Origin of the sequence: Microbacterium sp. LMC-P-041 (genome assembly GCF_030209555.1) — a bacterium.
GTDB lineage: Bacteria > Actinomycetota > Actinomycetes > Actinomycetales > Microbacteriaceae > Microbacterium.
The window spans coordinates 1-55685 of sequence record NZ_JARVRV010000004.1 but is presented as its reverse complement, the minus strand read 5'-3'; the positions used below and the strand labels follow the sequence as shown (position 1 = coordinate 55685).

The 55685-nt window shown below is 69.0% G+C and carries 53 protein-coding genes and 1 tRNA gene (1 of these 54 running past the window's edge); 30 read left to right on the top strand and 24 right to left on the bottom strand.

The genetic code is table 11. From position 1 onward, the window contains the following. The 3 genes in view from QRN21_RS06620 to QRN21_RS06610 are tightly spaced (at most 33 nt apart) and all read left to right on the top strand, a layout consistent with a single transcriptional unit that may run on beyond the window. On the top strand, positions 1-372 hold the 3' portion of the coding sequence (locus QRN21_RS06620; RefSeq protein WP_285363473.1) for a class F sortase. It extends 294 nt beyond the left edge of the window; the window shows 372 of its 666 coding nt (coding positions 295-666); its start codon lies off the left edge, out of view; it ends in the stop codon at positions 370-372. 33 nt (positions 373-405) lie between these two features. Next, positions 406-966, top strand: a complete 561-nt coding sequence (locus QRN21_RS06615) for an RNA polymerase sigma factor (RefSeq protein ID WP_150115128.1) — start codon at positions 406-408, stop codon at positions 964-966. After that, the gene (locus QRN21_RS06610; protein WP_285363472.1) at positions 950-1783 is read left to right on the top strand and encodes an anti-sigma factor; all 834 of its coding nucleotides are present in this window, start codon (positions 950-952) and stop codon (positions 1781-1783) included. Before QRN21_RS06615 ends, QRN21_RS06610 begins: the two co-directional genes overlap by 17 nt. Before the next feature lie 36 nt (positions 1784-1819). Here QRN21_RS06610 and QRN21_RS06605 read toward each other — a convergent pair whose 3' ends face one another. From QRN21_RS06605 to QRN21_RS06595, 3 genes are all read right to left on the bottom strand, one after another. Then, on the bottom strand, positions 1820-2743 hold the full coding sequence (locus QRN21_RS06605; protein ID WP_285363471.1) for a DUF1295 domain-containing protein: 924 nt from the start codon (positions 2741-2743) through the stop codon (positions 1820-1822). A gap of 17 nt (positions 2744-2760) precedes the next feature. After that, positions 2761-4590: an AMP-dependent synthetase/ligase gene (locus QRN21_RS06600; RefSeq protein WP_285363470.1), complete on the bottom strand. Its 1830-nt coding sequence runs from the start codon at positions 4588-4590 to the stop codon at positions 2761-2763. A gap of 104 nt (positions 4591-4694) precedes the next feature. Further along, positions 4695-4768 (bottom strand) — tRNA-Gly (locus tag QRN21_RS06595). Positions 4769-4861: 93 nt separating this feature from the next. Here QRN21_RS06595 and dcd point away from each other — a divergent pair. The 3 genes from dcd to QRN21_RS06580 are packed head-to-tail and all read left to right on the top strand — an operon-like array spanning position 4862 to position 6111. Then, a complete protein-coding gene (gene dcd, locus QRN21_RS06590; protein ID WP_042536862.1) occupies positions 4862-5467 on the top strand; it encodes a dCTP deaminase in 606 nt (201 codons plus the stop codon). 1 nt (position 5468) lies between these two features. Then, the gene (locus QRN21_RS06585; protein ID WP_285363469.1) at positions 5469-5903 is read left to right on the top strand and encodes a hypothetical protein; all 435 of its coding nucleotides are present in this window, start codon (positions 5469-5471) and stop codon (positions 5901-5903) included. Then, positions 5896-6111 carry a DUF2283 domain-containing protein gene (locus QRN21_RS06580; protein WP_230100931.1) on the top strand — a complete coding sequence of 72 codons (216 nt, stop codon included), beginning with the start codon at positions 5896-5898 and terminating at the stop codon, positions 6109-6111. The genes QRN21_RS06585 and QRN21_RS06580 overlap by 8 nt, the downstream gene beginning before the upstream one ends. Positions 6112-6210: 99 nt before the next feature. On the opposite strand, the gene QRN21_RS18010 is transcribed toward QRN21_RS06580, so the two are convergent. Next, a complete protein-coding gene (locus QRN21_RS18010) occupies positions 6211-6768 on the bottom strand; it encodes a hypothetical protein (protein ID WP_350223951.1) in 558 nt (185 codons plus the stop codon). Between QRN21_RS18010 and QRN21_RS18005 the strand changes: the two genes are divergently transcribed. The 3 genes from QRN21_RS18005 (at position 6734) to QRN21_RS06565 (ending at position 9488) form a co-directional block, all read left to right on the top strand. Continuing rightward, complete coding sequence (locus tag QRN21_RS18005) at positions 6734-7207, top strand: hypothetical protein (protein ID WP_350223950.1); 474 nt, start codon at positions 6734-6736, stop codon at positions 7205-7207. The genes QRN21_RS18010 and QRN21_RS18005 overlap by 35 nt on opposite strands. 90 nt (positions 7208-7297) lie before the next feature. Beyond that, positions 7298-7858: a MarR family winged helix-turn-helix transcriptional regulator gene (locus tag QRN21_RS06570; protein WP_072592060.1), complete on the top strand. Its 561-nt coding sequence runs from the start codon at positions 7298-7300 to the stop codon at positions 7856-7858. Positions 7859-8009: 151 nt separating this feature from the next. Beyond that, entirely contained in the window at positions 8010-9488 is a 1479-nt protein-coding gene (locus QRN21_RS06565) for an HNH endonuclease signature motif containing protein (RefSeq protein WP_285363467.1), read from the top strand. Positions 9489-9512: 24 nt separating this feature from the next. Here QRN21_RS06565 and QRN21_RS06560 read toward each other — a convergent pair whose 3' ends face one another. The 3 genes from QRN21_RS06560 to QRN21_RS06550 form a co-directional block, all read right to left on the bottom strand. Then, a complete protein-coding gene (locus QRN21_RS06560; RefSeq protein ID WP_285363466.1) occupies positions 9513-10433 on the bottom strand; it encodes a cation diffusion facilitator family transporter in 921 nt (306 codons plus the stop codon). Between the two features lie 45 nt (positions 10434-10478). Continuing rightward, positions 10479-11891: an MFS transporter gene (locus QRN21_RS06555; RefSeq protein ID WP_053098073.1), complete on the bottom strand. Its 1413-nt coding sequence runs from the start codon at positions 11889-11891 to the stop codon at positions 10479-10481. Between the two features lie 72 nt (positions 11892-11963). Beyond that, positions 11964-12854, bottom strand: a complete 891-nt coding sequence (locus tag QRN21_RS06550) for a serine protein kinase RIO (protein WP_285363465.1) — start codon at positions 12852-12854, stop codon at positions 11964-11966. 257 nt (positions 12855-13111) lie between these two features. Between QRN21_RS06550 and QRN21_RS06545 the strand changes: the two genes are divergently transcribed. Next, complete coding sequence (locus QRN21_RS06545) at positions 13112-14314, top strand: MFS transporter (RefSeq protein WP_072592056.1); 1203 nt, start codon at positions 13112-13114, stop codon at positions 14312-14314. 36 nt (positions 14315-14350) lie between these two features. On the opposite strand, the gene QRN21_RS06540 is transcribed toward QRN21_RS06545, so the two are convergent. Then, complete coding sequence (locus QRN21_RS06540; protein ID WP_285363464.1) at positions 14351-15268, bottom strand: helix-turn-helix domain-containing protein; 918 nt, start codon at positions 15266-15268, stop codon at positions 14351-14353. Between the two features lie 71 nt (positions 15269-15339). On the opposite strand from QRN21_RS06540, the gene QRN21_RS06535 reads away from it, so the two are divergent. Beyond that, positions 15340-15801 (top strand): DUF3817 domain-containing protein, encoded by a 462-nt coding sequence (locus tag QRN21_RS06535; RefSeq protein ID WP_072592055.1) that lies wholly within the window; start codon positions 15340-15342, stop codon positions 15799-15801. A 13-nt stretch (positions 15802-15814) separates the two neighbouring features. On the opposite strand, the gene QRN21_RS06530 is transcribed toward QRN21_RS06535, so the two are convergent. From QRN21_RS06530 to QRN21_RS06515, 4 genes are read right to left on the bottom strand one after another with little or no spacing between them, the layout of a single operon-like run. Then, positions 15815-16501, bottom strand: coding sequence for a hypothetical protein (locus QRN21_RS06530; RefSeq protein WP_285363463.1), 687 nt, complete (start codon positions 16499-16501; stop codon positions 15815-15817). A 34-nt stretch (positions 16502-16535) separates the two neighbouring features. Further along, complete coding sequence (locus QRN21_RS06525) at positions 16536-17495, bottom strand: NAD(P)/FAD-dependent oxidoreductase (RefSeq protein ID WP_230100933.1); 960 nt, start codon at positions 17493-17495, stop codon at positions 16536-16538. A gap of 34 nt (positions 17496-17529) precedes the next feature. After that, positions 17530-18288: a uroporphyrinogen-III C-methyltransferase gene (cobA, locus tag QRN21_RS06520; RefSeq protein ID WP_056275285.1), complete on the bottom strand. Its 759-nt coding sequence runs from the start codon at positions 18286-18288 to the stop codon at positions 17530-17532. Continuing rightward, complete coding sequence (locus QRN21_RS06515) at positions 18285-19010, bottom strand: sirohydrochlorin chelatase (RefSeq protein ID WP_056275282.1); 726 nt, start codon at positions 19008-19010, stop codon at positions 18285-18287. Before QRN21_RS06515 ends, cobA begins: the two co-directional genes overlap by 4 nt. A gap of 220 nt (positions 19011-19230) precedes the next feature. Here QRN21_RS06515 and dnaK point away from each other — a divergent pair, with 220 nt between their 5' ends. The 5 genes from dnaK to QRN21_RS06490 all read left to right on the top strand — a co-directional run bounded on the left by dnaK (position 19231) and on the right by QRN21_RS06490 (position 24711). Beyond that, entirely contained in the window at positions 19231-21093 is a 1863-nt protein-coding gene (dnaK, locus tag QRN21_RS06510; protein WP_056275280.1) for a molecular chaperone DnaK, read from the top strand. A 2-nt stretch (positions 21094-21095) separates the two neighbouring features. Continuing rightward, on the top strand, positions 21096-21737 hold the full coding sequence (locus QRN21_RS06505) for a nucleotide exchange factor GrpE (protein WP_053098065.1): 642 nt from the start codon (positions 21096-21098) through the stop codon (positions 21735-21737). Positions 21738-21744: 7 nt separating this feature from the next. Continuing rightward, complete coding sequence (locus tag QRN21_RS06500; RefSeq protein ID WP_053098064.1) at positions 21745-22734, top strand: DnaJ C-terminal domain-containing protein; 990 nt, start codon at positions 21745-21747, stop codon at positions 22732-22734. Positions 22735-22790: 56 nt separating this feature from the next. After that, on the top strand, positions 22791-23222 hold the full coding sequence (locus QRN21_RS06495) for a heat shock protein transcriptional repressor HspR (protein ID WP_053098063.1): 432 nt from the start codon (positions 22791-22793) through the stop codon (positions 23220-23222). Between the two features lie 73 nt (positions 23223-23295). Next, the gene (locus tag QRN21_RS06490) at positions 23296-24711 is read left to right on the top strand and encodes an FAD-dependent oxidoreductase (protein WP_285363462.1); all 1416 of its coding nucleotides are present in this window, start codon (positions 23296-23298) and stop codon (positions 24709-24711) included. Between the two features lie 63 nt (positions 24712-24774). Here QRN21_RS06490 and QRN21_RS06485 read toward each other — a convergent pair whose 3' ends face one another. After that, on the bottom strand, positions 24775-25419 hold the full coding sequence (locus tag QRN21_RS06485) for a Pr6Pr family membrane protein (RefSeq protein ID WP_230100937.1): 645 nt from the start codon (positions 25417-25419) through the stop codon (positions 24775-24777). A gap of 207 nt (positions 25420-25626) precedes the next feature. Here QRN21_RS06485 and QRN21_RS06480 point away from each other — a divergent pair, with 207 nt between their 5' ends. Both QRN21_RS06480 and QRN21_RS06475 read left to right on the top strand, forming a co-directional pair. Beyond that, on the top strand, positions 25627-26067 hold the full coding sequence (locus tag QRN21_RS06480; protein ID WP_285363461.1) for a DoxX family protein: 441 nt from the start codon (positions 25627-25629) through the stop codon (positions 26065-26067). A gap of 73 nt (positions 26068-26140) precedes the next feature. Next, positions 26141-26806: a GntR family transcriptional regulator gene (locus QRN21_RS06475; RefSeq protein ID WP_285363460.1), complete on the top strand. Its 666-nt coding sequence runs from the start codon at positions 26141-26143 to the stop codon at positions 26804-26806. A gap of 51 nt (positions 26807-26857) precedes the next feature. Here QRN21_RS06475 and QRN21_RS06470 read toward each other — a convergent pair whose 3' ends face one another. Genes QRN21_RS06470 through QRN21_RS06455 form a run of 4 tightly spaced genes read right to left on the bottom strand, consistent with a single transcriptional unit; the run spans position 26858 to position 30716 of the window. Beyond that, positions 26858-27292 carry an ATP-binding protein gene (locus tag QRN21_RS06470; protein ID WP_285363459.1) on the bottom strand — a complete coding sequence of 145 codons (435 nt, stop codon included), beginning with the start codon at positions 27290-27292 and terminating at the stop codon, positions 26858-26860. After that, complete coding sequence (locus QRN21_RS06465) at positions 27282-27614, bottom strand: STAS domain-containing protein (protein WP_053098057.1); 333 nt, start codon at positions 27612-27614, stop codon at positions 27282-27284. Before QRN21_RS06465 ends, QRN21_RS06470 begins: the two co-directional genes overlap by 11 nt. Next, the gene (locus QRN21_RS06460; RefSeq protein ID WP_053098056.1) at positions 27598-29559 is read right to left on the bottom strand and encodes a glycosyltransferase family 2 protein; all 1962 of its coding nucleotides are present in this window, start codon (positions 29557-29559) and stop codon (positions 27598-27600) included. The genes QRN21_RS06465 and QRN21_RS06460 overlap by 17 nt, the downstream gene beginning before the upstream one ends. Beyond that, a complete protein-coding gene (locus QRN21_RS06455) occupies positions 29556-30716 on the bottom strand; it encodes a PP2C family protein-serine/threonine phosphatase (RefSeq protein ID WP_285363458.1) in 1161 nt (386 codons plus the stop codon). The genes QRN21_RS06460 and QRN21_RS06455 overlap by 4 nt, the downstream gene beginning before the upstream one ends. A 163-nt stretch (positions 30717-30879) precedes the next feature. Here QRN21_RS06455 and QRN21_RS06450 point away from each other — a divergent pair, with 163 nt between their 5' ends. The 8 genes from QRN21_RS06450 to QRN21_RS06415 all read left to right on the top strand — a co-directional run bounded on the left by QRN21_RS06450 (position 30880) and on the right by QRN21_RS06415 (position 40875). Beyond that, complete coding sequence (locus QRN21_RS06450; RefSeq protein ID WP_285363457.1) at positions 30880-31848, top strand: tripartite tricarboxylate transporter substrate binding protein; 969 nt, start codon at positions 30880-30882, stop codon at positions 31846-31848. Positions 31849-31924: 76 nt separating this feature from the next. Further along, complete coding sequence (locus tag QRN21_RS06445; RefSeq protein WP_285363456.1) at positions 31925-32461, top strand: tripartite tricarboxylate transporter TctB family protein; 537 nt, start codon at positions 31925-31927, stop codon at positions 32459-32461. Then, positions 32458-34113 (top strand): tripartite tricarboxylate transporter permease, encoded by a 1656-nt coding sequence (locus QRN21_RS06440; RefSeq protein WP_285363455.1) that lies wholly within the window; start codon positions 32458-32460, stop codon positions 34111-34113. The genes QRN21_RS06445 and QRN21_RS06440 overlap by 4 nt, the downstream gene beginning before the upstream one ends. After that, positions 34110-34979, top strand: coding sequence for a dihydrodipicolinate synthase family protein (locus QRN21_RS06435; RefSeq protein ID WP_053098052.1), 870 nt, complete (start codon positions 34110-34112; stop codon positions 34977-34979). The genes QRN21_RS06440 and QRN21_RS06435 overlap by 4 nt, the downstream gene beginning before the upstream one ends. A gap of 63 nt (positions 34980-35042) precedes the next feature. Next, positions 35043-36740, top strand: coding sequence for a long-chain-fatty-acid--CoA ligase (locus QRN21_RS06430; protein ID WP_285363454.1), 1698 nt, complete (start codon positions 35043-35045; stop codon positions 36738-36740). A 55-nt stretch (positions 36741-36795) separates the two neighbouring features. Next, positions 36796-37791 (top strand): LacI family DNA-binding transcriptional regulator, encoded by a 996-nt coding sequence (locus QRN21_RS06425; RefSeq protein ID WP_056275254.1) that lies wholly within the window; start codon positions 36796-36798, stop codon positions 37789-37791. Positions 37792-37880: 89 nt separating this feature from the next. Then, positions 37881-39512, top strand: a complete 1632-nt coding sequence (locus QRN21_RS06420; protein WP_285363453.1) for a fucose isomerase — start codon at positions 37881-37883, stop codon at positions 39510-39512. A 154-nt stretch (positions 39513-39666) separates the two neighbouring features. Continuing rightward, complete coding sequence (locus tag QRN21_RS06415) at positions 39667-40875, top strand: endo-beta-N-acetylglucosaminidase H (RefSeq protein ID WP_285363452.1); 1209 nt, start codon at positions 39667-39669, stop codon at positions 40873-40875. Between the two features lie 19 nt (positions 40876-40894). Here the strand turns inward: QRN21_RS06415 and QRN21_RS06410 are convergent, their stop codons facing one another. Genes QRN21_RS06410 through QRN21_RS06395 form a run of 4 tightly spaced genes read right to left on the bottom strand, consistent with a single transcriptional unit; the run spans position 40895 to position 47384 of the window. Then, positions 40895-44224 (bottom strand): GH92 family glycosyl hydrolase, encoded by a 3330-nt coding sequence (locus QRN21_RS06410; RefSeq protein WP_285363451.1) that lies wholly within the window; start codon positions 44222-44224, stop codon positions 40895-40897. After that, positions 44221-45156, bottom strand: a complete 936-nt coding sequence (locus tag QRN21_RS06405; protein ID WP_230100944.1) for a carbohydrate ABC transporter permease — start codon at positions 45154-45156, stop codon at positions 44221-44223. The genes QRN21_RS06410 and QRN21_RS06405 overlap by 4 nt, the downstream gene beginning before the upstream one ends. Then, positions 45153-46040: a carbohydrate ABC transporter permease gene (locus QRN21_RS06400; protein WP_230100945.1), complete on the bottom strand. Its 888-nt coding sequence runs from the start codon at positions 46038-46040 to the stop codon at positions 45153-45155. Before QRN21_RS06400 ends, QRN21_RS06405 begins: the two co-directional genes overlap by 4 nt. A 42-nt stretch (positions 46041-46082) precedes the next feature. After that, positions 46083-47384 (bottom strand): ABC transporter substrate-binding protein, encoded by a 1302-nt coding sequence (locus QRN21_RS06395; protein WP_285363450.1) that lies wholly within the window; start codon positions 47382-47384, stop codon positions 46083-46085. Between the two features lie 212 nt (positions 47385-47596). Between QRN21_RS06395 and QRN21_RS06390 the strand changes: the two genes are divergently transcribed. Next, entirely contained in the window at positions 47597-48907 is a 1311-nt protein-coding gene (locus QRN21_RS06390) for a glycoside hydrolase 5 family protein (RefSeq protein ID WP_053098045.1), read from the top strand. 30 nt (positions 48908-48937) lie between these two features. Here QRN21_RS06390 and QRN21_RS06385 read toward each other — a convergent pair whose 3' ends face one another. Further along, on the bottom strand, positions 48938-49969 hold the full coding sequence (locus QRN21_RS06385; RefSeq protein ID WP_053098044.1) for a LacI family DNA-binding transcriptional regulator: 1032 nt from the start codon (positions 49967-49969) through the stop codon (positions 48938-48940). A 189-nt stretch (positions 49970-50158) separates the two neighbouring features. Between QRN21_RS06385 and QRN21_RS06380 the strand changes: the two genes are divergently transcribed. The 3 genes from QRN21_RS06380 to QRN21_RS06370 all read left to right on the top strand — a co-directional run bounded on the left by QRN21_RS06380 (position 50159) and on the right by QRN21_RS06370 (position 54252). Continuing rightward, a complete protein-coding gene (locus QRN21_RS06380) occupies positions 50159-53152 on the top strand; it encodes an alpha-mannosidase (protein ID WP_285363449.1) in 2994 nt (997 codons plus the stop codon). A 125-nt stretch (positions 53153-53277) separates the two neighbouring features. Then, entirely contained in the window at positions 53278-53772 is a 495-nt protein-coding gene (locus QRN21_RS06375; protein WP_285363448.1) for a hypothetical protein, read from the top strand. 69 nt (positions 53773-53841) lie between these two features. Continuing rightward, on the top strand, positions 53842-54252 hold the full coding sequence (locus tag QRN21_RS06370) for an MmcQ/YjbR family DNA-binding protein (RefSeq protein WP_072592038.1): 411 nt from the start codon (positions 53842-53844) through the stop codon (positions 54250-54252). A gap of 22 nt (positions 54253-54274) precedes the next feature. Here the strand turns inward: QRN21_RS06370 and QRN21_RS06365 are convergent, their stop codons facing one another. Together QRN21_RS06365 and QRN21_RS06360 are read right to left on the bottom strand one after the other, a co-directional pair. Then, positions 54275-54931 carry a hypothetical protein gene (locus QRN21_RS06365; protein ID WP_285363447.1) on the bottom strand — a complete coding sequence of 219 codons (657 nt, stop codon included), beginning with the start codon at positions 54929-54931 and terminating at the stop codon, positions 54275-54277. After that, on the bottom strand, positions 54928-55473 hold the full coding sequence (locus QRN21_RS06360; protein WP_285363446.1) for a MarR family winged helix-turn-helix transcriptional regulator: 546 nt from the start codon (positions 55471-55473) through the stop codon (positions 54928-54930). Before QRN21_RS06360 ends, QRN21_RS06365 begins: the two co-directional genes overlap by 4 nt. Positions 55474-55685: the final 212 nt, after the last annotated feature.

Sequence of the window (55685 nt, the reverse complement as noted above, 5' to 3'; positions counted from 1 at the left end):
TCCGGACAGATGGAACTGCCCGTCGACCCGGCCATCGCCGGCTGGTATCGATACGGAGCGGATGCCACGAGCACGAGCGGCCGGATTCTGATCGCAGCGCACGTCGACGCGATCGATTATCCGATCGGACCGCTCGCTCGCCTGCGGGACGTGCCCGCCGGCGAGACCATCCTCATCACGGCGGCCGACGGCACCAGCCGCGAGTTCGTGGTGCAGTCGCTGACCTACTACGAGAAGGCGGCACTGCCGACCGACGAGCTCTTCCAGCGTGGTGGCCCCTCGGCCCTTGTGCTGGTCACGTGCGGCGGACCTTTCGACAGCCAGACCGGGCACTACCGCGATAACGTGGTCGCGGTGGCGGTCCCGCGATGAGGCGGGGTGATCACCATGGAGAGGAGACTCCGGGTGGATGAGACCACCGAAGCCGAAGCGGCGCTCGACCGGCGCTTCGTCGCGGGCGACGAGCAGGCGCTCGCGGAGCTCTACCGGCGGTGGTCGCCGGTCGTCTTCACCCTGGCGCTGCGCTCGCTCGGCGATCGGGGGGATGCCGAGGACGTCACCCAGCGCACCTTCGTGTCGGCGTGGAACTCGCGTGCCGGATACGACTCGTCGAAGGCGCGACTGTCAACCTGGCTGATCACGATCGCGCGGCGCCGGATCGCCGACACGTTCGAGGCGCGCGCCAAGGTGCAGCAGCTGCAGGCCGAGATGGAACGACTCACTCCGCCCGACGCCCTCGTCTCCGAATCGATCGATCTGTCCGAGACGCTGCTGCTCTCGAGCGAGCTCCAGCAGCTCGCGCCGGATGCACAGGCCGTCATGCGACTGGCCTTCTACGATGACCTGACCCACGAAGAGATCTCACGCAGAATGGGGATGCCGCTCGGCACCGTGAAGAGCCATATCCGCCGAAGCCTTGCCCGCATGCGCGACCGATTGGAGGTGAACCGTGTCACATCTCGATGACGAGAAGATCGCCCTGATCGCGATGGGCGAACCGGCCGGATCCGACGCCGACATGGAACACCTCGTCGAGTGCGAGAACTGTGCCGCCGAGGTCGCTGCGATGTCGCGGGTGGCGCTCGTGGCGCGCTCCAGCGTCGTCGAGGGCGACCTGGAATCCCCGCCCGCCGACGTCTGGTCGAGGATCCACGGCGAACTCGGGCTGACCTCGGCGGTTGCTGCCGACCCGGCATCCGACGTCCACCCGCCGGAGTCGGAGTCCGCGTCGGCACCGGCTGCATCGGCACCGTTCCCGGCGGCCGGTCCGGCGACAGCGATTGAGGCGGATGCTGCGGAGGCGGTTGCGCCGCGACACCGGTCTCGTGTCCGTCCACGCCGCCGCTCGTCGGCCACCATGTGGATCCTCGCCGCGTCGATGGCGCTCGTCGTCGCGATCGGCGCCGGAGTCTGGATCGCCCGCACCCTCACGCCCTCCTCTGCCGTGATCGCCTCGGCCGAGCTCGCCGCGTTCCCCGACCACCCCGATGCGGAGGGACAGGCCCGGATCGACGACGACGGCGACGGCCGGCGCACGTTGACGGTGACCCTCGACGGCGACGAGCTCGTCGCCGGCGACTACCGCGAGGTGTGGCTGATCCGCGAGGACGGACAGGCGCTGATCAGCCTCGGGGTGCTCGACGACTCGTCGGGCACGTTCCGCGTCCCCGACAGTGTGGACCTCGACGAGTACCGCCTGGTCGACATCTCCTTCGAGCCGGTCGACGGCGATCCTGCGCACTCGGGCGACTCGATCGTGCGCGGCGAGCTCGACTTCGCGTGAGAGGCGCTCGCGAGCGCCCCTCGCGCGACGGCGCTCTTACGCCGCGTGCTCGCGGACCACGGGCCGCGTGAGCCGCGGGATCAGCGAGGGCGTGCTCTCGCGGTACTCGATGTAGTCGGCGCGGTCGCCCCACTTCTTCTCGGCGCGGGCCTCGAGCAGCGGGATGCCGCTCACGCGCGTGAGCAGCAGGATGACGAAGAGCGGCGAGAGGATCGCGACCCACTGCCACCCGGCGAGCACGGGTGCGGCGGTGAGGAAGACGCCGACCCAGATCACGATCTCGCCGAAGTAGTTGGGGTGGCGCGAACGCGACCACAGTCCGGTGCGGATGAACTCGTCCTTGTGACGCGGGTCGGCGCGGAAAGCGGACTTCTGCGCGTCGGCGACGATCTCGACGGTCATCCCGGCCACCCACACGATGATGCCCACGACGGTCAGCCATCCGATGGGCGCTCGCGAGGCGGCATCCGTGCTGATCGCGATCCACGCCGCTGCCGCCGTGATCGACACCCACGCGCCCTGGATCACCCACACCTGCAGGAAGCGCACCGGCGATCCCTTGATCTCGTCGAAGCGGCCGTCGGATCCGGCCTTGTGCACGCGCATCGCGAGGAACGATCCGAGGCGTGCCGCCCACAGGATCACCATCGCCGCGAGAATCCAGCTGCGGGCATCGGGCATGGGCGTCATCAGCACGAGGGCCACGGAGATGGCGAGGAAGGTGAGGCTGCCGGTGAGGTCGAAGAACCGCTCGGTGCGCAGCAGCATCGCGGGGATGAAGGCGAGGATCTGGATCGCGAAGGCCGCGGCGACGGCGATGGCGAACAGCGGGATGCCGCCGACGGTCGCGCCGCCCTGGCTGCCGGCGAGTGCGACGAGGGCGCCGATGACGAGGGCGACGATGATCGCGATCAGCGAGGACCGGGATGACTTCGGTGCGGAGGAAGTGGGGGAGGACATGGTGTTCTTTCCGGTTGTCAGAGGTAGAGGTCTTCGACGGTGAGGGCTGCGCGATGCAGCACGACGCTCCGCTTGAGCTTCATGGTCGGGGTGACGAGTCCGCGGTCGTCGAGGTCGGCGAACACGACGCTGAAACGGCGCACCTGCTCGCTGCGAGCGACGAGCGCGTTGGCGGCGTCGACGGTGCGCTGCAGGCGGGCGCGCAGCGTCGGTTCGGTCACGGCGCGGATGTCGGTCTCGGCGAGGAGAGGGATGCTGAGGCCTTCGGCATCCGCCCATGCCCGGGTCTGCTCGGGGTCGAGCACGAGGAGCGCCGAGAGATACGGCTTCCCCTCGCCGACCATCACCGCGTGCGAGACCAGCGGATCCGCCTCGACGACGCTCTCCCAGCGGGTCGGCACGATCGTCTTGCCGTTCGAGGTCACGATCACGTCCTTGAGGCGGCCGTCGAGGATCAACCTGCCCTGGTCGTCGAGGCGCCCGAGGTCGCCCGTCCGGAAGAATCCGTCGATGAAGGCGCCGTCGTCGTGCGCGGGGTTGCGGTAGCCGCTGAAGACGCCGAGCCCGCGGGCCAGCACCTCTCCTTCGTCGCTGATGCGCACCGTGAGTCCCGGAAGCGGCGAGCCGACGCTGCCCGACGCGATGCGACCGGGCAGGTTGCCGGTGAGGGGCGCGGTCGTCTCGGTCAGGCCGTAGCCCTCGATGACAGGGACGCCGATGCCGCGGAAGAAGAGCGACAGCTCCGAGTCGAGCGCTGCTCCGCCGGAGAGGATGTAGTCGACCCGCCCGCCCATCACAGCGCGGAGGCGGCGGTAGAAGACGGCGTCGTAGAGGCGGTGACGCAGGCGCAGCCCGAGGCTCGTTCCGGGGGTGAGGCCCGCGTCGACCCGCTCGGCACGCCGGCCCCACGCGATCGCCGTCGCCCGAGCCTTCTCCCACACGGCGGTGAGACCCTTGTCGGACGCCTTGGCGGCGGCTGCCGCCTCGATCTTCTGCAGCACGCGCGGCACGACGACGAGGAACGTCGGGCGCAGTGTGTCAAGGGTCGCGACGACGGTCGACGGGTCGGACAGGTGCGCGATGCGCATCCCGCTGGCGAGGCAGATCAGCTGCAGGCCGCGCGCGAGCACGTGGGCCAGGGGCAGGAAGATGACGGTGTTGCCCTGCTCGTTCACGATCTCGCGGTAGGCGGCGGCGATGTTGAGCACCTGCCCGAGGAAGTTCCGGTGCGTGAGCACGACCCCCTTCGGCTCGCCCGTGGTGCCCGAGGTGTAGACGATGGTGGCGGGGTCGTCCTGCGTGGCGGACGCCCTGCGGGCCTCGAGCTCCTCGTCGGTGACGGCGGTGCCCCGCGCCACCAGATCGGAGAGCGTGCCGGATACTGCGGCATCCATCGTCCAGGCGCCGAGCGTGATCCGCTCCGTGTGGGTGAGGGCGGACTGCAGCAGCACCGCGTGCATCGAGGTGCCGCCGATGGCCAGACGCACATCCGCGTCCGCGATGATCGCGTTCACCTGCGTGGGCGAGGACGTCTCGTAGATCGGCACGACGACAGCGCCGGCGTACCAGGCGGCGAGGTCGGCGACGGCCCACTCGTAACGAGTCGGAGCCATGATCGCGATGGCATCACCGGCCCGCACGCCCTGGGCGATGAAGCCCTTGGCCAGAGCGCGCACCTGGCCGAGGAACTCACGGGTCGTGATCGGGCGCCACGCGTCACCGACATTCGCTCCCTTGACCTCGAAGGCGACGTGGTCGGGAGCTGCGGTGACTCGCGCGACCAGCAGGTCGGTGACGTTGCGGTACCCGTCGAGGTCGGCGAGCGGCGGGGTCGACGATTCGAGCATCGGAACTCCTCTCGGGCGCACGAGAACGGGCCCATCTGCTCCTGTTCGGAGCGGAGGAGGAAACGGATGGCAAGAGAAAACCCCCGGGCGAGCCGGGGGTCCTGTGGAGGGGCTGACGGGAATCGAACCCGCGCTATCTGCTTGGGAAGCAGAAGTTCTGCCATTGAACTACAGCCCCGCACCTGCATCCGAGGAGCAGGTGAACGCAAGCCTACCCGCCTGATCCGTCATGGCCAAAGTGTCGGCGGCGTGTGCCAACTAGGCTGGGGCCGTGCTTCTCAGCGACCGCGACATCAGAGCAGAACTCGCCTCCGGCCACATCGGTCTGGATCCGCACGAGCCGGAGATGATCCAGCCGTCGAGCATCGACGTGCGGCTGGACCGGTACTTCCGTCTCTTCGACAATCACAAGTACCCGTTCATCGACCCGTCGGTCGATCAGCCGGAGCTGACTCGGCTGATCGAGGTCGACCCCGACGAGCCGTTCATCCTGCACCCGGGCGAGTTCGCGCTCGGTGCCACGTTCGAGCAGGTCTCCCTGGCCGATGACATCGCGGCTCGCCTCGAGGGCAAGTCGTCGCTCGGTCGCCTGGGGCTGATCACGCACTCGACCGCCGGCTTCATCGACCCCGGGTTCACGGGGCACGTGACGCTCGAGCTCGCGAATGTCGCGACGCTGCCCATCAAGCTGTGGCCCGGAATGAAGATCGGTCAGCTGTGCTTCTTCCGGCTGACGTCGCCGGCCGAGAACCCGTACGGTTCGGGCCCGTACGGCAACCGCTACCAGGGGCAGCGCGGGCCGACCGCATCCCGCTCGTTCCAGAACTTCCACAAGACGGACGTCGGCACGACCGACGTCGGAGCCGTAGGGGGCTGAGATGAGCAGTGACAGCAGAGATCCGTACATCCGACCGGAGGATGCTGTCATTCCGCCGCCTCCGCCCGAGTCCGAGGTTCCGGATGCGGTGATCCCGCCGCCTCCCGCGGAGTCCGAGATTCCGGATGCCGTCATTCCGCCGCCTCCGCCCGAGGCGATGCTTCCCAGCACTCGCCGGTCGCGGCCCAAGCCGGCGATCCTCACGCGCGATCAGCCGGCGCCGGTGGCCGACGACTGGGCGCAGCCGTCGGTGGCACCTGAGGTGCCGACATCCGGGGGATACCGCGCGCTGTCGGCGGTGATCTTCGGATTCCTCATCGTGCTGCTCGCGGCGGCGATCGCCGGTGCGGTCTACCTCGGCACGACGGTGTCGTTCGCGCAGTCGGCGGGTGCCCCGGATGTCGCCGCCGCCGCCGCGACTCTGTGGCGTGGGTGAGCTGCGACGCGACCCTGAGGTCGACGCCGCGTACGTGACGGTGGGCGCGGCGATCGCGGATGGCGAGGTCGCGAGAACCGTCGCGGTGAACCTGCCCGACGACATCTCCGGTGAGCTGTTTCTCGACTTCGATCGCGACGGCCACCTGCTCGGCATCGAGATTCTCGGTGCCTCCCGGTTGCTCCACCCGGAAGAACCGGGCGCCTGACCTTCGCGCGGCGTTCGGCAGCGTCAGCCTGCGGCGGCGCGCACTCGAATCGGATGCGGTGGTGCAGCTCGTCGACGAGGTCGTTCTGCCCGCTCTGCGCTAGGCGCCTCTCCGCGGCTCGCGACGGGGTCGGCGCTGTTCTCCTGGCGTGAGCTGCCTCGGGGTGGGGTTCCGACGGGCGGGAACGCCCCGTGCGCCGAAGCGAACGGGGCGTTCTGGGTGCAGCGGATGCGGGTGTGACGCCTCAGGCGTCGCGGCCGCGGGAGAAGCCGGCGTCGAAGCCGCGCTCGTAGGCGTGCTGCGCCGCGCGGGCGACGCGGTGCTCGCCGTGGCGTACGTCTCCGAAGCCACCGTGACCGTGACCACCATGGCGGTGGTCACGGTCTTCCGCGATGTCACGCGGGTGGCCGTGGTGGCCGTGGTGTGAGCGGCGTGCGTCCGCGAAGCGGTCGCGGCCCGGGTGTCCGCGGTGACCGCACTCGCGGCGGCGGAACTCGGCATCCGATTCGTGGTCGTGCTCGTGCTCGGACGCGAAGTCGGGTGCGACACCGTGATCGCGTCCGAACGGGTGTCGGTGGTGGCGGCCGAAACCGCGCCCCGGGGCGAATCCGGGTCCGAAACCGTGGCGGCCGAAGCCGCGGCGACGGCCGCGTCCACGAGGAAGCGGCGTCTGCTCGTCCCAGCCGAACGCGCGAGCGATCTGCTCGAGCGTGGCCAGTGTGGTCTCGAGGTCTTCGGGTCCGACCGCGTCGGTGACCTTGGCGCGGATGCCGTCGACGACGGCACTGAGGCGGTCTTTCGCCGCGCGGCCGTCGTCGGTGAGCGTCCAGCCGCGGTCGCTGTCGGTGTCGGCGACGACCCAGCCGCGCTCGACCAGGCTGTGCAGCTTGTGTGCGTTGAGGGGGCGGCGGGCCGGCGCGGTGCCGTCGATGATGTTCAGCATCCGCCAGTCGCGGCGGCTTGCATGCTCGCCGTCGAAAGCGGACTCGAACTCGGCGGCCATCAGGCGGTCGACGGCCTTCAGCCAATAGCCGAAGGGGCGGGAGGTGCTGTCTGTGTTCTGAGTGTCAGAGGTGTTCATGGGTGGAGTCCTTAGATGTCATGGAGCATGTGCTTGTCACTATGCATGTATATGTAGTGTGACATGTAGTGTAGATCCATGTCAAGTCGCATGTAAAATCGATCTGTGAGCGCCGCAGAGAACGACCCCGCCGAGGCCATCGCCCGCGCCCTGTCGCGCCTTCGCGGAAGGCGCCCCGGCGACCGTGGTCGCGGATCGCGAGGGATGGGCGGGCCGCACGGCTGGCACGGCGGACCCCACCCTGACCACTTCGAGCAGGGGAGTCACGGACGCGGGCACCCTGTGCACCCCGGCATGCCGCCGTGGGCGAACGACCCGTCCGGACGCTTCGGCGGCCCGGCGCGGATGCGGATGCTCGAGGCGCTCGCCGCGGCATCCGCTCCTCTCAGCGTCAGCGATCTCGGCGCGGCGATCGGAGTCGATCAGCCCCGGGCCTCGCGGCTCGTGCAACAGGGGGTCGCTCACGGTTTCGTGCGCCGCGAGGCCGACCCCGACGACGCGCGGCGCACGCGCATCGCGTTGACGGACGAAGGGCGCAAGGTCGCTCGGGGCATGCGCGGCGAGCGGCGGGAGGCGCTCGGCAAGGCGCTCGCCGCATTCACGGATGAGGAGCGCGATCAGCTCGCGACGCTGCTGAACAAGCTCGCCGACAACTGGGAGAACTGACTGGCGCGTGGCGGTACTGGCGGTCGGGGTGGGTAGGCGCTCGCCGGTGTTCCGGAATGCATGTCCAGTGTTCCGGAATATGCTTCTGACCTGGCCGAAAAGAGGCTGACTTCAGGGCTCGAATGTCGGTGGCCCCGTGTGTGATGGAGTCATGTCATCCCGCACTCGTGCCCTTCTCGATCAGGTCGTCTCCGACCTCGATCAGGTGCTGTCCGACGACGCGCTCGCGGGGCTTACGGATGCAGAACGGGTCGAGGTGCTGCAGGCTGCGAGCGCGGCGTTCCGGCGGGTCGAAGCCGTGGTGGTCGAGACGATCGCCGCAGGGGATGCGGTGGACTTCCCGCATGCCACGGGGTGCCGCACTCAGAACGAACTGCTGCAGCGCACCCTGCTGACAGACGTGCGAGAGGCGACGCGCGTCGGCAAGGTGGTCGCTCTGGTCCGCCGGGACGTGAATCTGGTGTCCGGCGATCGGCTGCCTGCTCGCTGGCCGGCGCTGCGGGAGGCGCTGCTCGATGGGGTGATCGGAGTCGCGGGGATGCTCGCCGCGACAGAGCCGATCGAGAAGGTGTCGCATCGCATCGGTGCCGCTGATCGGCTCGACGCCGACACGTGTCTCGCTCGCGCGGCTCGCGGCATCAGACCTGACGCCGAGGCGGGCCCCGACGGGGAGGTCCGTGGCCCGGCGCCCACACTCGATGAGCTGAAGCTGCTTGCTGAGACGCTGGTCGCGCTGCTCGACCCTGATGGAGACGGGCCGGGTGATGAGCCTGCCCGGCGTCGGGGGATAACCCTCGGGCGGGTGCGAGACGGGCTGCGGTCGATCAAGGGATACCTGACGCCCGAGGTCGCCGCGCAGTTGGAGCTGATCCTCGATGCGCTGAACAACCCCAAGGGGGACGGGCCGCCGATGCCCGGCGTCGCGTTCACGCCCGCGGCCGATCGCGGTGACGCGGAAGACGGCGATGCGGCAGACGGCGACGAGGATCCGTACAACTCCGATCCGCGTGCCGTCATCGATGACCGCACGCCGGCGCAGAAGCGTCATGATGCTCTCGCCGCGGCATTGGCGATCGCCGCCCGTCATCGAGACATGCCCGCACTCGGAGGCGCCGCACCGGTGCTGGTCGTGACGGTGGATGCGAACGACCTCGTGAACGGCACCGGGCGTGCGAGCGTCAGCGGTGCGCGGGGCCAACTGCCTCTAAGTGTCGCCTCCCACGTCGGATGCTCCGGCACCATCCAGCGAGTTCTCCTCGACGAGGGTCGGATCGTCGGGATCACGACGACCGATCGGGTGTTCACCGTGCATCAACGTCGCGCGATCATCGCCCGCGACAGAGAATGCCTCATCCCCGGGTGCCATGTCCCGGCATCCTGGTGCGAGATCCATCACGTCACCGAACACGCCAGGGGCGGGCCGACGCACACCGACAACGGGGTGCCGTTGTGCTGGTGGCACCACCGGAGTCTGGGAACGTCCGGGTGGGAGATCCGGATGAATGACGGCATTCCGCAGGTGCGAGGGCCGAGGTGGTGGGACCCCGCACAGCAATGGCGCACGCCTCGGCTCAGCGCCTCGACGCAGGGCAGAACGCGGCGGCCGCCCGTCTTCGCGCGTGCCGGATGAACTCTTCGCGTGTGCCGGATGAACTCAGACAGCTGCCCCGAACTCGAGGGACTCCTCGTCGTCGACCGACAGCGACAGCACCACGGTCTCGACGACGTCGTGCGCCTCGATCTGCTGCTCGATCGCGCGCAGGCTTCGAGCCACATCGTGCTCACGCGCGTCACCGGTCAGATCGACCTCGGCGACGATGAACAGGCGGTTCGGACCCACGTACTCGATGTGCAGATACGTGAGCCGCTGGATCTGCGGAGACGAGAGCAGCGCCCGCCCGACTCGATCACGCAGCGCGGGCGACGCGTTGGAGCCCACCAGAAACGCGATGTTGCGCCCGATGAGGATGACCGCCACGACGCCCAGCAGGATGCCGACGAGGATCGACCCGATCGCATCCCATGCGGCGACGCCGGTGACCTGGTGCATCGCGATCGCGCCGGCCGCGATCACGAGGCCGATCAGAGCCGCCAGGTCCTCGAAGAACACCGCCCGCAGCGTCGTGTCGCTGGTGTCGAGCACAAAGTCCCACGTCGACGATCCGCGCTCGCGTGCCAACCGCCGAGACTTCACCATCGCCTGCGTGAACGACGCGCCCTCGAGCACGAATGCGATGCCGAGCACGGTGTACGCGACGGTCGGGCTCTCGACCGGGCCGGTCTCGGACAGCTCTTGGACACCATGCATGATCGACACGATCGAGCCGGCGGTGAAGATGCCGAACGCCGCGATCAACGACCAGACGAACGCCGCGCGCCCGTAGCCCAGCGGATGCCGGGCATCCTTCGCCCGCGCACCACGGCGGTCGGCGATCAGGAGGAAGACCTCGTTGCCGGCATCCGCCCACGAGTGCGCGGCTTCGGCGACCATCGACGCGGAAGAGGTGATCACGGCCGCGACCGTCTTGGCGATCGCGACGAGGATGTTGGCGAGGAAAGCGATGATGACCGTCACGCGGTCAGGCTACTCCCGGGGCTGCGACGTCCGCGGGCCATCGGATCAGGCCCGCTGTGTCGCCTTCACCGGCAGCAGCAGGAGGAACCCGGCGATCAGCACCAGCACGATGCCCAGGATGCCGTACGACGTCGACCCCGAGAGCACGATCAGCAGCGTCCACGCACCGGATGCCATCCAGCTCGCCGCCCGCCCGGTCGTGGCGTAGAGGCCGAAGATCTCGCCCTCGCGCCCGGCCGGGGTGATGCGGGCGAGGAACGACCGGGATGCCGCCTGCGCGGGACCGACGAATGCGCAGAGCAACAGGCCGCCGATCCAGAACACGACCGTGCCCGCATCCACGAGGAAGAAGACGGCGAGCCCCGCGATCACCATCGAGGCGAGCGAGATGAGGATGATGCGCTTCGGCCCGAAGCGGTCGTCGTAGCGGCCGGCGATGATCGTCGAGACGCCCGCGATGAGGTTCGCGGCGATGCCGAAGATCACGAGATCGAGGAAGGCGAAGTCGAACACCTGGCTGGCGATGACGGCTCCGAAGGCGAAGACGCCGCCGAGTCCGTCGCGGAACACCGCGCTCGACAGCAGGAACCAGAACGTCTGACGGGTCTCGGGGTTGCGGTAGAGGCCGACGACGTCCTTCACGAGAAGTCCGTAGGAGGCGAAGAAGCCGACCTTGCGCTCGGGGCGCCCGAGCGACGGCTCCGGCACGTTGAGGAAGATCGGGATCGAGAAGACGATCGCCCAGATCGCGCAGCCGACGGCGATGATGCGGAAGGGCAGCCCCCCGTCCTCCGGCAGGCCGAACCAGTCGAGCATATAGAAGATGACGACCAGGACGAGAGCGATGATCCCGCCGATGTAGCCGAACCCCCATCCGAGCCCCGAGATGCGGCCCACGGTCTTGGGGTTCGCGATGCCGACGAGCATCGCGTTCGAGTTCACGGCAGCGATCTCGCCGAACACGGAGCCGGCCGAGATCAATGCGACGCCCAGCCAGAACAGCGCGGGCGTCGGTTCGACGAACCAGAGGCCGAACATGCAGGCGACGAGCGCGCCGGTGCCGATCCCGAGCCAGAGCTTCTGGCGCCCCGCGGCATCCGCTCGCTGACCGAGCACCGGTGCGATCAGGAGGATCGCGATGCCGGCGATCGTCGACCCGAGGCCGAGCCCCGAGGCGAGATCGGCCTCAGCGGCTTCGCGGATCGGATCCTTGGCGTCGAGGCCCGCGATCGACGCCGGCAGGAAAGCCTCGGTCGTGAGGTACAGGGCCGTGAAGATGAAGGTCAGGATGACGGTGTTGAAAGGCTGCGTCGCCCAATCCCACAGCGCCCACGAGTAGACCTGCTTCTTCGGGGCCGGTGTCTCGCCGCGCAGGTCGAGGCCGATCACGCCGACCGCGCCGCTGTTGGCCGTCGCAGCGGGCTCGGGCACGGCGCCGCTCTGCGGGGAATCGCTCATGCTCGAAGTCTGGCGGCGCGGGGTGAACGGACGGTGACGGCGCGCCGGGTGCCGGTGCGAGGCGCGCCGCCCTCACGCGTACGACGCGGCGAGCAGCTCGGCGAACAGCTCTTCGGGGTCGCGTTCGACACGGCGGCGGGTGAACCAGTCGCAGATGTTGACGCAGTCGCGGTGCAGGAGATCCAGGCCTCGCGGGTTCGCGATGATGTCCACGATCTGCGGCAGGTCGATCACCCGCACCCGGCCGTCGTGCACGAGCAGGTTGTACGCCGAGAGGTCGCCGTGGGCGAAGCCCGCCGCAGCGAAGATCCGCATCAGGTCGACGATCTGGTCGTACAGATCGGCCAGCTCGTCCCGGTCGCTGCGCACCGCCGCCAGGCGAGGTGCCGCGACCCCGCTCGCGTCGCCGAAGAACTCCATCAGCAGCTCGGTGCCGTTGACCTGCACGGGGTAGGGGACCGGCGCGCCGAGCTCCCACATGCGGCACAGCGCATCGAACTCCGCGAACGACCACTGCAGGGCGGCGACCGCCCGGCCGTGCTCGCTCTTCTTCGCGAGCGCCCTGGTGTCGCGGGTGTTCCTGGTGCTGCGGCCCTCGGTGTAGACGCCCGAGCGGTGGAAGCTGCTGTGATCGGTGTCGCGGTAGCGCTTGGCGGCGAGCAATGTGCGCTGGGCGGGGTCATCCGGCACCGCCCGTTCGAGCAGGAACACGTCGGCCTCCTTGCCGGTCTTCAGGATGCCGAGTTCGGTGTCGAGCGCGCCCGCGCTCGTCACGACCCAGGCCGGCCACGGCAGCGGCCCACGTTCAGAGGGGGTGATCGCCGGCCAGGTGGTCCAGCGCTGGCCGTCGACGGGCTCGACATCGGCGAACGTCGGGACGGATTCGAAGGGGGAGGCGTCGAAGGTCGACGCACCGGAGAGACGGGAAGAGGATGCTTCGGAAGAAGCGAACAGATCAGACACGGTGTGGCTCCTGAAGAGGGAGGCCACGCGCGGATCAGGAGCGGGAGGCCTCGAGGGGAAGGATGTCGGCGAAGGGCACGACAGAGACGGTGGTCATGTCATCCACTCCTCTCGCTCCGGCCTTCCGGGAGAACCCCGGTGCGTCGTCGAGCCTAGGGTGCGGAGCCGACCGGTGTCCAGACCCGATCCGGACGAATGGTCGGATGCCGTGGACGCCGCGTCGGGCGGAGGGGCCGCAGCGCTGCGAGTGTGGAACCATGACGACGACCGCGCCCGTGCCCGTGACGACCGCCCGCACCGAGAGCATCCGCTACGGCGGGCTCATCGTGCTCATGCTGATGGGCTTCCTGCTCGTCACGGCGGAGTTCCTGCCGAACGGCGTGCTCACCGAGATGGCCGATGCGCTCGGCGTGACCCCCGGTCAGGCGGGACAGACCGTCACGGTCACCGCTCTCGTCGGCCTGATCGTCGCACCGACGGTGGGACTCATCTTCCCCCGCCTCGACCGTCGATCGCTGCTCGTCTGGATGGCGCTCGCCGCAGCGGTGTCGAACCTCATCGTCGCCGTCGCGCCCAACCTGATCATCGTCCTCCTCGCCCGATTCCTGCTCGGGGCCGCGATCAGCGCGTTCTGGGCGATGTCGATCACGGTCGCCGTGCGCCTCGCCGGCCCGGAGCACCTCGGCAGGGGGGTCATGTTCACGTCCGCGGGCGTCTCGCTCGCCACCGTCGCCGGAGTGCCGCTGGGCGTGATGCTCAGCGAGATCGTCGACTGGCAGACGGTGTTCGCGATCGCCGGTGTGCTCATGGTGCTGCTGGCCGTCGCGCTGAGATTCGTGCTGCCCTCGGTGCCGGCAGAGCAGGCGTCCAGCATCCGACTCCTGGTCGACACGGTTCGCCGCCCCGGCATCGCACTCGGCATGGTCGGACACGTGCTCGTGGTGCTCGGGCACTTCCTCGCCTACACGTACGTGCGACTGGCTCTCGAGCGCATCCCCGAGGTCGACGGCTCGACGATCATCCTGCTGCTCGCGCTCTTCGGCGTCGGCGGTCTCGCCGGCAACCTCGGTCTCGGGTTCTTCATCGACCGCACGTTCGCCTTCTTCGCCGTCTTCGCGCCGCTCGTGATCGCGGCCTCGGTGCTGTCGATGATCTTCCTGTCGGGATCGGTCCTCGGCATCGCGATCGTCGTGCTCGTCTGGGGCTTCTTCTTCTCCTCCTGGCTGCTCGTGATCAACACCTGGGTGGGCCACCGCACCCCCGATCGCCTCGAGGCCGGGGGCAGCCTCGTGGTCGTCGGGTTCCAGGGGGCCATCACGATCGCCGCCGGTGTCGGCGGCCTGCTCGTCGACACGCTGAGCGTCGAGGTCGTCTACGTCGTGGGCGCGGCGGCTCTGCTGCTCGGCGCCGTGCTGTTCGGTGCGTCGAACCGGATGAGCACCGCGGCGGCGCGGCTCTGAGCCGTCTCGCCGTGCCCGGCAGGGCGGTCGCCGGGCTCAGGCCGGAACGGCGGTGAGCTGCGATGCCCGCCAGGCGGAGGGCGTCATCCCCGTGCGGCGGCGGAACGCACGGCTGAAACCCTCATCCGAGGCGTAGCCCAACTCGCGAGAGATCTCGCTGATCGACCGGCCCTCGCTCAGCATCCGCTTCGCCGCGTCGACGCGCACCTCGGTGACGTAGTCGGCGGGTGAGCGTCCGATCGCGCTGCGGAACCGCTCGGCGAACACCGACCGAGACATCGCGCCGACGTTCGCGAGGCGCTCGACCGTCCAGTCGCGTCCGGGCTGCTCGTGGATCGCCTCGACCACCCGGTCGAGGAACGGATCGTTCGACACCGAGGGCCAGCCGGCCGGCGCGCAGCCGTTCGCCGCCCAGGCACGGATGACCGAGAGCAGAACGGTCTGAGCCATCATCCGGCAGATCACGGGATCGCCCTGACGCGAGGGGCAGGTGGCGGGGTCGGAGGGGCCCATGCTGCCGGCGAGCGCGGCCGCCGCCGGCTCGAGCGCGGCGAACGACATGACGGTGATCGGATCGGGAAGAAGCGCGGCGATCATCGAGGCGCTGTCCGAGAACTCCAGGTCGACGACCACCAGGTCGGCCGTCCCGTCGGCTTCGAGGGCGATCGCGGCGCGGCCGAGCGTCAGGAACGCGTCTCCGGCGACCAGGTTCGCGCTCAGCGGGCGATCGTCCACCGCGACGAGCTGGGCCGCGTCGTCGACGTCGAGGCGGCATCCGGTGGTCAGCGGGGGGTGCCCGTGCACCGAACCCGATGCGATGTACACGAGGGTGGCGGCACCTGAGGGGATCGGCAGGATGCCGCCGGTGGCGAGTGCGACGCGACGGGCGACACCGACGCGGAGGTCGACGGCGTCGAGCACCTGCCCGAGGGCTGCGGAGTCGACGGTCACCATGCCTTCGGCAACGCCCGGGCCCTCATAGCTATTCCGGATACGCTGAAGGAACCCCCCACCCGAGGAGTCCCGTGTTCCGCACACCCGACCGCCTGTTCCGAGTTCTCGCGATCGCGGAGGCGATCACCTGGACCCTTCTGATCTCGGCGATCATCGCCCGTGCCGCCGGTGCGCCGGGCATCGTCGTGACGGTGGGCGGTGGCATCCACGGGTTCGTGTTCCTCGCCTATGCGGCGACGGCCGTGCTCGTCGCGCTCAACCAGCGCTGGCACCTCGGCGTCGCGATCCTCGCCGTGGCGAGTGCGATCGTGCCCTACGCGACCATCCCGATGGAGATCTGGCTGCACCGCACCGGTCGGCTGGCCGGTGACTGGCGCCTGGAGCAGACCGACGACCCGCACGACGCGCGCTGGTACGACCGCCTCATGCGCTGGTTCCTGCGTCGCCCGTGGGTGCTCGCGATCCTGCTCGCCGTCGGCATCGTCGCGCTGTACGTGATCCTGCTGCTGGTCGGCCCGCCCGGCGGCAAGTGAGCCGAGGCCCGGCTCACGAGATGACGACGGCGTTCTTGTCGATCACCTCGGCCATCGTCGCGTCGATGTCGCCACCGGTGCAGTCGACGATCACGTAGAGTCCGACCCCGGTCGCGGTGAAGGCGCGCGCCGCCATCGCCCACTGACGGTCGGCCTCCTGCCCGAGGACCTGCCGGTTCTCGACGTCGGCATTGCCGCCGACCTGGTAGCTGAAGCCTCCGGTGGTCGACAGCGGGGTGATCGCGGCGGCATCCGCCTCGCCCAGGATGACGGCGAGCATCGCATCGGAGCTCACGCTGTCATCGCCGGCCACGGTCGGCACATCGGGGATGAGTCCCTGCCAGAACTGCGCGGTGCACGTGTCGTCGACCGTGCCGTAGGTCCAGCCTCCGTTGCCGTCGTCAGGCTTGACGATCTTCCAGCCGTCGTCGACGACGAAGCCGTCTCCCCACTGGATGTAGGCGCTCGCCGGGATGTCTGCGCCGTCTGCGAAGGTCATCGACGACGGCAGATCGCCGGAGGGCTCGTCGGAGGGCTGCTCGGACGGAATCGCGGTCGGGGAGGGATCGGGTCCGTCGCCGTCGGGGACGTTCACCGGGATCTGCGCATACAGGCACCCGCTGAGCGGCAGCACGGCCAGCGCGACCACCGAGGCGGCGGCGAGGCGGACGAGCGGCGAGACCTGCGAGATGCGCGTCATGCCGGTCAGCCTAGCCCTCGGTGCGGGCACCGAGTCAGTGCGCTGTCGCGATCCCGACCGCGTCGTGCACGATCACGGACGCGACCCTCGCGCCGGCCCCCGCGGCGACGATCAGCTGCTGAGGGCCGGGGATCGCCGCATCGCCGGCGGCGTAGAGCCCCGGGACGTCGGTGCGCCCCGACCGGTCGGTGACGAGGTGCCCGTCGTGGTCGATGGCAGGTGCGAAGCCGCGGAGGAACGACAGATCGGTCTCCCACTCGGGGCGCACGAAGCCGCCCTCGACCGCGACGACGGTGCCGTCGGTCAGTCTGATCGCCTCGATGCGGCCGCGGTCGCCGACGAGCTCGGCGATGGGAAGCCGCTGCACGGCCACCCCGGAGGCGGCGAGCTCGGTTTCTTCGGCGGGGCTGACGGTGTCGGCTCCGAGGGTGAAGATCGTGAGATCCTCGGTCCAGCGCGCGATGAGGCGGGCTCGCTCGGCGATGTCGGGGGTCTCGCCGATGAGCGCGAGTCGTCGGCCGCGCAGCTCCCACGCGTCGCAGGCGGCGCAGCTGAACAGGCTGATGCCGTAGAAGCCGCGGAGGTTGGGGACGTCGGGGAGGGTCTCGCGCAGGCCCGTCGCGAGCAGCACGGTCCGGGCGGTCACCACGTCGGTGGGATCCTTGCGCCCCACGGATGCCGTGAACCCGCCGGCCGCATCGGCATCCGCATCTGCATCCGTTCTGCGGAGTTCGAGCACCCTGACGCGTGTGCGCACCTCGATGTTCGGGTACGCGGCGAGCTCTTCGCGGGCCATGCGACGCAGCTCGTGAGGGGCGACTCCGTCACGGGTGAGGAAGCCGTGGGAGTTCAGCGTGGCGGCGTTGCGCGGGCGATCGGCGTCGACCACGAGCACCCGCATGAGCGAACGGCCGAGATTCAGGGCGGCGGAGAGGCCGGCGGGGCCGCCGCCGATCACGAGCACGTCGTAGGTGTCCGCCTCAGCAATTCGCACGTCCTCAGTCTGCCATCTCGGAGCTGAGGGTCGCCTAACTCGCGGTGGCCTCGGCGTGCGGGCTGAGCATGACGACGTCGCCGACGACCACGACCGCGGGGGAGCGCACCTGCCGCTCGGCGGCGAGATGCGCGATCGTCGCGAGCGTGCCGACGGTGACGCGCTGCCGTGCGCCGAACCCGTCCTCGATGATCGCCACGGGGCAGTCCCCGCCGCGCTCGCCGGCCGCGAGGACGTGCGCCGAATGGCCGAGCGTGTTCACGCCCATCAGCAGCACGACGGTGTGGTCGCGTCCGCCACCGAGCGCGACGATCTGATCATGTGCGCTGACGACGGTGAACGTCTCGGCGATTCCGCGCTGCGTCAGCGGGATGCCGGCGAGGCCGGGCACCGCGACCGCGCTCGTCACCCCGGCGACCACCTCGACAGGAATGCCGGCCGCCTCGCAGAAGAGCTGCTCTTCGCGACCGCGGCCGAAGACGAACGGATCGCCGCCCTTGAGCCGCACCACGCGGCGCCCGTCCCCGGCCAGCGAGACGAGCAGTGCGTTGATGCCGTCCTGCGGCACCGGGTGGTGACCGGGGAGCTTGCCGACGTCGACCACCTCGGCATCCAGCAGGACTCCGTCCTCGGCGAGCTGCGCGAGCACGGCCCGGGCTCCGAGACGGTCGGCCACGATCACATCGGCCTGCTGCAGCGCACGCAGACCGCGCAGAGTCAGCAGGCCCGCGTCGCCGGGTCCGGCACCGACCAGCGTGACCGTGCCGACCCGGGAGGGCGTGTCCGGGGTCATGCCCGTGCGGCAGTGGCGGGCAGTCGAGCCGCCGCCTCGTCGTATCGGGCGATGACGAGGTCGATCAGCGGCTGCGGCACCGTCACGCCGTCGAGCAGGGGCGCGGTGACGGAGCGTCCTGCGGTCTGCCTGATCGTGAGGTCGAAGAAGAAGCCCTGCGCGAGCAGATAGGTCGAGACGACCGCGTCGGGGTGCGCGGCGATCGATGAGGGCAGGTCGGGCTGCCGGGCCGCGAGATAGGCGAGCTCGACCTTCGCGCCGAGTCGCAGCGAGAGCAGGGAGGCCATGGCCTCGGCATCCGTCACCGACGCGGGGTCGCGAGAGCCCGCCACCGCGAGGATCACCGGCTCGAGCCGTGCCGCGTCGGCGGACGTGGCGGATGCCGCACCTGCTGCCGCGAGTCGATCCGCGAGCACCTCGGCGAGCCGGGGGTCGGGTCCCATCGCGTCGCTGACGACGGCGTCCGGCTTCTTCGCCGCCATCCCGTGCAGGTCGTGGTGCACGTGGAAGCCGCGCGACAGCAGCAGCGGCACGATCACGACCGGCCCCTCGATCGTCGGAAGGAGGTCGGCGGCATCGGGCTGCTGCACGTCGACGAAGGCGCTGCGCACCTCGACGTCGGGAAGCGCGGCGGCGACCGCATCGACCAGGTCGGCGATCGCCCGGGCACCCTCGGCATCCGAGGTGCCGTGCGAGACGGCGAGCAGGATGGGGCGGCTCATGGTGCGACTGTAGGCGAGCCGTGTGACGACGGTGTTTCGAGGATCTCGCGGCACCTCGGGTGCGAATGTGCGCGTCTGGTCGCAAAGTTGAGCCGGGTTGTATCAACTTCATTTGACAGCCTCGGGGGGTCGGAGTACAGTTGAGTCATCGCGACTCAGGTTTCCCTGATCGCCCCGGATTTCCAGACCCACATCAACCTCAGCAACAAAGGAGAATCACATGGCACGTGCTGTTGGAATCGACCTCGGTACGACGAACTCCGTCGTCAGTGTCCTCGAAGGTGGCGAGCCCAAGGTCATCGCCAACGCCGAGGGCTTCCGCACCACCCCCTCGGTCGTCGCATTCACGAAGGACGGCGAGGTGCTCGTCGGTGAGACCGCGAAGCGCCAGGCCGTCACGAACGTCGATCGCACCATCGCATCCGTCAAGCGTCACGTCGGCACCGACTGGACGTTCGACGTCGACGGCAAGAAGTGGACGCCGCAGGAGATCTCCGCGCGCATCCTCCAGAAGCTCAAGCGCGACGCCGAGTCCTACCTGGGCGACACGGTGACGGATGCCGTCATCACCGTCCCCGCGTACTTCAACGACGCCGAGCGTCAGGCCACCAAGGAGGCCGGTGAGATCGCGGGCCTCAACGTCCTGCGCATCATCAACGAGCCGACCGCCGCAGCCCTCGCCTACGGCCTCGACAAGGGCAAGGAGGACGAGCTCATCCTGGTCTTCGACCTGGGTGGCGGAACCTTCGACGTCTCGCTCCTCGAGGTGGGCAAGGACGACGACTTCTCGACGATCCAGGTGCGCTCCACCGCGGGTGACAACCGCCTCGGCGGTGACGACTGGGACCAGCGTCTCGTCGACCACCTGATCAAGCAGTTCAAGGAGACCACGGGCGTCGACGTCTCGGGCGACAAGATCGCTCTGCAGCGTCTCAAGGAGGCGGCTGAGCAGGCGAAGAAGGAGCTCTCCTCCTCGACCAGCACCAGCATCAACCTGCCGTACCTGTCGCTGACCGAGTCGGGCCCCGTCTCGCTCTCCGAGACCATCACCCGCGCGAAGTTCGAGGACCTCACCAAGGACCTCCTCGACCGCACCAAGAAGCCGTTCGAGGATGTCATCCGCGAAGCCGGCATCAAGGTCGCCGACATCGATCACATCGTGCTCGTGGGTGGATCGACCCGTATGCCCGCCGTCGCCGAGCTCGTCAAGCGCGAGACCGGCAAGGAGGCCAACAAGGGCGTCAACCCCGATGAGGTCGTCGCCGTGGGCGCAGCCCTCCAGGCCGGTGTCCTCAAGGGTGAGCGCAAGGACGTGCTGCTCATCGACGTCACGCCCCTCAGCCTCGGAATCGAGACCAAGGGCGGCATGATGACCAAGCTCATCGAGCGCAACACGGCCATCCCGACCAAGCGCAGCGAGACCTTCACCACGGCAGACGACAACCAGCCGTCCGTCGCGATCCAGGTCTTCCAGGGCGAGCGCGACTTCACCCGCGACAACAAGCCGCTGGGAACGTTCGAGCTCACCGGAATCGCCCCGGCTCCCCGCGGCATCCCACAGATCGAGGTCACGTTCGACATCGACGCCAACGGCATCGTGCACGTGTCCGCCAAGGACAAGGGCACGGGCACGGAGAAGTCGATCGTCATCTCCGGCGGCTCGTCGCTGTCGAAGGAGGACATCGAGCGCATGGTGCGCGAGGCCGAGGAGCACGCGGCTGAAGACAAGGCACGCCGCGAGGCCGCCGAGGTCCGCAACCAGGCCGAGACGCTCGCGTACTCGATCGACAAGCTGATCACCGAGAACGACGAGAAGCTGCCCGAAGACGTCAAGACCGAGGTCAAGGCCGACGTCGACGCTCTGAAGACGGCTCTGGCCGGCGAGGACGACGAGGCCGTGAAGACCGCGTTCGACAAGCTGAACCAGTCGCAGGGCAAGATCGGCGAGGCCATCTACGCACAGTCCCAGGCAGAGGGCGCTCCGAGCGCCGACGCCGCGGGCGAGGCTCCGGCCGATGACACCTCCTCCGACGAGGACGTCATCGATGCCGAGGTCGTCGACGACGAGGACGAGAAGAAGTAATCATGACGGACAAGAACTTCGAAGGTGACGACGAGGTTCGCAGCGAGGGGTCGGATGCTCAGGCATCCGGCCCCGCGCCGCAGAATCCCGACTCGCGCGAGGCCGCGGCCGCGGAAGGATCCGACGAGACGCCGGTCGACGGCGCCCCCGACGATCTGACGGTCGATGACATCCTCGGCGCCACCCAGACCGGCGAGGCCGCAGCAGAGGATGCTGTGCTCGCCGACCTGGAGTCGACGCTGCTGAACGACCTCAAGCGCCTCCAGGCCGAATACGCCAACTACCGCCGCCGCACCGAAGAGCAGCGCCAGGTCGAGATCGAGCGAGCGAAGGGCGAGGCCGCCAAGGGCCTCATCCCCGTGCTCGACGATCTCGACCGCGCCGCGCAGCACGGTGACCTGGTCGAGGGGACTCCCTTCGCCGTCATCGCCGGCAAGGTGCGCGCGGTCGTCGAGCGTCTCGGTGTCGTCTCGTACGGCGAGAAGGGCGAGGAATTCGACCCGCAGCGTCACGAGGCGATCTTCCAGCAGCCCACCCCGGGCGCCGACAAGACCACGGTGCTCGAGGTCGTCGAGGTGGGCTACCGCCTCGGTGACGTCGAGCTGCGTCCCGCGAAGGTCGTCGTCGCCGTACCCGCAGAGTAGGTGATCGATGGCTAGCCAGGACTGGTTCGACAAGGACTTCTACAAGACCCTCGGGGTCACGAAGGACGTCAGCGACGCTGATCTCAAGAAGACGTACCGCAAGCTCGCTCGCAAGTATCACCCCGATTCCAATCAGGGTGATGAGAAGGCGGAGGCGAAGTTCAAAGAGGTCAGCGAGGCGTACTCCGTGCTCTCTGACGCCGAACAGCGCAAGGAGTACGACGAGATCCGCGCGATGGGCTCGGGCGCACGCTTCACGGCGAGCGGCGCGGGCGCGGGCGGCTTCGAAGACGTCTTCAGCCGGTTCGGGCAGCAGGGGCGCGGGCAGCAGCAGTCCGCCGACTTCGAGGACATCTTCGCGATGTTCAACCAGGGTCAGGGCGGCTCGTTCGGCTCCGGTCGGTTCGGGCAGACCTCCGGCGGATACCGCGGTTTCGGCGGACCCCAGAAGGGGGCCGACGTCACGGCGCGCACCACGCTCGACTTCGTGACGGCCGTGCAGGGCGAGACGATCACCCTGCAGGGCGAAGACGGCAAGCCGTTCAAGGTCAAGATCCCCGCGGGCGTCGCCGACGGTCAGAAGATCCGGCTGCGCGGCCGCGGGCGTCCCTCGCCCGACGGCGGCGAGAGCGGCGACGTGGTGGTCCAGATCGCTGTGCGACCGCATCCCGTCTTCACCCGTGAGGGGCTGAACTTGCGCGTCATCGTGCCGGTGACCTTCACGGAGGCCGCCCTCGGCGCGACCATCGAGGTTCCCACTCTGAGCGGCGACACGGTCAAGCTCCGTGTCGCGCCCGGTACGCCGTCCGGACGCGTTCTGCGCGTCAAGGGGCGTGGGGTCACGACCTCGAAGGGCACCGGCGACCTGCTCGCCGAGCTGCAGATCGCGGTGCCGTCGCACCTCGATGAAGCCGCTCGGGAGGCGCTGGAGAAGTTCCAGGCGCTCGAGCCCTCGGAGAATCCGCGGGCCGACCTGATGGCCAAGGCCCGCCGCTAGAGAACCGCAACACCTGATGATGACGAACGCGAACACCGAGGAAGAGGTGAGGGAACATGGCTGACCAGCACATGGATGCCGACACCCCGGTGTTCGCGATCGCCGTCGCCGCCCAGCTCTCGGGGCTGCACCCGCAGACCCTGCGACAGTACGACCGCATCGGGCTCGTCGTGCCCGGCCGGACGTCCGGCGGCTCACGCCGATATTCGACCCGCAACATCGAGCAGCTCCGCGAAGTCGCTCAGCTGTCGTCGGAAGGCGTCAGCCTTCCTGCGATCGCACGCCTTCTCGACCTCGAAGACGAGAACCGGATGCTGCGCCGCCGCGTCGCCGAACTCGACGCCGCTCTGCGCGCCGAGCGTGAGAACCGCCCGGGCATGCGCGTCTTCGCAGCAGGATCCGCCGGTGTCATCCCGATGCCCAGTGGTCGCCGCATGCGTCGATCGGCCGAGGTCGTGCTCTGGCATCCGGGCAGCGGCCGGGGCTGACAGCTCGCGGCTCGCAGGGTGCAGCCGGCACGCGTCGTCCACCCGCGCGCGGTATCGTTGCGACACGATGAGGATGACGCGTCGCACACTGCTGATCGGCGCCGGAGCCGGTGTCCTGGGAGTCCTGCTGGCCTCCTGCACGCCCGAGCCGGTGCCGTCTCCCACGCCCGATCGCTCGCCGACTCCGAAGCCGACCGCCGGGTCGATCACGCCCGCGGCGTTCGCCCGCAGCTCCTGGACGACCGACCCGTTCGCGCTGGGCGCCGCGAGCTTCACTCCCGTCGGCACGCAGGCGAGTGCCCGCGAGGCGCTGGCCGAGCCGATCGACGACCGCCTGTTCATCTCCGGCGAGGCGACGGATGTCGACGCGCCGGGCACGATCGCGGCTGCGCTCCGATCTGGAGACCGGGCCGCCGATCAGCTCCTCCGCGCGGCCGACAGCGGTGAGCGTGTGGCGATCGTCGGTGCAGGACTCGCGGGTGCGGCCGCCGCAGCCCGCCTCGTCGCCGAGGGGCTGCAGGTCACGGTGTTCGAGGCCCGCGACCGCGTCGGCGGACGCGTCCAGTCCGTGGTCGACGACAAGGCCTGGCCGTTCCCCGCTCAGCTGGGCGGCTGGCTGCTCGGGTCCTCCGACGACGTCCTGCTCGACGCTCTCAACGCCCTCGACATCCGCACGGTTCCGGTCACCGGCTCGCTGTGGCGGTCGACCGACGGCGACGTCGAGCCGGTGCCGATCGAGCCGGTGCAGGCCGCCATAGCGACTGCCCAGCAGGGCCTGACCGACGCGTCTCTCGACGACGCGCTCGCGGCGGCGGGTGCCGACCTCGAGGAGCCGGGGCTGGCAGCACTGCTCGCCTCGGTGGCCGCCAGTGCCGGCGCCGATGCGTCCGATGTCTCGACGTGGTTCCCCCCGCGACTGCCGGTCGACGAGATGGTGGCGCCACTCGGCGACCTCACCCCGGCGATCGAGGGGCTGCTCGAGGGTGCGAAGCTGAGCCTCTCGTCGCCGGTCAGTCGCGTCGCCTACGACGAAGCGGGAGTCAGCCTCGGCATCGCCTCGGGCGAATCGCTGTCGTTCGACCGCGTGCTGATCACGGTGCCGCTCGGTGTGCTGAAGAGCGAGGGCCTGCAGTTCTCTCCCGCATTGCCCTTCGGTCACCGCGGAGCGATCGCCGAACTCGGCATGGGGCGCATCGAGACGGTGTGGCTGCGCTTCGAGGATCCGTTGATCGTGGCCGAGCCCGAGCCCGAGCCCGAGCCCGAGGAAGGCGCCGATGCAGCGGATGCCTCCGCCACCACGCTCTGGCATGTGGTCGGCGGCGATGCGCTGATCCGCACGTGGATCAACCTCGCACCGGCCACCGGCGAGAACGTCGTGGTGGGCATCGTCGGCGGAGAAGCGGCGGGCACATTCGCCGAGCTGAACGACCAGAAGGCGGTCGAGGCCGCGATCGCCTCGCTCGCGCCCTTCCTCAGTGCCCCTGCCTGATCGCACGAGCCTGCTCGCCCCCTGCCTGATCACGCGAGCCTGATCCTGCCGGCACGAGCGTGCTCAGACCTCCGGCCGCTCGTGGCCGCGCCGTCGCATCCTGCTGACGAGCACGATCACCGTCGCGACGAGAGCGAAGATCGCCAGGGCCACTGCGCTGGTGATCAGGAACTCGGGCGGGCCGGACACCTGCCGCGGGTCGAGGAAGTAATACGGGTACCAGCCCACCGACGGTCCGCGCCACATGGTGACGCCGCCCCAGGCGAGCGGGAAGGTGAGCGCCGTCGGCACCACCCACCACGGCACCCCGCGGTGCCCGGGGGTGAGCACCCAGGCGAGGGCGGTGCAGGCCGGCAGGTAGAAGTGCAGCACCTGGTCCGACCAGGGCACGTCGACGCGGATGCCGCGCAGACCCGCCTGCCAGACGATGAGCGCGAAGGCGAGCCCTGCCGTGATGGTCCAGGTGAGCACGAGGGCCAGAGCCACGGTGAACCAGCGGGGGTCCGTCGCCCGGATGAAGGCGAGCACCGTGCCGATCAGCAGCACGACCACGAGGGCGCAGTTGGACTGCACGGTGAGATAGGCGAAGAAGTTCTCGCCGGCGATCGTCCGCGAGCTCAGACCCCAGAAGAGGCGGTGCACGAGGGCGACGGTGCAGACGGCTGCTGTCGTCAGGCGCAGCACGCCGAACACCGATCGTGCCCTCACCTTCGCCTCTGCCCCTTTCCGGCTGTGCCCGATGTTCCCGTATATCGCGCATCATGCCATCCGGCGAGTCTACGGAAGAGAACGGGGCGGGCGTCTGCCCCGCGACTCGTACAGGAGACGGAAAAGTCGTCTTCATAGCGTGGATGCAGGGATCGCCCCTGCTCCGCGCCTGGCGCGCGGTGTCCTGCCACGAAGGAACACCTCCTCATGACGAACACCACCCGCCCCTCTGCCGCCGCCTCGCTGGGACTGCTCGTCCTCCGCGTCGTGGTCGGCGCCGTCTTCGCCGCTCACGGAGCGCAGAAGATCTTCGAGTACACCCTCCCTGGAACCATCGGCAGCTTCGCAGGCATGGGCATCCCTCTGCCCGAGATCGCGGCTCCGGTCGTCGCCTTCATCGAGCTGATCGGCGGCATGCTGCTGGCGCTGGGACTCTTCACGCGCCCCGTCGGCATCCTGCTCGCGATCGACATGATCGTGGCCCTGTTCGCGGTGCACCTTCCGGCTGGCCTCTGGGTCGGCGAGGGCGGCTACGAGTTCGTCGCGGTTCTCGGCGTCGCGGCCCTCGCGCTCGCGTTCACCGGTGCGGGCCGCTTCTCGCTCGACGGCGCCTTCCTGCGCGGTCGGGTTCCCGCCTGGCTCAGCTGAGCGTGCGGGGGAGCGCCCCACGGGGCGTTCCCCCGTCGGTGTGTATCCTGTCAACAGTTAACAGGAGGTCACCGTGACACAGACCGTCAAGCGCGGAGAGTCCCTCGGCGCGCAGGTGGCGCAGGTCCTGCGTCAGCGCATCGTGCGCGGCGAGCTCTCGCCCGGCGCGCGCATCACCGAGGAGGCCCTCGCCGAGGAGTTCTCGGTGAGCAGGGGGCCGATCCGCGACGCCCTCACCCAGCTCAGCTTCGAGAAGCTCGTCGAAGTGCAGCGCCCTCGGGGCGTGTACATCACCGGGCTCTCGCAGGACGACGTGGATCAGCTCTACAGTCTGCGCGGCGCCCTCGAGCAGCTCGCACTGTCGCGCGCCATGAGGGTGGAGGACGACGAGCGCTGGGCATCGATGGCGGCTGCGGTCGATCGCATGAGTGAGGCCGCAGACAGGGGCGATCACGCCGCCTTCGTCGCCGCCGACCTCGAGTTCCACTCCGAGATCTACGTCCTCGCCGACCATCCGCGTCTGCAGGGCGCGTGGAGTCAGTACCTGCCGACCTTCGCGTCGCTCCTCGAGGTGACCATCAACCACGACGACGACCTCCACGAGTCGTCCGACGACCACATGAAGCTCATGGAGGTGATGCGCTCCGGCAGCCCCGACGAGGCTGCGGCGGTGCTCACCGCCCACCTCGACGGCGCACGCGACCGGATGCTCAGCGAGCTCGCCGACCGACCCGCCTGACGGCGCCTGCGCGTCGGATCTCTGACGGTCTCCGACAGATCTCCGTCCGGATCAGGCGGGAGGCGTCAGGCGACGACGCAGCACCCAGGTGTTGCCGGTCGCATCGCCGCTGTGCTCGAAATCGTCGAGCACAGCGCTCGACAGGGCGAGGCCGCGTCCGCTCTCGCTGTCGACGCCGGGCATCGTGACCGCATCCCAGTCGATCCTGGCCGGATCGGCCGTGTCGACGAAGGTCGCGACGAGGTCGTCGGAGCCGACCTCGATGTCGACCTCGACGGTGATGCCGACATCCGGCTCGCCCTGCGCGTCAGCGTGCGTGGCGATGTTCGTCGACACCTCGCTGACCGCCAGTGCGAACAGTGTGCGGTCCTCGGGCGCCACATGCGGGGCGGACTCCCAGAGGGCGTCCAGGGCGTCGAGGACGTGCTCGACGAAGGCGGGGCCGGCGAGGCCCGCGACGTGCGCCCGGCGCTCCTCAACGCCCATCGAACGCCGTCTCGGGTGTCGGGTGGTCGAGCAGCACGCGGTCGAGATTCGTCAGGTGCAGCACCGTCCGCACCGCCTCGGGCACTGCCGCGATGCGCAGATCGCCGCCGGCGACCCTGGCGCTCTTCAGACCGCCGACGAGGGCTCCCAGCCCCGACGAATCGACGAACTGCAGGTCGGCCATGTCGATCACGATCCTCGACTCGCCTCCGGCCACGAGGTCGTTCACCGCCTTGCGGAGCAGCGGTGCTCCCGTCGCCGTGAGGCGTCCGGACAGGGAGATCACGGCGAAGCCGTCCCTGATGTCAGTGCTGAGATCCATGGTTCTCCTCCTCGAGGGTTCGGGCCGGTCCGCGGTAGCGGGCGGCTTGGATGATGACGCTGAGCACGACGAGGTCGTACAGCACCCACACCGTGTTGACCAGGGTGCCGGTGCCGTCGCCCGTTCCGATGACGACGCGGGTGATCCCGATCACGAGCGCCACGCTGAGCACGACCATCGCGGTCAGCTGCGGCCAGATCTCGCGCCACGGCACTCCTCGCGGATCCCGTCCGTCCTTGCGCGTGACGGCGAACGACAGGGGGCGGCCGAAGACCACGTTCGCGAACGCCGTCCAGCATGCGCGGATCCAGACCGGGAACAGCGCGAGCGAATACTGCTGCCCGCGCCAGGTTCTCAGCCCCTTGGCGACCACGAGGAACAGCAGCTGGTTGACGAGGAAGTAGGGCAGGAACCGCACGAAGAAGTCGACCGACCAGGCGGTCACGGGAAGCACGCCGAACACCAGGTAGACGACCGGCGCCGTGAGATAGATCACGGCGGCGAACCCCGAGAGATAGCTCCACATCGTGGCGAAGTACATCAGCCGCTGCCCGATCGACAGTCCGCGCTTCGCGAGCGGGTTGTCGCGCAGCATCACCTGCAGCGTGCCCTGCGCCCAGCGCAGGCGCTGCGTCAGCATCGTCCGCAGATCCTCGGGCGCGAGGCCCTTCGCCAGGATCTCGTGGTGGTAGACGCTGCGCCAGCCGAGCGAGTGCAGCTGCATCGCGGTGGCCATGTCCTCCGTGACCGAGATCGTGGCGAGCGGAAGGATCGGCTGCGCCTCGTCGCCGCGGTCGAGGCGGAGAGCGTCGAGCAGCGCTCGTACGGCGTCGAGAGCAGTGATCGGCGACAGATCCGACTGGGCGAGCGCCGTCAGGCCCGCCTCGTCGACGACGATCGCGTCGAGTTGCGCATCGTGGGCGATCGGCAGGGAGCCCAGCTCCGCGAGGTCGGATCTGATGCCGGCGAGGTCCTTGGCGACCAGGATCACCGAGGCGTTGTGCACCGCAGCCAGCACCGCGTCGGCGACCTCGCGCACGGGCGCGCCGCCGGCGAGATCACGACGGCTCTGGCCGATCGTCACGTGCAGTGCGAAAAGCTCGCGACGCAGTTCGGGATCGGATGCCGAGCGCATCTCCTTCTCGACCAGGGTCTCGGAGGTGCGCAGCGCGCGAGCCGCGGTGTCCGTCACCTCGCGCACGTAGCCGATGATGCCGAGCTGCATCAGGGCGTCGCGACGGAGCACGGCGTTCGATCCGCAGAAGAACGCCGCGTTCCAGCCGTCCTTGCCCTGCTGGATCGGGCCGTAGAACAGCGGCGCCTGGCTGCCGAGCGGATCGGCCTCGTCGACGTTGACGAACCACTGCGGGGTCTGCACCACGGCGACCTCCGGGTCGTCGGCGAAGTACCCGAGCGTGCGGTGCAGGATTAGCGGATCGGGGATCTGATCCGCGTCGAGGATGAGGAGGAACTCCCCGTCGGTCTCGAAGAGCGCGCTGTTGAGGTTGCCCGCCTTCGCGTGACGGGGCTTGCCCATCCAGTCGTCGGAGCGGGTGAGGTAGCCGATGTCGGCGTCGCGGGCGGCCCGCTCGAGCTCGGGTCGGGCACCGTCGTCGAGGATCCAGGTGGTGTGCGGATAGGCGATCCCGCGCGCTGCTCGCGCGGTCGTCATCACGAGCTCGATCGGCTCGTTGTACGTCGCGATGAACACGTCGACCGTGCCCTGAGGCGGCGACACGGGAGCCGGCCGCTCTTTGGCCCGCCACATCGTGAGACAGAAGAGGAAGGTGTCGATCAGGCTGTAGGTCTCTGCGATCACCAGGGGCACGGCGATCCACCACGCCGACCAGTTCACCGATTCGAGCCAGCGCCACGCGACGTAGTTCACACCGAGCAGCACGGACAGCACCGCGATGATGCGGATCGCGGCGAAGCGGGCGGTCATGCGTCGCGCCGCACCACGACCACGGTGATGTCGTCGGTCGCTCGATCGTCCGAGATGAGCTGCAGCGCCTCGTTGATCGCCCCATCGGGACCGAGCGCGTCGAGCACGCGGGCCACGTGGGCGAACGGGTCATCGGCGTCGAGCACGTCGAGCAGGCCGTCGCTGCAGCACACGAAGGCGTCTCCGGGTTCGAGGCGCGTGCTCCGGGACTCCCGAGCATCCTGGTCCGGAAGGGCGGCGCCCATCCCCAGGGGGAGGCCGGTCGAGCGAAGGTGCTCCCACGAGCCGTCGGCTCGGAGGATGAACGCGAGGCTGTGCCCGGCGTCGATCACCTCGAGATCGCCGGTCTCGGGCTGCAGCTCGGCGTGGACCGCCGTCACGAACATCGTCGTCTCGGAGAGGTCCTCCTCGAGCAGCCGGTCGGCGTCGGCGACGGCCTCGGCGATGCTGCGCTCGGGAGCGGTGCGCAGTGAGGCGCGCACGCCCGCGGCGATGATGGCGGGACCCGTGCCCTTGCCCATCGCGTCGGCGAGGGTGATGCGCAGCGCGCCGCCGTGGAGGCGGAGGTCGTAGAAGTCACCCGCCAGGCGGCCACGCGAGGCGCCCCCGCCCGCGATCGTGTAGCCGGCGATGGTGGGGAGCGAGTGCGGTCGCAGCGCGCTCTGGATCAGAGTGGCCTGATCGAGCTCGGCGTCGGCCGCGAGCTCGGTCTGCACCCAGAAGGCGAGGTCGCGCAGCAGGTCGCGCTGCGCCTCCGAGAAGGTGTGCGGCTCGGTGTCGAGGACGCACAGCGTTCCCACCGGTTCGCCGCCGGGTGCGTGCAGCGGGTGCCCGGCGTAGAACCGGAGGTGCGGATCACCGACCACGAACGGATTCGCCGCGAAGTTCTCGGTCGCGCTGGCATCCTCGATCACCACCGTGCGGTCCTGGCCGACCGTGTAGTCGCAGAACGAATCCTGTCGGGGCGCCTCTCGCCCGCCGAGTCCGATCTCCGACTTGCGCCACTGGCGGTCGCCGTCCAGGAGCGAGACGCTCACCATCGGCATACCGAACATCTGCTGAGCCAGCCTGGCGACCCGATCCACTCGTTCATCCCGTGGTGTGTCCAGGATCCCGAGTTCCTCCAGTGCCTGCTGGCGTCTGCGTTCATCGAACATTGCTCCGCTCCCCTCGTAGCTGCTCTCATCCTCGCACCTGCCGGGGCGCGGATGACAGGCGGTGGCGGAGAGTTGTATACCGGTATCAGTGTTGACTGTTAACAGTCAACACTGATACGGTCAGGGGGTCGACAACAAGGTCGACCCACGTAGAGGAGCAAAGATGCCCCGCAAGCGCATCACCCGGGCCGCCGCCGCTCTCGCGGCCGTCGCCGCCACCGCTCTCGTCCTGTCGGCCTGCACGAAGGTCGAAGAGCGTGAAGACGCGGAATCCGCCTTTCCCGAGAATGACATCCGTCTGATCATCCAGGCGAACCCGGGCGGTGGATCCGACCTGTCGTCGCGTGCCCTCGCGACCGAGCTCGAGGGCATCCTCGGCGTCAGCGTGATCCCCGAGAACATGCCGGGTGCGGCAGGAGCTCTCGCGATGGAATACGTCGGATCGCAGGATCCGGACGGCTACGTCATCGGGTTCGCCCCGGTCGAGATCGCGATGCTCAACACCACGCAGAGCGCGAACGTGCTGCCCGAGGACTTCGACCTGCTGGGCCAGATCATGCTCGCCCCCGGTGTCGTCACGGTCGGCGCGAACAGCGGCATCGAGACTCTGGAAGACCTGGTCGCCCAGGCCGAGGCCGGCGCCGTGACCGTCGCCAACTCCGGCGCGGGTTCCATCTGGGAGGCCGCGACGATCGGCCTCGGCGACGCGACCGGTGCCGCGTTCACGCCGGTTCCCTACGACGGTGGAGCGACGGCGGTCGCCGCCGCCGCATCCGGTGAGACCGTCGCCGCCGTGTCCGGCCTGGGCGAGGCTCTCGCGCAGGGCGAGGCCGTGCGCATCCTCGCAGTCCTCAACGACGAGCGTCACCCCGACGCCGAGGACGTGCCGACAGCCGACGAGGCGATCGGCGAAGACGTGGTCTTCGGCGGCTGGGGCGGCATCTACGCCCCCAAGGGTCTGCCGGATGACGTGAAGAGCGAGCTCGAGGCCGCCGTCAAGGAGGCCGTCGAGTCCGACACCTACCAGCAGTTCCAGAAGGATGCCGGCAACCTCGTGGTCTACCGCGACTCGGCCGAGTGGACGACGTTCGTGAACGAGCAGTTCGACCTGTTCAAGGACCTCCTGGGCTGACCGGCTCCGACTGCGGGGTCGGCCGCACGTCGGCCCCGCAGTCCGTCGCCGCACGTCAGACCAGGGAAGGAGCACCATGTCCCACGCCGATGTCACTCCTGCGATCGAGCAGGACGCGCACCAGGGGGCACCGCCCTCGCGACCGCTCGAGATCGTCTTCGGCGCCGTCGCCCTGGCGTTCAGCGCCGGTTATCTCTTCCTGGCCACGCAGATCCCGCTGCGCCGAGAGGCACTGCCCGGACAGATCGACGCGCGCTTCTGGCCCATGGTCCTCGCGGTCACGGCGGTCGTCGTCTCGCTCGTGATCCTGGCTCTGGCGATCACCCGCCCCGATCCCGGCCGCGAAGACCTCGACCGCATCCAGCCGGGCGGCGTGGTCCGCGTCATCGCCACCCTGCTGATCGCCGGGGCCTTCATCGCGGTGTGGTCGCTCGGATCCGTCATCCTCTTCGGCTACCGCATCGAGGTCTTCCCGATCGCCGCCGCCGTGCTGATGGCCGCTCTCATGCTCCTCTACGGGCACCGCCGGTGGCTGAGCCTGATCATCTACTCCGTCTCCGTCACCGCGTTCGTCTACGTGGTGTTCGGCATGCTCCTGAGGATCCCGCTGTGAACGCGCTCATGGAGGGGCTGAACTCGCTCCTCGACATCTCGATCCTGCTGTACATGCTTGTCGGGCTGCTGCTCGGCTTCATGGTCGGCGCCTTCCCCGGCATCACCGCGACCATGGCGGTCGCTCTCGCCGCAGGATTCACGCTCACGCTGGAGCCCGTGCAGGGCCTCGCGGTGCTGCTGACGATCTACGTCGCCGCGAACTTCGGCGACCGCGTGCCGTCGATCCTCATCAACACCCCCGGCACTCCCGCGTCGATCGCGACGACTCTCGACGGCTATCCGATGGCGAAGCAGGGGCGAGCCGGTCTCGCGCTGACGATCTCGGCGATCGTCTCGGCCGTCGGCATCCTCGCCTCCCTCGTGCTCTTCGCCGTCGCCGCCGTGCCGATCGCCAGCTTCGCCCGCGACTACTTCAAGTCGCCCGAGCTGTTCGCGCTCGTCGTCTTCGGCATCGCGATCATGATCGGGATCTCGTCGAAGTCGATGCTCAAGGGCATCCTCGCCGGTCTCTTCGGCCTCATGCTCGGCACCGTCGGAACGTATGCCGCCACGGCGGACCAGCGATTCACCTTCGGAGTGCTCGAGCTGGTCGAGGGCGTCAACTTCATCGCCGTGATCATCGGACTCTTCGGCATCGCCGAGCTCTTCGACCAGCTGCTCACGTATCGCAAGTCGCACGTGCGCCCGATCTCGAGCCTCGGCCGCTGGTGGCCGAATCGCGCCGAGCTGAAGCAGAGCGGTCGAGCCACCGCGGTCGGCGGCGCCGTCGGTCTCGGGGTCGGGCTCATCCCGGCAGCCGGTGGCGACATCGCCGGTCTGATCGGATGGGAACGAGCCCGCAAGGCATCGAAGCACCCCGAGATGTTCGGCAAGGGCTCCATCGAGGGCGTCGCGGCATCCGACACCGCGTCCAGCGCCACGCTCGGCGGCTCCCTCACGACCACGATGGCCCTCGGCATCCCCGGCGACTCGGTGATGGCGGTGATGATCGGGTCGATGATCATCTGGGGCATCACCCCCGGACCCACGCTGTTCACCAACCGCCCCGACCTCGTCGTCTCGATCGTGGGCATCATGCTCGTCGCGACCCTGCTCTCCCTCGGGCTGAGCCTCGTGCGCATGAAGGGCATGGTGAAGCTGCTCGACGTGCCGCAGCCCTACCTGTGGAGCGGCATCCTGATCTTCTGCATCATCGGCACGTACGCCACGTCGAACAGCCTGTCGACCGTCGTCACGATGCTCGTGTTCGGTGTCATCGGAGTGCTGCTCAAGCGGATGCAGGTGCCGGCCGGGCCGATCGTGCTCGGCCTGCTGCTCGGCCCCCTGGCCGAGGAGAACCTGGCTCGCACGCTGGCGATCCTGCCCACGCGGCCGTTCTTCGAGGTCGTCAGTCCGATCGCGATCGTGCTGCTCGCGCTCGCCGTGCTCTCGATCGTCATGCCGGCGATCCGCGCGGCCCGCACACCCCGTGCCGAGCGCGGCTCACTCGAGGACTCGATCCTCGATGCCGAGAGCCGGGAGCAGATCGAGAAGGCGCAGGGCGAGCTCGCCGCCGACCCCGACCTGCTCACATCGACCGTCCGCAGCGTCCCGGCCGCCACGAGGCGCCCGCGCAAGACCCGTAAGAACTCCAAGGAGAACGAGAAGTGACCCGCTACGACATCCTCACCGCCGTGCCCACAGCCTTCCACAGCGACGGCGCACTCGACCTCGAGGGATCGCGAGCGATCTTCCGCTTCGTCGCCGAATCGGGCAACGAGGGCGCCTTCGTCCTCGGCACCACGGGCGAGTTCCCTGCCGTCGACGCGACCGAGTTCGCGGCGATCGTCGAGGCCGCGCTGGCCGAGCTGAAGGACCGCATGCGCGTCGTCGTGCACGTCGGCCAGCCGAGCACCTTCGAGGCGCTGCGTCTCGTCGAGATCGCGAAGGGGCTGGGTGCGACCGAATTCGCCGCCCTCACCCCTTACTACCTCAAGGCCACGGACGAGTCGATCTTCGAGTACTACGAGGCGCTGTCGAGCGCGATCGGCGACGGTCGTCTCTACGTCTACATCTATCCCGCGCGCAGCGGGAATCCGGTGTCGGTCGAGCTGCTGACGCGGCTTGCCGCGCTGCCGAACATCGTGGGCGCGAAGATCAGCGAGCTGTCGCTCGACGACATCGCCGCCTACAGGGCCGCGGTGCCCGCTGATTTCGACCTCTACACCGGCGCCGACCGCGACCTGATCGCGGCCGTGCAGGTGGGTGCCCAGGGTGTCGTCTCGGGCGTCTCCTCGGTCACCCCGAAGCCCTTCCGTGCCCTGGCCGACGCCGGCCGTTCCGGCGATGCCGACGCCATCGCGGTCGCGCAGGCCGCGGTCGACGATGTCGTGTCGCTCATCGGCGGCGACATGGCGCGGATGAAAGAGGCCTACCGCGTGCTCGATGTGGTCGACACGCACTGCCGCATGGCGATCGCCGAGCCGACGGACGACGAGCGTCGCGCCGTCGCGCAGGTGGTGGCGGCGCACAGCTAGCCGCTCGCATCTCGCGCCGCGTGGGGCGGGCCGGCTCACAGCCGTTCGGGGCAGGATGGACCCATGTCCGACTCCCCGTATGAATCCCGGCCATGGCTCGACTCCTACGCGGACGGTGTGCCCGCCGAGATCGACGCTCCGACGCAGACGCTGCCGGAGATGTTGTCGGCGAGCATCGCCGCTTTCGCTCGTCGACCGGCGCTCGAGTTCTTCGGTGCGGTCACGACCTACCGCGAGCTCGGCGACCAGATCGCGCGCGCTGCCGAGGGGCTGAGGCGCCTGGGCGTGCACAAGGGCGACCGGGTCGCCCTCGTGCTGCCGAACTGCCCGCAGCACGTCGTGGCGTTCTACGCGGCGCTGCGCCTGGGAGCGATCGTCGTCGAGCACAACCCGCTCTACACGGCGAGGGAGCTGCGGCACCAGTTCGAGGATCACGGAGCGAAGGTCGCGATCGTCTGGGACAAGACGGTCGACACGATCGCCGAGTTCCCCTCCGATCTGCGAGTCGAGCACATCGTGAGCGTCGACCTCACCGAGGCGATGCCCGCCGCTCAGCGGATGCTGCTGCGCCTGCCCATCCCGAAGGCGCGCGCGGCGCGCGCGAAGCTGACGGCCACCCCGCGGACACGGCGAGCAGTGGCCTGGAGGAAGCTGGTCGACCATCGGCCGCTCTCGCGCAAGGTCGCCGGCCCGACGCTCGACGACACCGCCCTGCTGCAGTACACGAGCGGAACCACGGGCACGCCCAAAGGCGCGATCCTCACTCACGCGAACCTGCGCGCCAACGCGATGCAGGGCCAGGCATGGGTGCCCGGTCTGGTCGACGGCGAGGAGACGTTCTACGGCGTGCTGCCGCTGTTCCACGCCTACGGCATGACGCTGTGCCTGACCTTCGCGATGAGCATCGGCGCGAAGCTGGTGCTCTTCCCGACGTTCGACCTCGGCCTGGTCACGAAGGCGGCCCGCACCAGTCCGCCCACGTTCCTGCCCGCGGTCCCGCCGATCTATGACCAGCTCGCCCGAGCCGCATCGCGGGGGACCATCGACCTCTCGACCGTCCGATTCGCCATCTCCGGGGCGATGAGCCTTCCCGTCGCGACAGTGCAGCGGTGGGAGGAGGCCACCGGCGGTCTGCTCGTCGAGGGCTATGGCATGACCGAGAGCTCGCCCGTCGCGCTCGGCAACCCGATGGGCAGGAGCAGGCGCCCTGGCACGGTCGGAGTGCCCTTCCCGAGCACCGAGATCCGCGTCGTCGACCCCGCCGACACCGACGTCGACCTGCCCGTCGGCGAACGAGGCGAGCTGCTCATCCGCGGCCCGCAGGTCTTCCAGGGGTACTGGCGCCGTCCCGGCGACACCGCCGATGTCCTGCTGTCTGACGGATGGCTGCGCACAGGCGACATCGCCGAGGTCTCGGTCGACGGCTTCGTCACGATCGTCGACCGCCTCAAGGAGCTCATCATCACGGGCGGCTTCAACGTGTCGCCCAGTGAGGTCGAGGACGCGCTCGAGGCGCACCCGGACGTGGTCGCGGCCGCGGTCGTCGGCCTTCCGCGGTCGAGCGGGGGAGAGGAGATCGCCGCTGCGGTCGTGCTCCGCGAGGGAGCTGTGCTCGACACCGGTGCGCTGCGCGACTTCTGCCGCACGCGGCTGACGCCCTACAAGGTGCCCAAGCGCATCACGGTCGTCGACGAGCTGCCCCGCTCGCTCATCGGAAAGGTCCTGCGCAGGCAGGTGCGGGATCGGATGCTGGCCGACTGACGCGCCGGCGCAGACGAACTCTCCGTGGCGACCTGAAACCGGTTACAGTGTGCCGATGGCCACGATCTACGATGTCGCTCGACTCGCGCAGGTCTCGCCCGCCACCGTCTCGCGGGTGTTCAACGGCACCAGCGTCTCCGCCGCGAAGGTCGAGGCGGTGCGCCGGGCCGCCGAGCAGCTGCGTTTCACGCCCAACCGCACGGCTCGCAATCTGCGGCGGCAGAGGTCCGAGGTCATCGGGCTGGTGATCCCCGACATCGAGAACCCCTACTTCACCGAGATGGCCAGAGGCGTCGAGGACGTCGCGTCCGAGGCCGGATACTCGGTCGTGCTCTGCAACTCCGACTCGCAGCCCGAGAAGGAGACGACCTACCTCCAGATCGCGGTCTCCGAGCACATGTCGGGTGTGATCATCGCCCCCGCGTCCGAACGCACGAGGCTCGACGGCATCCTCGACACGGGGCGCCCCGTCGTCGCCGTCGATCGGCATACGGTCTACGACGTCGACGGTGTGGTCATGGCCAATCGCGAGGCCGGGGCATCGGCCACCGAAGCGCTGCTCGCCGCCGGATTCCGGAGGGTCGCGTACATCGGCGGTCCGGAGGGGATCGACACGGCCGCAGAGCGCGCTGCCGGCTGGCGGTCTGCGCTCGCGGCGCGCGCCCCCGAGGTCGATGCCGATGAGCTGCTGCGCTTCGCGACCTTCCGCGTCGACGGAGGCAGGGGCGCCATGGAAGAGCTGCTCGCGCTCCCGGAGCCGCCGGACGCGGTGGTGGCGGGGAACAACCTGATCGGCGTCGGTGCGATCCAGGTGCTGACGGAGCACGGCCTGACCCCGCCGCGGGTCGGCGTGGCGGTGATCGGCTCGCTGCCGTTCACCACCCTCTCGCCCACAGCGGTGACCGTCGTGCGCCTCCCGGCACGCGAGATGGGAGTCCGGGCGGCGCGGATGCTGCTCGAGCGCATCGGTGGGGCCGGTGGTCCGTCGCGCACCGTGGTGCTGCCGGCCGAGGTCCAGCCCGCCCGCGCGGGCGCGACCGCCACGCACTGACGCAGACGACGCTCTGTCCTACTGCTTGCGTGCTGAAACCGATTTCACGTACAGTTGCAGGACACGTGCGATCAAGGAGGACGCGAGTCATGACCTATACCCTGCCGACGACGGCATCCCGACCGGTGTCCGCGCCGAAGACCGCGTACCTGATCGCCTCCGGCGACCTGCGCGAAGCCGCGAACACGGGCGGCTGGCCCGTGCAGGTCGAACTCGAAGCGGGCGTCACCGGCGTCTTCGAACAGCTCGGCTGGAGCGTCGTCCGAGCCAACGACGTCGATCCCGAGACCGGCCACGGCTTCATCTCGAGCCAGCGCATGGGCCTCGAGGTCTTCAAGAGCATCCCGACGGATGCTCCGCTGATCGTCGCCGAGGCCGTGTGGCAGTACTCGCACCACGTGCTCGCAGGACTGCGCACCCACGAGGGGCCGATCCTCACGGTCGCGAACTTCGCCGGGGACTGGCCCGGCCTGGTCGGACTCCTCGGCCTCAACGCCGGCCTCACCAAGATGGGCAAGCCCTATTCCACGATCTGGTCGGTCGACTTCACCGACGACTGGTTCACGAGCGGCATCAGGGAGTGGACGGAGACCGGGTCGATCACCCATGACGCCTCGCATGTGCGTCCTCTGCCCGAGCTGCCGGACAGCCCCGAGAAGCAGCTGGGTGAGGCGCTCGCCGCCGAGCTGCGCGCCGAGAAGGCCATCATCGGCGTCTTCGACGAGGGCTGCATGGGCATGTACAACGCGATCTTCGACGACGAGCTGCTCAACCAGACGGGCATCTACAAGGAGCGCCTCTCGCAGTCCGCACTGTACGCCGAGATGCTCGAGGTCGGCGAGGATGAGGCGGATGCCGCCTACGACTGGCTGATCGACGCCGGCATGACCTTCCGCTACGGCGAGGATGCCGCCACCGAGCTGACCCGTGAGCAGGTGCAGTGGCAGTTGAAGATGTACATCGCCGCACTCCGCATCGCCGATGATTTCGGGCTCGACGCTGTCGGCATCCAGTACCAGCAGGGCCTGAAGGACCTCGTCCCTGCATCGGACCTCGCCGAGGGCATCCTGAATTCGACCGAGCGCCCTCCCGTCACCTCTCGCGACGGTTCGCGCGTGCTGCACGACGGCCGGGCCTTCCCGCACTTCAACGAGGCTGACGAGGGGGTGGCAGTCGACGCCCTCGTCACCGACCGGGTCTGGCGCGCCATGGGTCTGGTGCCCGACAACACCCTGCACGACGTGCGCTGGGGCGAGGACTTCGACGGAGAGTTCGTCTGGGTCTACGAGATCTCGGGCTCGGTGCCCGCCTCGCATCTCGGCGGATGGCAGAACGCCGAGGGCTGGCGACAGGGCCACGTCTTCTTCCCTGCGGGCGGCGCCACGATCAACGGCGTCTCGAAGCCGGGCGAGATCGTGCTGTCGCGCGTGTTCATCGCCGACGGCATCCTGCAGGCCGACATCTTCCGCGCCTCCGTGGTGGAGCTGCCTGCGGAGGAGACGCAGCGACGCAAGGATGCCACGAACCCGGAGTGGCCGATCGCGCACGTCGTGCTGCACGGCATCTCGCGCGACCAGTTCATGGCCCGCCACAAGGCCAACCACGCGCAGCTCGTCTACGCGCCCGACGCCGAGACGGCCGACAAGGCGCTGATCGCGAAGGCCGCGATGTTCGCGGGCATGGGCATCCAGGTCAATCTCGTCGGAGATGTGACCATCTGAGCGGAGGGATCCAGGCGGTCGAGAAGGGGCGGATGCTGCGGGCATCCGCCCCTTCTTCTCTGCCTTCCCGTCCTGTCACTTAAGCGCTATAGTCGGCGACAGGTCGCGACGGCGCGACCGGATTCGACAACGACGCCGAAGGAGACGATCAGTCATGAGCCAGAACGTCAGGAATCACCGGTTCCGAAAGGGCATCGCCGGTCTCGGAGTGCTCGCCACCGCTGCTGCCGGCATGCTCGCCGGAACCACGGGTGCCGCCGCCGACACGACCGAGCCGGTCGACCCGCAGCTCGCCGTGTACGTCGAGGTGAACTCGAACGATTTAGCCAACGTCGCCGACTACACCCTTGCCGAGTCCGGAGACGCCGCCATCGACATGGCCATGATCTTCGCCGCCAACATCAACTACGACGGCGAGAAGGCGTACCTGCACTTCAACGAGCGGGTCACCGAGACGCTCGACGACGCCGAGACGCAGATCCGTCCGGTGCAGGAGAACGGCACCAAGGTGCTGCTCTCGGTGCTCGGCAACCATCAGGGTGCGGGATTCGCGAACTTCACCTCCTATGCGCAGGCGGATGCGTTCGCCGCGCAGCTCGCCGACGCCGTGACGACCTATGGTCTCGACGGCATCGACTTCGACGACGAGTGGACCGAATACGGGGCGAACGGCACCCCGCAGCCCAACCCGCAGTCGTTCGGATGGCTGGCCACGGCGCTGCGCGACCGTCTCGGACCCGACAAGATCATCAGTCTGTATGCGATCGGTCCGAGCTACACGACGACCGACTTCACGCTGTTCGACGCGGCCGGCGTGCTCGACTACGCCTGGAACCCGTACTACCCGACCTATGACGCGCCCACCGTTCCGGGGCTGGAGGACCGCACCCGACTCGGGGCAGCGGCGATCGACCTCTCGAACACGAGCGCCGCGACTGCGGAGGACTTCGCGACCCGCACGGTCGCCGACGGCTACGGCGTCTATGTCGCCTACAACCTCACCGCGACCGATCAGTCGGCCTATCTCTCGGGCATCACCGAGGCGCTGAAGGGCGAGGCGACGGAGTACCGGGCGGCGCCTCGCGACACCACCTCGCCGACCGTCACGATCAAGGACGGCGCGCGATTCACCAAGGTCGAGACCGACGGCAGCTACCAGCGCGTGAGCTACAAGCTCTTCGACGAAGGCAAGATCGACCGGCTCTCCGTGAACGGGGTCGTCAAGGACCTCGCGGACGACGCGTGGAGCGACCTGAACTTCGTGAAGCCCGGTGTCTTCGGTGCGGTCGTGGGGGAGAACACGCTGCAGGTGGTCGACGTCGCCGGCAACGTCACCGAGCTCTCGTTCGTCCTGTCGAAGTGACGACGCGCGCTCGAGGCCATCACCCGAGGTCGAAGACCTCGATCTGACGGATCGTGACCTCGGCATCCGCTCGCAGGCGGATCGCCGGGGTCACGACGCGCGACACCAGCTCGAACGGGGTCGTGCGATCGGCCGGGAGTTCCGCGTCGTAGGTGGTCGGAGCCGCCGCCCAGCATCCGTCCGCGTCGAGGATCTCCCATCGCAGCCGAGACGACGGGGCGCCGGTGGCCATCGTCACTGTGAGATCGGAGACCGCGCGCGGCTCGGCGAAACGCCATCCTGCCCATTCGCCCGCCGCCAGGACGACGCCGCTCGAACCGCTCGGGTCGCTCCGGTCGCTCGGGTCGCTCCGGTCGCTCGGGTCGCCGTCGTCGAACAGGCGGTCCGCATCCATGACGGATGCGGACGCGATGACGTCTCCTGTGTCTGCCGTGAGATCGCGGCACCAGGGCGCGATCTCGTCCGTCATCCGCTCACCCGTCTCGAGAGCATCCGCGGGCTCGGTTCCGAAGACCAGTTCGAGCTCGACGTCCCCGGCGAGCGCATCCCCGACGACGGCGTCCCCGACGACGGCGTCGATGGGAAGTTCGGCCCTGGGCAGGTCGACCCCGTCGAGCCGGGCACGCTGCAGCACGTGCGCTCCCGGCTCTCGGCGATGAGAGCGGATGCGCAGCGAGCGGCCGTCCGCGCGATCGACGCGGATGTCGTCGAAGAGGGGCGAGCCGATCCGCAGCACGCCGGACGCGAGCTCGAGCGGGTAGAGACCGAGCGCGGCCCACAGCCACCAGGCGCTCATCTCGCCGTTGTCCTCGTCGCCGGGGAAGCCCTGTCCGATGTGGGCGCCTGCGAAGAGACGCCCGGCCAGCTCGTGCACGATCGCGCCGGCTCGCCACGGCCGGTCGCTGAACGCGTACATGAAGGGGATGTGATGGGCGGGCTGATTCGAGATCGCGCACATGCCCGAGCGCAGGGCCCGCGCCTCGCGCTGCTCGTGGATGACGGTGCCGTACGCCCCGCCGAATCGCTCGTCGGCGGTCTCCGGCTCGGCGAAGAGCGCGTCGAGGTGCTGTGCGAAGGCCCCACGTCCGCCGTGCAGCGCGGCGAGGCCGGCGCCGTCGTGCACGGCGCCCACCGACATGCCCCAGGCGTTCGTCTCGACGTTGTCGCCTCCCCAGGAGCGCGGGTCGAACTCGGGGGCGTGGTCGCCGTCGGCATCCCTGCCGCGGAGGAACCCGGATTCCGAGTCGAAGAGTGTGCGATACGACCGTGCGCGGTTGGCGAAATAGCGGGCGAACGAGCGGTAGCGAGCGGCATCGCGGTCGGAGCCGGGAGCGGCTGCGCGTTCGGCTTCGAGGGCCAGCTGCTCGGCGAACCGGCCCAGCGCCGCGTCGCTCACCGCGTTCTCGACGGTCCAGCTCATGCCCTCCGGCACCTCGGACGAGATGTAGCCGGTGAAGCGTCCGCGTGCGATGCCCTTGCGGCCGCGCCGCGCATCGGGTCCGGGTTCGCAGGCGTTGCGCCATCCGCTCTCGAACGCCTCCGCCCGGTCGAACGCCACGCCCCACCGGGCGGCATCGGCGAAGATCTGGTCGCTGGAGGTGCCGACCATGCTGTCGACATATCCGGGCGCGCTCCACCGCGCCATCCACCCTCCGCGACGGTACTGCTCGAGCTGGCCGTCGAGCAGTCTGCCGGTCAGCGAGGGATCGAGCAGCGCGAGCCCCGGCCACTCGGTGCGATAGGTGTCCCAATAGCCGTTGTTCACGATGAGCTCGCCGTCGACGATCGGCGCGCTCGTCTCACTCTCCCCGAACGGCGCGCGTGGGGCGAACACGTCGGCGAAGCGATGCCGCGGCGCCTCTGCAGTGCCGGCATTCTCGGCGGCGGAGTTCGGATACAGATGCATCCGATGCAATGCGGCGGCTATCCGGTTTCGATTCTCCTCGTCGGCCAATCGGCGATACGGGGTCTCGGATGCGTCGAGCGGCGGGATCGTCACGCGGCCCAGCACCCGGTTCCAGGAGGCTGCAGCTTCCGCTCGCAACTCGTCATATGCGATGCCCAGAGGACACTCGATCTCGAGACTGCGCCTGGCCTGCTCCACCGACAGGAACGACACGGCCACGCGCACCTCGAGCGACCCGTCGCCGGCGACGTAGCCCGCGACCCGCGCCCGTCCGTCGTCGTCGAGGGCGCCGTGCAGACTCGTCGCAGGGTCGCCTCCGCCATGCAGCACGGCGCCCGCGAAGTAGCAGCGGGGGGAGTTGCCCCAGTCCTCGGATCCCTCGGGCGTCCACCCCTCGAAGCCACCGCCGTCGGTCCAGTGCAGTTCGCCGTCATCGGTGGGCTGATCGATCACGAAGCCGACGACCGCGTCAGTGTCTGCGCCATGCACGCGGAAGGCGGCGGTGTGCGACGTCGCGGTCATCTCCACGCGCAGACCATCACCGAGATCGGCGGCGTACTCGTGGGGGCGTGCTCGCTCGGTGCCCGGGGCGATCCACCGGCGGCGCGCGGCGCGCTCGGAGGCCGGATGCCCGTCGAACGGCATGAGCTGGAGCACCGAGCGGTCGCCGATCCACGGACTCGGCTGGTGCGAGAACTGCAAGGCCTCGAGGCGTCGCCCGGGTGGATCGTCGTGGATGCTCGGCCGATACGGCCAGCGCGTGTCCGAGGCATCGGTCGCCGCGGTGACGAAGGTGAAGCCGTGCGGCACGGCGACGGCGGGGATGGTGTTGCCCCGCGAGAAGCGCGGGCCCGAGTGGCTGCCGCGACGAGTGTCCACTCGCTCGACCGGTGGCGGGTCGGCGACGGCATGCTGCTGCTCGACCTGCTCCTCGACCAGGACCTGCACGAATCCCGTGACGCGCGGCGGCAGTCCGCTCATCCCCGCCAGCGATCCGCTGCCGAGCACCAGCTCGACGGTGGCGGAGGTGCGCGGGGCCGAGCCGGAGAGCATCGGCGCCAGCGACACGGTGTCGGCGTTCCACTGCTCGGGCATGCTCCAGCGCGCCGCGAACTGGGCATCGGCGGTCATGGCGAAGTCGTACCGGTCACGCACGGCGGCTGTCTCGCCGAGCCGCGCGCCGTCTCCGCGGACATCGACGGTCACCGCGAGGGCGGCATGCGGAGCCAGGGTCGCCGCGTCGCCGTCTGCGTAGAACGCCCAGTGCAGCAGAGTGTCTGGGCTGATCGCGACGTCCGCGAGTCCGGGAACATCGATCCGCTGTTCGCCCGCTGACGGATCGAACGAGTAGGCGAACACCTCACCGCGGAGCACGCCGACGTGAGGGCGGGACGACGGAGGATCGGCGGGTCCGTCGGCGGGCGTGAGCTGGGCGTCGCTCACCCCTTGACCGCGCCCTCCTGCACGCCCTTGAAGAAGAACCGCTGCGTGAACGAGAACATGATGACGATCGGCACGAGGGCGATCATGGTGCCCGCCGCGATCAGGCGCGGGTCGACCGAGAAGCTGCTGTTGAGGTAGGCCATGCCGACGGTGAGCGTGTACTTCGACGGATCGGAGAGCACGATGAGGGGCCAGAGGTAGTCGTCCCAGGCGCCGATGAAGGCGAAGATCGCGACCACCGAGACCATGCCGCGGATGTTGGGCCACACGATGTGACGGATGCGCTGCCAGGTCGTCGCTCCGTCGACCGTCGCGGCGTCCAGCACGTCCTTCGGGATCATGCGGCAGGCGGTGGCGACGAGCAGCACGTTCATCGCGCTGATGGCGCCGGGCAGGAACACGCCCCACAGGGTGTCGGCGAGGCCGAGCGAGCGGATGGTGAGGAAGTTGCTCGTCACCGTGACCTCGCCGGGGAAGAGCAGGGTCGAGAGCAGGATGGCCATGACGATCCACTTGCCGCGGAACCGCATGCATCCGAGGGCGTAGCCCGCGAAGGTCGCGAGCACCACGTTGCTGACGACGGTGCCCACCGAGACGAGCAGCGAGTGCCAGGCGTAGAGGTACACCGGCACGATCTCGGCGACCGTGGCGTAGTTCTGCAGAGTCGGCTCGCGGGGGATCAGGTTGGGCGGGAACGAGTAGATGTTCTCCTGCGGACCCTTGAACGACGTCGAGAGCTGCCAGAGGAACGGGCCTATGACGAGCACCAGCACGAGCAGCAGCAGCGCATAGCGGCCGATGAGCCCGCCGAGCGTCGGCTTGCTGAAGTCGCCGGAACCGCGGCGGCGGAAGATGGGTTCGCGCGTGGTCGCAGCCGACTGATCGTCAGGGCGACGGTCGTCGTCGATGCGGGGCGGAGTGAGGGTGCTCATGCGGAGACCTTCGCCTTCTTCTCGCGATTCATGAAGGCGATCGCGGCCAGCGGGATGAGGGTGAGGAGGAACAGCGCGACGCTGATCGCCGAGGCGTAGCCGATGTTGCCGTTCAGGCCGGAGCCGACCTGGCGGATCAGCATGACCAGCGACATGTCGTATCCGCCGGGACCTCCCGTGCTCTTGGAGAGCACGTCGAGCTCGGCGAACACTCTCATCGCCGAGACGGCGATGAGCACCGCGATGAGGAGCATCGCTCCGCGCACCGACGGGATCGTCACCGACAGGAAGCGACGGAACGAGCCGGCGCCGTCGAGCATGGCCGCCTCGTGCAGCTCCTTGCCGACATTGCCGAGCGCGGCGAGGTACACGACCATGTAGTAGCCCAGACCCTTCCACACCGTGAGCAGGATCGCGCAGCCGAGCAGCAGCCACCGGTCGACGAGGAACGCCATGGGCTTGTCGACGAGGCCGAGGAACTCGAGCGTCTGGTTGATGATGCCGCGGCTGTCGAACAGCCAGGTCCAGATCAGGGCGACGACGACGACCGAGGCGATGACGGGGAAGTAGAAGGTGGTGCGGAAGAACGCGATGCCCGGCAGCTTCTTCTGCACGAGCAGGGCGAGCAGCAGGGGAAGGATCGTGAGCAACGGCACGCAGACGACCACGTAGATGATGCACGTGGTGAGGGCGTTCCAGAACATCTCGTCGCCGAACATCCGCTCGTAGTTCGCGGCGCCGACGAACTCGGGAGTCCGCAGAGGACGTGCGTCCGTGAAGCTCAGGAAGACGGTGTTGAGGAACGGCCAGAGCGCGAACACCAGCACCCAGACGACGGCGGGGCCGAGGAGCAGCCAGGGTGTGAACCACCGGTGCGATCGCATGGTCGTCCTCCGGCTCCGGATGCTGGTGTGCGCGCTCATGGCTTACTGGTCCACGCGGTTCGCGTTGGCGTACTCGACGATCTTGTCGAGCTGCTCCTGCGCGTCGGCCTCGCCGTTGACGGCGAGCGCGATCTGCTGGGTCATGTACGTCGCCATGTCGGAGGTCCACTGGAACGGGATCGCCTTGGCGTCTTCCATGGCCGTGAACACGGTGTCGATCGCGGAGAGCTGCTTCTCGTCGGTGATCGACGAGGAGATGTTCTCGACGACGGCGTCGCCGCCCGCGGAGGTGCCGGGAGCGGTGCCGACCGCGAGGGATGAGAACGCGACCTGGTTCTCCTCGTTCGTCGCGAACTCGGCGAACGCGAGGGCGGCCTCCTTGTTGTCGGAGTCGGCCGAGACGTTCAGTCCCTGCACGTAGAGCGGCGGGATGCCCAGTCGCTGCGTGGCGACCGTGTTCTCGAGCAGCGCGGGCGCGTCCTTCGCGAGGTCGGTCGTGAAACCAGTGCCACCGGTCGTGAAGGCCACCTTCTCCTGGATGTACGCCTCGGCGTTTCCGCCATAGTCGCCGGTCAGCGCCTCGGCCGGCATGGCTCCGGCCGCGTACGCGTCGGCGTACTTCTCGATGATGGCCGCGGCCTCGTCGGTGTTGAAGTCGAACTCGCCGTCGTCGTTGATGACCTCCATGCCCGCCGACGTGAACGTGTCGAGTGCCGGGATCGATGACAGCAGCTGGACCTTGCCGCCGGACTCGGTCGCGACGTCCTTCGCGAGGGTGAGCAGCTCGTCGACCGTCGTCGGGAGGTTCTCCTCGGTGACGCCGTAGGGGGCGAGCTGAGCGAGGTTCCACCATGATGCGTCGCTGGACAGGTACCAGGGCAGACCGTACGTGCCCTCGACACCCGGGTACTGGCTGTAGGCGTCCCATGCGCCGGTGTTGTAAGCCGACTTCAGGTCGGGGTCGGCCGTCTCGAGGTCGACGAGCTTGCCGGCGGCGACGAGCGGGTAGGCGATGTCCGGCGGCAGGTTCAGCACGTCGGGCAGCGTGTCGGCGTTCGCCTGGCTCAGGATCTTCTCCTGGTAGCCGTCGCCCGGCTGGTCGAGCCACTCGACCGTGACGTCCGGGTGCTCCTTCTCGAACGCGTCGATCAGGTCTTCGAAGTAGGGCGTGAACTTCTCGTTCTTCAGCGACCAGGTCTGGAACTGGATCGTCCCGCTCAGCTCGCCGGAGGTGTCGATCGGTCCGTCGGCACCGGATGTGGCACCGCCTCCGGTGCAGCCGGCGAGCGCCATGGCGCCGATCGTGAATGTTGCCAGAGCGACAATGCGTGCGGGAACTTTCATCGTGCTTCTTCCTCGAGGCGGGCGATTGGCGGTGTCCGTCGAACGGACTACAACGCTTTAGCAGATGAAACCATCCGATCCCGTCGCTGTCAAGGTTTCGGGACTGCGTGCATCGGCGGGCCGCGGTATTCCGGGTAGCGGTCCGTTGCTCAAGCGTTATAGTGGTGCGACCACGTCCTCGTCGGAGGGCTCTGTCGGAAAGGTCCGGACACATGACGCAGCGCCGCGCTCTCGATGCTCGCCTGAGATTCGGGGCGAACTACACGCCGTCGAAGGACTGGATGCACTCCTGGCTCGACTTCACCCCCGACGATGTGCGCAGGGACTTCGCGGCGCTCGCCGAGCTCGGTCTCGATCACGTCCGGGTCTTCCCGTTGTGGACGGTGCTGCAGCCGAACCGTACTCTGATCCGCCCGAAGGCGATCGACGACGTCCGCTCGATGGTCGACATCGGCGCCGAGTTCGGGCTCGACGTCAGCGTCGACGTGATCCAGGGGCACCTGTCGAGCTTCGACTTCGTCCCGTCATGGTTGTACACCTGGCACGACCGCAACATGTTCACCGATCCGAAGGCGCTCAGCGGGCAGGTCGACCTCGTTCAGACGCTGGCCGGTGCGCTGCGCGATGCGCCGAACTTCCTCGGCCTGACGCTCGGCAACGAGACGAATCAGTTCTCGGCGCACACGCACCCGTCCCCGTGGCCCGTGACGATCGACGAGGCAGGGCACTGGATCGAGTCGCTGCTCTCCGCGGCCGAGGGCGCGGCCCCCGGTCTCTCGCACGTGCACAGCGAGTACGACGCGGTCTGGTACATGGACGGGCACGGCTTCACCCCCGCGCACGCGTCTCGGCTGGGCGAGATGACCACCATCCACTCCTGGATCTTCAACGGCACGGCTCAGCGCTACGGCGGCCGTTCGGTCGCCTCCGACCGCCACGCCGAGTACCTCATCGAGCTCTCGCGCGCCTTCGCGACGGATCGGGATCGACCGGTCTGGCTGCAGGAGGTCGGCGCTCCGTCGAACTGCCTCGACGAGCGCGAGATGCCCGGATTCCTCGAGGCGACCCTGCGATCCGCGGTGCGCACCGAGAACCTCTGGGGCGTGACCTGGTGGTGCTCGCACGATGTGAGCCGCGAGCTCGGCGACTTCCCCGAACTGGAGTACTCGCTGGGCCTGGTCGATCAGAGCGGTGCGGCCAAGCCGATCGGCCGCCGGTTCGCCGAACTGATCCCCGAACTGCGCGAACGGGCGGCCACGCCGGAGCGGGAGACGGCCATCGTCGTCGACGTCGACGAGCGCGAGGTGCCGGTGAGCCGGGCGGCGCTGAGCCCGGGCGGTGCCGTGTTCCAGGCGTGGGTGGATGCCTGCGAGCGCGGGCTCGACCCCGCCTTCGTGACGTCTCAGACGGTGCGCGACGACGCGGCGCTCGCCGCGCGCGGCATCCGTCACCTCATCCGTCCTGATCTGTCGACGAGCGGTGTCGACCCCTACGGCTCCGTCAACACCGTCGTCAGCGGCTGAGCGCGACGCCGTAGCGGCCGAAGGGCTCCGTCAGGACGCGGCCGTCGGCGGGGCGGTGCTCTCGCGGGCGGTGAGCGTCGGCGTCGGGCCCTGCGCGCTCGGGAGGTTGGTCCCGGCGACGATCTGCTGCAGCAGCAGTGTCGCGGCCTGCTCGCCGAGCTCGAACGTGTCGCGGGTCATCGCGGTGATCGACGGATTGATCAGGCCGGCGATGACGGAGTCGTCGAAGGAGGCGATCGACACGTCGCGGGGCACCGCACGGCCCATCTCCTGAGCGACGCGGAGGCCGGCGACGGCCATCACATCGTTGTCGTACACGATCGCCGTCGGGCGGGGCCTCGCGGAGAGCAGCGATCGCGTGACCGCGGATGCGCGTGCGGGGGAGAAGTCCGTCGTGATCACTTCGCTCGAGACGCCGTCCGCAGCCATGCGATCGAGCACCTCGGCACGCAGCCGGGTGTGCTCGAGCTCGGCGGGACCCGCGACGTAGGCGATGCGGGTGTGTCCGAGCGCGGCGAGGTACGAGAAGAGGGTCTCGGCCACCTCGTCGTCGGCGATCCAGACGCTCGGCACCGCTCCGTCGGGTGAGGGCTTGGAGCCGATCAACACGGCGCGGGCGTCGAGGGCTGCGATCCGGTCGCTGCGCGGGTCGTCGTCGCGGGGGTCGATGAGGATGATGCCGTCGACCTGGTTCGACGAGCGCCACTGCCGATGCACCTCCATCTCCTCGGCGATGTCGGTGACCAGCCGCAGCTGCAGGCTGACCTTGCTCTCCGACAGCCGGGATTCGATGCCCGCGATGAGGTCGGTGAAGAAAGCCTCGGAGCCCAGCGAACGGGCGGGGCGTGCGAGCGCGAAGCCGACCGTGTTGGCACGGGCTCCCACGAGGGCGCGTGCCGCCGAGCTCGGCTGCCAGTGGTTCTCCTCGACGATCGCGAGGATCCGCTGGCGCGTCTCGTCGCTCACCCCCGGGCGTCCGTTGAGCGCGAACGAGACTGCTCCGGGCGAGACTCCGGCCATGCGCGCGATGTCCGCGATGGTGACGCGTTTGGCCGAGGTCATGGGCCTCACACTACTTGATCGGTTTAGCCGCTCGGTAGCCGCACGACAGGGGTCTGACACGCTCGGTGCGAGATTCACTAGATCGCTTTAGTAAATCCGATAGCATTGTCGGCACCTGCCCGAGAATCGGGCTCCAGTCGCGCACAACGCCTATGCACCACTCACCGTCGAGCCCGGAGAACCAGATACATGCATGACGACACCTCGCTCACCGTCGGCCGCGTCAAGAGGGTGCTCGACGAGCGCATCCGCCCGGCCGTCCACTCGGCCGCCGTCCCCCTCACCGTCGAGGTCAACCAGATCCCCGGCGAGCCGATCAGTCCCGCCGACGGGCTCGCACTGGACTTCGCCCCGGCATCCGTGCCGAGCATGTGGGGTCCTGCCTGGTCGACGACCTGGTTCAAGATCACCGGCGCAGTCCCCGCCGACTGGGCGGGCCGTCGGGTCGAGGCCGTCATCGACCTCGGGTTCGACATCAACATGCCCGGCTTCCAGTGCGAGGCGCTCGTCTACCGGCCGGACGGAACGCCGGTGAAGAGCATCAACCCACGCAATCAGTGGCTGCCGATCACCGAGACCGCGCACGGCGACGAGCCGGTCGAGCTGTACCTCGAGGCGGCCGCCAACCCGGTTCTGCTCGACTACCACCCCTTCCTGCCGACGCAGGAGGGCGACATCCGCACGTCCTCCCGTGAACCGCTCTATCGCACCCGCCGCATCGACCTCGCCGTCTTCGAACAGGAGGTGTTCGAGCTGTCCCTCGACCTCGAGGTCCTGTTCGAGCTCCAGGCCGAGCTGCCGGCGACCTCGCCGCGACGGATGCAGATCCTGCAGGCGATGGACGACGCCCTCGACGTGCTCGACCTGCAGCACATCGTCGAGACCGCTGCCGATGCCCGAGCTCGACTGGCGCCCGCGCTCGCGGCGCCCGCCGAGGCCAGCGCCCACCGCATCTCGGCGATCGGACATGCGCACATCGACTCGGCCTGGCTGTGGCCGGTGCGCGAGACGATCCGCAAGGTCGCCCGCACCACGTCGTCGATGGCGACGCTGATCGACGAGCAGCCCGACTTCCTCTACGGGATGTCGAGCGCGCAGCAGTACGCATGGCTCAAGGAGCACCGGCCCGAGGTCTACTCCCGGGTCAAGGCCGCGGTCGCGGACGGGCGATTCCTGCCGCTCGGCGGCATGTGGGTCGAATCCGACACCGTGATGCCGTCCGGCGAGTCGCTCGTGCGCCAGTTCTCGTTCGGTCAGCGGTTCTTCGAACGCGAGTTCGGCATCCGCTCGAAGGGCGTCTGGCTGCCGGACAGCTTCGGATACTCGCCCGCGCTGCCGCAGCTCATGCGCCGGGCCGGGTTCGAGTGGTTCTTCACGCAGAAGATCTCGTGGAATCAGCAGAACGTGTTCCCGCACCACAGCTTCCTCTGGGAGGGCATCGACGGCTCGCAGGTGTTCACGCACTTCCCGTCGATGGACACGTACAACTCGCAGCTGAGCGGCATGGAAGTCGCCAAGGCATCTCGTCAGTTCAAGGAGAACCGCGTGACGTCGCGGTCGATCGCACCGGTGGGCTGGGGCGACGGGGGCGGTGGCACCACGCGCGAGATGACCGGCAAGGCGAAGCGCCTCGAGAACCTCGAAGGCAGTGCACGGGTCGTCTGGGAGCACCCCGACACCTTCTTCGAGGCGGCCAGGGCCGAGCTGCCGAACCCGGCCGTGTGGGTCGGCGAGCTCTATCTCGAACTCCACCGCGGAACGCTCACCAGCCAGCACGCGACCAAGGCGCTGCACCGGTGGTGCGAGCACGCACTCGTCGAGGCGGAGCTGTGGGCGGCGACGGATGCCGTGCGCACCGGCGCCGCATATCCCCAGGCCGAATTCGACCGCCTGTGGGAGACGGTGCTGCTGCACGAGTTCCACGACATCCTGCCCGGCACCTCGATCGCCTGGGTGCATCGTGAGGCCGTCGAGGTCCTCTCGCGCGTGCTCGCCGATGCGCAGGCGCTCGCCGACGCCGCGCGCCGCTCCCTCGCCGGAGAAGGCGAGCGCGAGCTGCGGTTCGTGCCGACCTCGGTCGGCGGCGGTCGTGCCCTCGGCGCCGGCTTCGTCGAGGCGCCGGCCCCGGCGTCCGTCCTGCTCGCAGGAGAAGACGGCGGCTGGCGGCTCGAGAACGAGCTGGTCTCCGTGCTGATCTCCGCCGAGGGACTCGTCGTCTCGGCGGTGGACAAGGCGTCGGGCCGAGAGGCGGTGGCCGAGGGGCGGGCGGCGAACCTGTTCCAGCTGCACCAGGACTTCCCGAACATGTGGGACGCCTGGGACATCGATCGCTACTACCGCAACAGCGTCGACGACCTCACTGCGGTCGCATCGATCTCGGCATCCGTCGTCGACGGGGTCGCGACCGTCATCGTGACCCGGGCGTTCTCGGAGTCGACGATCGAGCAGACCATCACGCTCGCGCCGGGCGAGCGCACCGTGCTGTTGCGCAACGACGTGGACTGGCACGAGACCGAGAAGCTGCTCAAGCTCGCCTTCCCTCTCGACATCCAGGCCACGCACACCGAGGCCGAGACGCAGTTCGGCTACCAGTCGCGGGTGACGCACACGAACACCAGCTGGGAGGCTGCGAAGTTCGAGACCTCGATGCACCGTTTCGTGCTGGTGCGCGAGCAGGACTTCGGCGTAGCGCTCGTGAACGACTCGATCTACGGGTACGACACCTCGCGCGAGGTCTCGGACGACGCGGTCGCGACCACCGTGCGGCTCTCGCTGCTGCGCGCACCGCGGTTCCCCGATCCCGACACCGATCACGGGCACCACGAGATCACGATCGGCTTCGTGATCGGAGCCGATGCGGCGATCGCGACGACCGAGGGCATCCGACTCAACACCGCGCCGACGGTCGTGCACGGCGAGCGCGAAGTCGCACCTCTCGTGTCCGTCGACGGCGACGGCATCGTGGTGTCGGGCGTGAAGCTCGCGGATGACGGCTCCGGCGACGTCATCGTCCGTCTCTATGAGGCGCTCGGTCGCCGCGCCGTCGGTTCGCTGGTCGCCGACTTCGAGCACAGGGAGATCCGTGAGGTCTCGCTGATCGAGGATGCGATCGACGACCCGCGCGTCGGCGGAGAGCTGCGCCTGCGGCCGTTCGAGGTGCGGACGCTGCGCATCGTGCGCTGAGGCAGTCGGGAGGATGTCCTCCGACCGGCGTCCTCCGCGGAAGAACCCATGGCGGGCGGGGATCCCCGAGCGGATACTCGGTTACACGAGTGGCCGATGGGGAGCCCCGACCGAAGGAGTACGACATGGATCAGTACCTGTGGGTTCTGAAGGACAAGGAGCGCGACCTCATCCGCGAGCTCGAGCCTGAGCGACTGGCGGAACTCGACGAGGACGGCCTGCTCGCCCTGCACAAACGGGTCAGGCGGGCCCGCAACAAGCACACGACGAACTATCGGCGCGGTGCGGCGGAGCGCGTCGAGCAGGCGGGCGGTCGAGGTGCCGCAGCCGCCGGGTCGGACAAGGCCCGCGGCCGGGCCTATGTGTTCGAGGAGGCGCTCTCGATCATCAGCGCAGAACTCGCCCGCGTGGCTCATGAGCAGGCGGAGGAGCTCAAGGACGAGAGGCTGGCCCGCGCCCGTGAGGGCAGATGGAGTGGACCGGGCTCCGAGGCGCCCTTCGATGAGAGCGCAGGAGCGGGGCGGATGCGGGAGCACCAGCAGACCACCGGTGGTGTGAAACGAGACGCCTCGAGTCGCGCCCAGGGTGCGCGTCGACAGGCGAAGCGCGACTCGCGCTGAACGCCACCCGAGGGGCGGCGAGCGGATGCGGCCATTGTGGCGGCCGCCTCACGGGAGGACGATGGGCGGATGGCGACCGTCGATGATGTCCGTGAGATCGCTCTCGCGCTCCCCGGTGTGACCGAGCGTGTGGGCGGACACACCGGCGAGCCCTCCTGGCGCCTGGCGAGCGGTCAGATCGCCTGGGTGCGTGGGCCGAGCAAGGTCGATCTGCGGCAGCTCGCCGACCTCGGGCTCGAATGGCCGGAGGGGCCCGTGCTGGGCGTGCGAGTCGGCAGCCTCGATGAGAAGGCGGCATTGCTCGCCGCAGAGCCCGAAGGGCTGTTCTCCATTCCGCACTTCGACGGGTACCCCGGTGTGCTGGTGCAGCTCGATGCGGTCGAGCGCGACCGGCTGGCGGAGATCATCGCGGACGCCTGGCTGGTGCGGGCTCCGGTACTCGTCGCGAAGCAGTGGCTCGCGGACCGCGGGTTGGACTGACCGCGCCGCGATCAGGCCTCGTTCAGGCCGCGACGAGGAACGGGCGGGCGGCGTCGAGGAACGCGCGCGGGTCGTCGGCCCACAGGCGGATGTGGTCGACCTGATGAGTCCCGCCCTTCGGCGCGAGGCCGGGGAGCCGGATCGCGACGGGGCGTTCGAGTTCGATCTCGATGTTGGTCTCGTCCTGCATCCGCTCGGCGTACTCCGAACCGATGACCCGCGGCTGCTTGGGCTCATCGACGCGACGACTGATCGCGATCGACGCGATGTCGGCCCAGCCGATCGGCACGTCCAGCTCGAGTCCGCTGCGCACTCGGACGCCGTCGGGCCCCACGGCGTGCGGGCGCATGAGCATCGCGCACAGCAGGCCGACCATCCAGGTGACACCCCAGATCCCTAGCACCAGCAGAGTGATCCGCACGACGGGCCACTGATGCACGATCAGGTCGAGGATCGGGATCTCGACAGCGGAGAGGCCGATGAAGATGAACAGCACGGTGAGCACGGGACGGTGATAGCCGATCCCCGTGCCGCCCTTCGGGACTGCGGGACGGCGGGCGATCGCCCGCGCGATGCTCGAGTAGACGCGAAGCTCGGCGACCCATGCCCGATGGAGGAAGTTGAGGATGCGCGCGATCCGGGTCGGGCTCGGAGCGGTCGTCTGCAGATGCTCGGTCATGGTGTGCCCTCCGGTGTCGGTGTCGGTGTCGGCACCGGTGTGGGTACGGGTGCGGGTGCGGGTGTGGGTGCGGGTGCGGGTGCGGGTGCGGGTGCGGGGGCGTGCGCGCTCGCCGCCGAGGTGACGAGGTTCTCGAGATGCGCGGCGACGGCTGTCAGGCCACGCTCGACCGCGGCGCGGTCGTCGGGGGCGATCGCGTTCAGCAGCGTCTCATTGAGCTGCGCGTGCTCCTCCTGCATCTGCGACATGGTCTCGAGGGCGGTCGAGGTGAGCTCGACCAGCACGGCGCGGCGGTCGGAGGGATGGGGGGTGCGACGGACGTGACCTGAGCCCTCGAGTGCGTCCACGAGAGCGGTGATGTTGCGGGGTGTCACCCCGCAGAGGGTGGCGAGGGTCTGCTGCGTCGACGGACCGGTGTGCTGCAGGACCCACAGGAGGTGCACACGGGTCGGTGTGAGATCCGTGCCGGCGAACGCGCGGGCCATGTCCTTCTGGAACAGGTCGGCGATCTGAAGGAGGCGGTCGACGAAGAGGGGTTCCATGTGGTTACCCTATTACATTGTTACCTTTGTTCACAATGGGCGTCGCCTGATGGCGTGCACCCTGCGCTGTGCCATTCCGGGAGATTGGAATACGGATCTGATCTGGGGTAATTCGAGGTGGTTTCGGGTCTCGAATGTCGGTGGCCCCGGGTTGACTGGGGGTATGAACAGCACTGCGGAGCTTCTGGATCGGGTCATCGCCGACCTCGACA

Excerpts from the sequence above, each read along its gene's own strand:
- QRN21_RS06420 (WP_285363453.1), top strand. The coding sequence starts at position 37,881 with ATGACCTATACCCTGCCGACGACGGCATCCCGACCGGTGTCCGCGCCG.
- QRN21_RS06465 (WP_053098057.1), bottom strand. The coding sequence starts at position 27,614 with ATGGATCTCAGCACTGACATCAGGGACGGCTTCGCCGTGATCTCCCTG.
- QRN21_RS06585 (WP_285363469.1), top strand. The coding sequence starts at position 5,469 with ATGAGCAGTGACAGCAGAGATCCGTACATCCGACCGGAGGATGCTGTC.
- QRN21_RS06515 (WP_056275282.1), bottom strand. The coding sequence starts at position 19,010 with ATGAGCCGCCCCATCCTGCTCGCCGTCTCGCACGGCACCTCGGATGCC.
- QRN21_RS06505 (WP_053098065.1), top strand. The coding sequence starts at position 21,096 with ATGACGGACAAGAACTTCGAAGGTGACGACGAGGTTCGCAGCGAGGGG.
- QRN21_RS06365 (WP_285363447.1), bottom strand. The coding sequence starts at position 54,931 with ATGACCGAGCATCTGCAGACGACCGCTCCGAGCCCGACCCGGATCGCG.
- QRN21_RS06425 (WP_056275254.1), top strand. The coding sequence starts at position 36,796 with ATGGCCACGATCTACGATGTCGCTCGACTCGCGCAGGTCTCGCCCGCC.
- QRN21_RS06445 (WP_285363456.1), top strand. The coding sequence starts at position 31,925 with ATGTCCCACGCCGATGTCACTCCTGCGATCGAGCAGGACGCGCACCAG.
- QRN21_RS06385 (WP_053098044.1), bottom strand. The coding sequence starts at position 49,969 with ATGACCTCGGCCAAACGCGTCACCATCGCGGACATCGCGCGCATGGCC.
- QRN21_RS06390 (WP_053098045.1), top strand. The coding sequence starts at position 47,597 with ATGACGCAGCGCCGCGCTCTCGATGCTCGCCTGAGATTCGGGGCGAAC.
- QRN21_RS06415 (WP_285363452.1), top strand. The coding sequence starts at position 39,667 with ATGAGCCAGAACGTCAGGAATCACCGGTTCCGAAAGGGCATCGCCGGT.
- QRN21_RS06360 (WP_285363446.1), bottom strand. The coding sequence starts at position 55,473 with ATGGAACCCCTCTTCGTCGACCGCCTCCTTCAGATCGCCGACCTGTTC.
- QRN21_RS06480 (WP_285363461.1), top strand. The coding sequence starts at position 25,627 with ATGACGAACACCACCCGCCCCTCTGCCGCCGCCTCGCTGGGACTGCTC.
- cobA (WP_056275285.1), bottom strand. The coding sequence starts at position 18,288 with ATGACCCCGGACACGCCCTCCCGGGTCGGCACGGTCACGCTGGTCGGT.
- QRN21_RS06455 (WP_285363458.1), bottom strand. The coding sequence starts at position 30,716 with ATGTTCGATGAACGCAGACGCCAGCAGGCACTGGAGGAACTCGGGATC.
- QRN21_RS06540 (WP_285363464.1), bottom strand. The coding sequence starts at position 15,268 with ATGGTGACCGTCGACTCCGCAGCCCTCGGGCAGGTGCTCGACGCCGTC.
- QRN21_RS06375 (WP_285363448.1), top strand. The coding sequence starts at position 53,278 with ATGGATCAGTACCTGTGGGTTCTGAAGGACAAGGAGCGCGACCTCATC.
- QRN21_RS06470 (WP_285363459.1), bottom strand. The coding sequence starts at position 27,292 with ATGGGCGTTGAGGAGCGCCGGGCGCACGTCGCGGGCCTCGCCGGCCCC.
- QRN21_RS06500 (WP_053098064.1), top strand. The coding sequence starts at position 21,745 with ATGGCTAGCCAGGACTGGTTCGACAAGGACTTCTACAAGACCCTCGGG.
- QRN21_RS06565 (WP_285363467.1), top strand. The coding sequence starts at position 8,010 with ATGTCATCCCGCACTCGTGCCCTTCTCGATCAGGTCGTCTCCGACCTC.
- QRN21_RS06495 (WP_053098063.1), top strand. The coding sequence starts at position 22,791 with ATGGCTGACCAGCACATGGATGCCGACACCCCGGTGTTCGCGATCGCC.
- QRN21_RS06490 (WP_285363462.1), top strand. The coding sequence starts at position 23,296 with ATGACGCGTCGCACACTGCTGATCGGCGCCGGAGCCGGTGTCCTGGGA.
- QRN21_RS06430 (WP_285363454.1), top strand. The coding sequence starts at position 35,043 with ATGTCCGACTCCCCGTATGAATCCCGGCCATGGCTCGACTCCTACGCG.
- QRN21_RS06400 (WP_230100945.1), bottom strand. The coding sequence starts at position 46,040 with ATGCGATCGCACCGGTGGTTCACACCCTGGCTGCTCCTCGGCCCCGCC.
- QRN21_RS06450 (WP_285363457.1), top strand. The coding sequence starts at position 30,880 with ATGCCCCGCAAGCGCATCACCCGGGCCGCCGCCGCTCTCGCGGCCGTC.
- QRN21_RS06555 (WP_053098073.1), bottom strand. The coding sequence starts at position 11,891 with ATGAGCGATTCCCCGCAGAGCGGCGCCGTGCCCGAGCCCGCTGCGACG.
- dnaK (WP_056275280.1), top strand. The coding sequence starts at position 19,231 with ATGGCACGTGCTGTTGGAATCGACCTCGGTACGACGAACTCCGTCGTC.
- QRN21_RS06395 (WP_285363450.1), bottom strand. The coding sequence starts at position 47,384 with ATGAAAGTTCCCGCACGCATTGTCGCTCTGGCAACATTCACGATCGGC.
- QRN21_RS06530 (WP_285363463.1), bottom strand. The coding sequence starts at position 16,501 with ATGACGCGCATCTCGCAGGTCTCGCCGCTCGTCCGCCTCGCCGCCGCC.
- QRN21_RS06405 (WP_230100944.1), bottom strand. The coding sequence starts at position 45,156 with ATGAGCACCCTCACTCCGCCCCGCATCGACGACGACCGTCGCCCTGAC.
- QRN21_RS06370 (WP_072592038.1), top strand. The coding sequence starts at position 53,842 with ATGGCGACCGTCGATGATGTCCGTGAGATCGCTCTCGCGCTCCCCGGT.
- QRN21_RS06600 (WP_285363470.1), bottom strand. The coding sequence starts at position 4,590 with ATGCTCGAATCGTCGACCCCGCCGCTCGCCGACCTCGACGGGTACCGC.
- QRN21_RS06545 (WP_072592056.1), top strand. The coding sequence starts at position 13,112 with ATGACGACGACCGCGCCCGTGCCCGTGACGACCGCCCGCACCGAGAGC.
- QRN21_RS06460 (WP_053098056.1), bottom strand. The coding sequence starts at position 29,559 with ATGACCGCCCGCTTCGCCGCGATCCGCATCATCGCGGTGCTGTCCGTG.
- QRN21_RS06605 (WP_285363471.1), bottom strand. The coding sequence starts at position 2,743 with ATGTCCTCCCCCACTTCCTCCGCACCGAAGTCATCCCGGTCCTCGCTG.
- QRN21_RS06380 (WP_285363449.1), top strand. The coding sequence starts at position 50,159 with ATGCATGACGACACCTCGCTCACCGTCGGCCGCGTCAAGAGGGTGCTC.